We start from the raw sequence: 54921 nt of genomic DNA, 5'->3' as shown, positions 1-54921 counted from the left end.
GCCTCGACATGTCGGGGCGCTGTCCCCATCTCTCGATCGAGGCGCCGGACGGGTCGGGCGCGACCGGCGACCTCGCGGAGCTCGCCGAGGAGTTCGCGCGCCTCCAGGACCTCGACCGCGAGCTCTCCCTCGCCCAGCGGTGGGTCCAGGGCCGCGTGGAAGACGCCCTCGCAGAGATCGACGAGCGGCTCGGCGGGCAGGCCGACAGCCGCTTCTTCGCGGCCGTCATCGCCGCGGTGGTCGAGACCGACGGCACCCCCGCGGCGGTGGCGGACGAGGTCGGCGCACAGGAGTCGACGGTCGAGAGCGCCCTCCGACGGCTCTCCGACGTGGGCGTCATCGCCCGCGACGCCGACGGGTATCGAGTCCGCTGACGGTCGGCCGTCCCCCGAGCCTCGGCGGCCGCGTCGCGCTCGCCCCCGAGTCGCGCTCACCACCGAGTCGCGCTCGACCCCCGGTCGTCCGAGCCAGCGAACCGGGCCGCTTTCGGAAGCTTTTGGCCCGACCCGGGAAGAGGGCCGACGTGAGCCGTCTCAGAAACCTCTCGCTGTTCCTCGTCCTCGCCGCCGTCTGGGGCTCGGCGTTCGTCGCGATCAAGGCGGGGCTGACGTACTTCCCGCCGGTGCTGTTCGCGGCGTTCCGGTACGACGTGGCGGGGGTCGTGATGCTCGCGTACGCCGCGTACGCGGTCGACGACCCCGTCCCGCGCGGCCGGGACGCGTGGCTGGAGGTCGCCTCCGGCGCCGTGTTCATCATCGCCGCCTACCACTCCTTCCTGTTCGTCGGCGAGACGGACCCGGCGGTGACGAGCGCCGTCGCGGCCGTCATCGTCAGCCTCTCGCCGCTTTTGACAACCGTCTTCGCCCGCGCCTTCCTGCCCGCGGAGCGGCTGACCGCCGTCGGAGCGATCGGCCTCGCGATCGGACTGGTCGGCGCGGTCATCCTCGCGAACCCCGACCCCGCGAACCTGACGGGGGGCGGCACGGTCGCGAAGCTGCTCGTCCTGCTCGCGGCCGCCTCCTTCGCGCTCGGCTCCGTGCTCTCCCGGGCCTCCGAGGCCGACATCGCAATCGAGACGATGGAGGCGTGGTCGATGCTGCTCGGCGCGGGGCTCACCCACGTCGTCTCGGTCGCGCTCGGCGAGTCGGTCGCCGACGCGGTCTGGACGACGGAGTCGCTGCTCGCGCTCGCGTACCTCTCGGTCGTCGCCAGCGGCGCCGGCTTCCTCATCTACTTCGACCTGCTCGACCGGCTGGGACCGATCGAGATCAACCTCGTCTCTTACGTCGCGCCGGTGTTCGCGGCCGTCGTCGGGTGGCTCGTCCTCGACGAGGGGATCACCGCCACGACGGTCGCCGGCTTCCTCGTCATCTGCGTCGGCTTCGCGCTGGTGAAACGCGACGCGATCCGCGAAGAGCTGCGGGCCGCCGGCGTGACCGGCTGAGCGGTTCGCCGACGTTCGCGACGCCCGATCGCCGGCCGAATCGTCGTGGGGTCGTCGCCGGATCGACGGGTGTGACACGCCCTCTCGCGCCCCCGACAGGATTTATTCGGACAGCGACGAGTCGTCTGACATGTTCCCCGAGGTAATCGAGACGGACCGACTCCGCTTGGAGGCGCGGCGCCCCGAGACCGTCGACCTCGACGAGTGCTACCGGATCTGTTCGTCGGACCCCGGCATCGACGAGGTGACCGAGCACGTCACGTGGGACCCCCACGAGACGAAGCGGGAGACGCTGGAGTTCCTCGAACGCGGCCGCGAGCGGTTCGAGGACGGCGAGGCCGCGAGCTACGTGATCCGCCCCCGGGAAGGCGAGGACGGCGCCGGCGAGATCGCCGGCTTCGGCGGCTTCGGCGTCGACTGGAAGACGCGGACGGCGAACCTCGGCACGTGGCTCCGCAAGCGGTTCTGGGGCCGCGGCTACTCCGGCGAGCGCGCCGCCGCGCTCGTCGAGGTGGCGTTCGACGACCTCGACCTGGAGGTCGTCGCCGTGAGCCACCACCCCGACAACGAGCAGTCGCGGCGCGCCATCGAGAAGTACGTCGACCGGCTCGGCGGCCGCCGCGAGGGGCGGCTCCGGAACCACCTGACGTTCGCCGACGGCAGCGTCCACGACGAGGTCCGGTACACCATCTCGCAGGCCGAGTGGCGAGAGGCGACCGCCTGATCGCCCGGGAAACCCTCCGAGCACGTCGCTCGGCCGGATAGCCGTCAAATTTCGCCTCCGTTCCGACCCAACAAACACTTACGGGACCCGAAACGATACCGGGCGCATGTCTCCGTCACCGCCCGGTGGGACGACCGGTTCGAGTCCGAGCACGGCCCGAGAGGCGATCGGCGGCGCGGTCGCGGGCGCCGCCGCCTACCTCCTCGGCTACCTGTCCGTATACCTCACGCAGAGCGGTCGGATCGAGGAGGGGCTGTCGGGGCTCAACTTCCTCGCCGAGCTGTTCGGGAACGGCCCCATCTCGGCGTGGCAGGTGTCGGGCTGGATGTTCTACAACGCACACTTCGTCGAGACCGTCTTCCCCGCGCTGTTCGGCGGCACCCAGTCCCGGAACCTCCTGATGGAGGCCGAGGGCGCCGGGTTCCTGTTCGTCGTCCCGCCGCTCCTGCTGCTCGTCGGCGGGCTCGTCGCGGGCCGGGTCGCCGAGGCAGATAGCCCCCTCGCCGGCGCCCGCTCGGGGGCGCTCGTCGCGGCCGGCTACCTCCCGCTCGCGCTGATCGGGGCCTTCCTGTTCCGGTACGCCGTCGGGGACGGAGGCGTGGCGCCGGACATCGTCACCGCCGTCCTCCTCGCCGGCGCCGTCTACCCCGCCGCCTTCGGCGCGCTCGGCGGCGCGGGCTCGTCGCTCCTGAGTAACTGAGTCGAACTGCGGACGCGTTCCCTTCGGGTTCGCCCGCTCCGGGGTCAGTACGCCTCGTCCTCGGGGTCGAAGCGGTCGCCGTACTCGCGGACGGGGTCGACGGGCTGTCCCTCGTCTGTCTCGGGCGCGACGTAGTCGATGAACGACTCCACGTCCGGCTCGCGGACGCGCACCTCCACGTCGATCTCGCCCAGCTCGTCCGGCTCGCCGACCGCGAAGTTGACGACGCCTTCGAGCGCCGCCTGCTTCTTCAGCGAGAAGGCGAACCCCTCGTCGGTGCGGTTCTGCCGGAAGACGCGGCGGGCGGTGTCGAGGATCTCCTGCTCGTGGAGCACGTCGGAGAAGGCGTCGAGGCTGTGCGTCTCGGCGACGAGCCGCCCGTCCTCGTGGGCCGGCTCGGCGTCCGGGAAGACGTTCGCGACCGCGTCCGCGACCCGGTCGGTCACCTCGGTGTCGTGGACCGGCGCCTCGATCCGGACGTCGACGCTGTAGATCACGCGCCGTCACCCCCGGCCTCGGCCGCCTCGGCGCCGCCGTCGGAGCGGTCGGCCGCTTCGCCGTCGGTGCCCAGCACCTCGCGGACGCGCTCGCGGAACGCCGCGAGGCTGTCGGTGTTGTCGATCTCCACGTCGGCTCGTTCGAGCGTCTCGCCGAGCCCGAGGTCGATCTCGCGGGCGTCGCGCTCGCGCAGCGCCGAGAGGTCGGCGTCGGAGTCGTCGCGGCCGCGCTCGCCCAGCCGCTCGGCGCGGAGCTCGAACGGCGCCCGGATCGCGACGAGAGTGAAGTCGTCGCCGAACGCCTCGCGGAAGCGCTCCAGTTCGACGGTCGAGCGGAGCCCGTCGACCAGGACCGTCTCGTCGCGGTCGCTCTCGGCCGCCGCCTCCCGGATCCGCGGGAGCGTCCGGGCGGCGATCGCGTCGTCGCCCTCCTCCTCGCGGAGCGCCTGCGCGATCCGCCCGTGGTGCTGCGCCGGGTCGAGGTCGCGGCGGCGGCACTCGGCGCGGATCACGTCGCCCATGACGACGACGGGGATGCCGGCCGCCTCGGCCACGTTCGCCGCCTCTCCCTTCCCGCTGCCGGGGAGGCCAACGGTTCCGATGACGTTCATTACCGGCGGCTACTCCGCTCGCGGACTTAGGTCTGCTGTTGGCCCGCCGACGGCGCGAACCGCGGGCGTTTTTTAGACACGGGGGATCAGGAGACGATAGGGGGCACGTAGCTCAGCCAGGATAGAGCGTCGGACTTCTAATCCGATGGCCGTGGGTTCGAATCCCACCGTGCTCGTGAAATTGCTGAACGGAATCAAGCGCGCCGAGTGACGGAACGCGGCGTTCGTTTCGCGCGAATAACGTATTTATTCGGGGCCGCCGTCGCCTGTTCACATGGTCCCTCCAGCAAGGCTCCTCGCCCGTCAGAAGACGGTCGCCGGCCTCGTCGTCGTCGCGCTGTTGGCGCTCGGGGGAGCTCTGTACGGCGCGCTCCCGGACCAAATGGCGATCCACTGGAACGCCGCCGGCGAGGCAGACAACGTCGTGGGGAAGCCGGTCGGGGTCCTGATGATGCCCGCGATCGTCGTGTTCATGAGCGTGCTGTTCGAGGTGACCGGCGCCGACGTCGGCGAGCGCATCGTCGGCTCTCTGGCGATGCTCCTGCTGTTCGTCGTACAACTGCTGGTGTTCGGGGTCAATCTCGGCTACGACGTGCCGGTCGTCCCGATCGCGCTCGCGCTGGCGGGCGGGCTGGTGGCCGTTGCCGTCTGGTTCGAAATGCGGTAGGCCGGAACGCGTGACGGGCCGCCGGCCGGAGCGCGGGCCCTCGTCTCAGTCCGCCGCGGGCGGCGTCCCGAGGTACTTCTCGTTCAGTTCGTACTCGCCGTCCTCGCCCTCCACGAGGTACTCGCCGTAGTAGGGCACGCGGTTCGCCACGACCGCCTCGAAGGTCTCCGCGATCTCCTCGCGGGTCATCTCGCCCATCGACCGGAGGTCGTCGTTGCGGTTGAGACACCCCTTCAGGTACCCCTCGTGGGTGACGCGGACGCGCCCGCAGTTGGCACAGAAGTCCTCGTTCTCGACGGGGTCGACGATCTCGACCATCCCGCCCGTCGCGTCGTCGCTCGCCTCGCCGACGAAGTAGCGCTTCCGGTCGTGCATCTCGCGGTGCTCGACGCGGTCCGCCTTCTCGGCGAGCCAGTCGTGGACGCGCCCGATGTCGACGTTCCACTCGGGCTTGCCGGTCAGCTCCGGCATGTACTGGATGAGCTGGAGCTGGAGCCCCTCGTTGTCGGCGACGTGCTCGACCATCTCCTCGACGTAGCCCGCGGTGTGCGTGAACACGACCATGTTGAGCTTCACGGGGTCGAGCCCGGCGTCGACGGCGGCCTTGACCCCCTCCAAGACCTTCTCGTAGGCGCCCGACTTGGTCACTTCCGCGAAGTCGTCGGGGTCGAGCGCGTCCTGCGAGACGTTGACGCGGTCGAGCCCGGCGGCCTTCAGGTCCGCCGCGCGCCCGGGGAGGAAGGTGCCGTTCGTCGTCATCGAGACCTCCATCGAGTCGGGCGTGCGCTCGATGATCTCCTCGAGGTCTTGGCGGAGCATCGGCTCGCCGCCGGTGAACTTCACGGCGTCGACGCCGTACCCCTCGACGACCTCCAGGAAGCGGACCACGTCGTCGGCGCTCATCTCCGACTCGCTCGGCTCCATCGGCCCGCGCGTGTCGCCTAACCCCTCGTTGTGACAGTAGACGCAGTCGAAGTTACACCGGTCGGTGAGCGAGATCCGCACCCCCGTCACCTCCCGTCCGAAGTCGTCCGCGAGTGGGCCGGCCATGAGAGACGGGAGCCACTACGCGCGCTTAAATATCCGGGTCGAACGTGCGGGTGCGTAACACTCAGCGGTTACGTCGCGCCCGCGACGCCGCCGACCGCCGGTTACTATTCCGGCCTCAAAGCGACACGCGCAGGCCGTCCGCCGCGACCCGCACCTCGCCGTCGAACCCCGCGTCGCGGACGCCCTCTGCCATCTCGCGCTCGCGGCCGCCGGTGTGCGGGTAGAGGTGCGAGAGGAGGAGCGTCCCGACTTCCGCGCCCGCGAGCGACTCCCCGAGGCTCGTCGGCGTCGGGTGGTTCGACACGTCCACGTCGTCCGGGAACGAGGCGTCGTGGACGAGGCAGTCGGCGCCGTCCGCGAACCGCGCCATCCCCGCGAACGCCTCGGTGTCGCCCGAGAGCGCGAGGGGGCCCTCGCCTGGCGCGGCGTCCGAACTCGGCGGCGAGAAGCGGTAGGCGAACCCGTCCATCGAGTGGCGCGTCTCGCGGGCGGTCACGTCGAACCCGCCGGCAGTGAACGACCGCGACGCGGACACCTCCCGGACGGCGAGGTCGATCCGGCCGTCGAGGTAGTCGTGGACGTCGAGCAGGTCGTCGACGAGCGACTTCGTGCCCGCGGGGCCGACGACCTCGAGGTGCTCCTCGCCGGCGAGCCAGCGCGCCTTCACGAGCGGGAGGAGGTCCGCGACGTGGTCGAGGTGGTGGTGCGTGAGGAGGACCGTCGAGGCACCCTCGTAGCCGGTGTCGGTGCCGGCGAGGCGCCCGAGGACGCCGCTGCCGCAGTCGACGAGCAGCGAGCGGTCGCCGTCGTCGAGGAGGTATCCGGCCTGGGCGCGGTCGGGGACCGGCATCGCGCTGCCGGACCCGAGCACGGTGAGTTCCATGCCGACCGGTCGCGGCGCCACCCACCTAACTGGCTCGGACGGGCGCCGAGCGGCCGCGGTCGGTCGCGGTCGGCCGAGGGGTCACTTGATCAGGAACACGGGCACCGACGCGTCGTCGGCCACGCGGTCGGAGACGCTGCCGAGGGACTGGATCCGCTCGCGGGGAGACTTCCCCTCCGGGCTCATCACGATCACGTCGATCCCTGCCTCGTCGGCGTAGTCGACGATCTCCGTGTCCGGCGTCCCGTACGCGACGTGGGTCTCGGCGTCCAGGCCGGCCTCCGCGGCCGCCTCGGCGACCGCGTCGACCGCGGCCTCGCCCTGCGACTCGAGGTCCTCGACCACGTCGTCGTGGAGGTCGCCGGAGTTGGCGGCCGCGATCCGCTGGTCGACGACGTACAGCGCGTGGAGCGTCGCGCCGTGGTCGGTGGCGAGTCGGATCGCGTGGTCGAGCGCGCGGTCGACGGCGTCGCTCCCGTCGGTCGGCACGAGAATGTCGTCGTACATGCGTCGCCGTTCGCCCGGCCGGGGCTTAACGGTGGGGCCTCAGTGTCGCCGTCCGGGATCGCGCCGCGGTCGAGGGGCCGCGACGCGCTACTCGCCGCGCCAGCGGCCGCCGATCTCCTCGCGTCGCATGCTGTTCGCCTTGCCGTCGCGGAACACGCTGACGCGGCCGGTCTCCTCGCTCAGCGTCACGGTCGCGACGACCTCCGGGCGCACGGAGGTCTCGATGGCGCTCATGTGGCGCGACCCCATCCACGGCTCGTAGCTCACGTCGTCGACGAGGTCGGCCTCCTCGTCGCGGGTGCCGAGGTCGCGGAACCGGACCATCTGCCCCTCGATCTCGCCGTCGACCGCGACCACCACGCCGCCGTCCTGCGCGACGCTCACCGACTCGGCGGCGGACGCGAGCGCGTCCTCTTCGAAGACGGACGGACAGGTGTCCCGCGGCCAGCGGTTGTCGCCCATCGGGTCCGCGTACGCCCCGTAGTCGCTGTCGCCGATGACGGCGAAGTAGAGCCCCGGTCCCTTCACGTGGGGCTCGTCCCACCCGTCGAAGGCGACGCCGACGTGCTCGGCGCAGTAGGTGAGTCGGTCGACGACCTCGCACACCCGCCCGTGGTCGCCGTAGTCGATGGCGAGGTCGTTCATCGCGTTCGAGCCCCTCGGTTCCGTCGTCCGCCGCTGTTGCCGCCGTCGATCACGCTCTATCAGACGGGTCACCGGTATTTAAGCGCAACAGAGTCGGCCCGGGACGGCTCGCGACCCGGGCCCGCGGCGACGCCGGCCGTTCACGACCCGCGCCACTGGGTGAACAGCCGCGTGTCGAACCGGTCGGCGCGGAGGAGGCCGACGCCGAACGCGGCCGCGACCGCCGCCGGCAGGAGGTTCCCGAACCAGAGGTTGATTCCGCCCCAGAGGATCACGAAGCTCACCATGTCGTCGAGCATGAACTCGCAGTCGCGGAGCCGCTCGCGGACGCCGACCGCCGCGAAGGCGCGGTCGAGCGTGACGACGGCGACGACCGCCGACAGCACCCACCCGGCGTAGTTCGAGAGCGGGACGCCGTAGAACGCGCCGCCGCCGAAGTCCCAAAAGCCGAGCGACACCGCGCCGGGGTCCAAGACCACGTCCATCGCGACGACGACGGGGATCACCGTCGCCAGCCGGACCCACACGCTGTCGGCGCGCGGGCCGAGCAGGAGCAGGCAGAGCAGGTAGGCGTTGGTCACGAGCGGGATGAAGAAGACGGGGAGCGCGACCGGGACGCCGGCGAGCATCGGGCCGAGGTCGACCGTGTACGCGAACTCGCCGTACGGCCACCCGGTCGCGACGCCGACCGACTCGATGAGGTACGTGTACGCGGTCAGGACGCCGATCCAGCCGAGCGCGCGGCGGTCGATCGTCGGCAGCACGCCGACGACCAGCGGCGAGCGCATCACGATCACGCCGAACAGGACGAACCACGGGTGGAAGGCGTACGGCTCCGGTACCCACCCCTCGGCGCTGCCGACGAGCGCTATCGCCCCCACGAGCGGGAAGACGACCGCGATGGTGAACCGGTTCTCGCGGACGAGGCGGTCGAGCAGCGCCTCGGCCTCGCGGCGCGTGTCCGGCGCGCGCTCGCGGAGCGCGTCGAGTCCGGCGGCGGTCGAGGTCCCGCCGGGCGAGCCGTCGGTCACGGCAGCGCCTCCCAGAGCGGGTACACCCGCCAGAGGCCGCCCATCGACAGCAGCGTGCCGACGACGGTGTTCAGCGCCGGGAACCACCAGTAGGCGCGGTCGACGGAGACCGACGAGCGCGCGACCCACGCGACGAAGACGGGGTACACGCCGAGGAGGGCGCCGAGCCGGGCGTCGACGGCCCAGAACCCGGCGGCCGCGGCGGTCCACGCCGCGAAGCAGTAGGCGTACGTGCGCCCCTCGCCGAGCAGCGTCGCGGTCGTGTCGATCCCCGCCGCGCGGTCCGGTTCGATGTCGGGGATGGCGGAGAACGTGTGCATCCCCATCGTCCAGAGCCACGCGCCGGCGAGCGCCGCCAGCGGCGGGTGCGCCCCCGCGACCGTCGCGTACGCCGCCGCGCCCGGGAGCGCGTACAGGCCGTTCGACAGCGAGTCTAAGAACGGCGTCGTCTTGAAGCGGACGGGCGGCGCGCTGTAGCCGACGGCCAAGACGAGGAAGCCGAGCAGGTACGGCCACGCGACCCGGGGCGTGACCGCGAGCGTCGCGAGCCCCAGCGCGCCCGACGCGACGACCGCGGCGACCACGGGCCGGCTCCCCCGCCAGCGCGCCTCGCGGCCCTCCTTCTTCGGGTTCAGCTCGTCGATGTCGGCGTCGAACACGTCGTTGACGCCGTAGAGGAACACGTTCGCGGGGACGAGGAAGTAGAGGGCGAGCGCGACGGTGACGGGGGTGAACAGCCCGCTCACGGCGTCGATACCGTAGGTGACGCCGACCGCGACGGGGCCGGCGAGGTACAGCCAGAAGCGCGGCCGAGACAGCACCAGCAGGTAGCGGAGCCCCTCGCCGCCGCCCCCGGCGGCCCGGGACTGCTCGTCCTCGACGGACCGGGACTGGCCCTCTCCGGCGGATCGGTTCTGGTCGCTCACGGCGGGGATCACACGTCGTCGTCGGCCATCGCTTCCGCGGTCAGCCCCCCGCTGATGAGGCACATCGGGACGCCGATGCCGGGCGTCGTCGTCGACCCCGTGAAGTAGAGCCCGTCGACCGCGTCCGAGACGTGCGGCGGGCGCAGCAGCGAGGTCTGCGTGAGCGTGTGCGCCAGGCCGAGCGCGCTGCCCGCGTAGCTGTTGTACCGGTCCGCGAAGTCGTCGACGGAGAACGTCTCCTCGACGACGACGCGCCCGCGCAGGTCGGTGCCGGTGTTCTCCGCGATGTCGTCGATGACGAGGTCGCGGTAGCGGTTGCGGATCTCCGGGGTGTCGGCCAGCCCGGGCGCGATCGGCACGAGCGCGAAGAGGTTGCTGTGGCCATCCGGCGCGACGGTGTCGTCCGTCTTGGAGGGGACACAGAGGTAGTAGGCGGGGTCGTCGGGCCACTCGGGGTCGTCGAAGATCTGCGCGAAGTGCTCGTCCCAGTCGGTCGGCAGGACGAGCGTGTGGTGTTCGAGGTCCGGCACGTCGCCCTCGACGCCGAGGTACAGCAGGAACGCGGAGGGGGCGTACGTCCGGGACTCCCAGTACTCCTCGGTGTACTGGCGCTTGTGCTCCGGCAGCAGCTCCTGTTCGGTGTGCGCGTAGTCGGCGTCGGAGACGACGCGGTCGGCGAGGTAGCGCTCGCCGCCCGCGGTGTCGACCGCGAACGCGCCGTACCGGCCCTCGATGCCCGTCACCTCGGCGTCGGTGACGAACTCGACGCCGAGGTCGTCGGCGAGCTCGACGATGCCGTCGACGACGGCGCCGATCCCGCCGTCGGGGTAGTAGACGCCCATGTTGTAGTCGACGTGGCTCATCAGGTTGTACAGCGCCGGCGTGTTCGTCGGCGAGCCGCCGAGGAACACGAGCGTGTACTGCATCAGCTGCTGGAGCTTCGGGTGGTCGAAGTAGTCCTCGACGTGGCCCTGCATCTTGCCCAAAAGCGAGAGCCCCCACGAGTAGCGCAGCACGTCGGTGTCCACGTAGTCGCGCAGCCGCGGGCGGTCCTCGTACACGAAGTGCTCCATCCCGATCTCGTAGGTCCGCTCGGACTCGGCCAGGTACTCGTCGAACGCCTCGCCGGCGCCCGGCTCGTACGACTCGAATATCTCCTTGTTCTTCTCGCGGTCCGGCAGCACGTCGACCTTGTCTCCGTCCTTCCAGAACACGCGGTAGTGCGGGTCAAGCCGCTCCAGCTCGTAGAACTCGTCGGGCGACCGGCCGAAGTGGCCGAAGAACCGCTCGAAGACGTCCGGCATCAGGTACCACGACGGCCCCATGTCGAACCGGAAGCCGTCGACTTCGAGCCGGCTGGCCCGGCCGCCGAGCTGCTCGTTCTTCTCCAGCAGCGTGACGTCCGCGCCAGCGTCCGCGAGGTAGCAGGCCGTCGAGAGGCCGCCGAATCCGCCGCCGATCACGACGACGGACTCGCCGGCGACGCCGTCGATGTCCGGGACCACGTCCATGCGGAAACGTAGGGGCGGAACCGGTATAAATACCGGCCAGATGCGTCGAGTGGATACCACTAAGTCGCCGACGCGCGTACCCGTGTTCACATGGATCTGACGGTCGCGATCACCGGGGCAACGAGCGGGATCGGACGAGCCGTCGCCGAGGCGTTCGTCGACGAGGGGGCGTTCGTCGCCGTCTCCGGGCGCGACGGCGAGGCCGTCGATCGGACCGTCGCGGCGCTGAACGGCGAGGGCGACGACGCGGACGAGGAGACCGACGCCGACGACGGGAGCGACACCGACGCCGAGCGCGGCGCCGCGTGGGGCGACCGCGTCGACGTGCGCGACGAGTTCGACCTCGAACGCTTCTTCGAGCGGACCGCCCGCGAGGCCGGCCCGATCGACGTGGTGTTCGCGAACGCCGGCGTGTTCCACGGCGCGCCGGGCGAGCGGCCGACGACCGAGGTCACCTACGCCGACTACGACGACACGATGCGGACGAACGCGCGCGGCGTGTTCGCGACGATATCCGAGGCGGTCCCCCACCTGGCCGACGGCGCGCGCGTCGTCGTCCCGTCGGGCGCGGTCGCGGCCGAGTCGAAGCCCGGGATGGGCGCGTACGCGGTGTCGAAGGCGGCCGCCGAGGCGGTCGCGCGCGGCTTCGCCGCCGACCTCGACGCGACCGTCGGCGTCGTCGACCCCGGCCTCGTCGCCACCGACCTCACGGGCAAGGAGCGCGCCCGCGACCCCGAGAGCGTCGCGCCGCTGTTCGTCTGGGCCGCCACCGAGGCGCCCGCCGAGGACCTGAACGGCGGGCGGCTGGGGCTGCGGGAGTGGAAGTCCGCGACGCGATAAGATCGACTCGACCTCGGATCGGCGACGAACGGGAGTGATACTCCGACAGTTCGGCCGTACATCCTCGTCAGCACACTGAACACCTCCAAAGCCCCAGCCGCGAGGGCTCGGTGCGCTCGCTGTCGTTCGAAAGGCGCCCCGCGCCTTTCGTGATGACGAGAGAGCGAAGCTCTCTCGAACCACGCTCCTCACTCAGTCGCTTCGCTCCCTCGTTGCGGTGCTTACGTCACGCGCCGCCGCCCTCGCGACTGCCCCTTTGATTCCCGCCCCGCACGGCACCGCACCTCACGCCTCCCCAGCCTCGTCAGTCGCCGTCGCTTCGCTCCGGCGACTGACTCCCTCGCGCGTGCTGACTCGCGGCCTGTCGGCCGTTCGCAGGCACGCGCCACCGCATCGTTCGTTTATAAGTAATCGTCGCCACCGCTCGTCGGCTTTTAGATATTGCCTCGTCGATCCCGCGAATCGACCACCGAGAATTATCCCCCGGCCGGTCGAACGGGCGGTATGCCACTCGCGGACCCCGACCTCTCGGGATCGACAGCGTTCATCACCGGGACGACTCGCGGCATCGGCAAGCAGATCGCGCTCGCGCTCGCCGACCAAGGCTGTAACGTCGTCTCGACGGGCAAGACGACCGACGAAGACGACTCCGAGCTGGAGGGGTCGATCGAGCAGACGGCCCGCGAGGTGCGCGAGCGCGGGCCGGAGGCGCTCGCGCTCGAACTGAACCTCCGCGACGAGGAGCGTGTCGACGAGGTCGTCGAAGCGGCGATCGACCGCTTCGGCGAGGTCGACATCGTGATCAACAACGCCAGCGCGATCCAGCTGGCGAACGTCGCCGACCTGCCGGCCGACCGCTTCGACCTCCTGACCGACGTGAACGTCCGCGGGACCCACCTCGTCGCGCACGCGTTCGCCGACCACCTCGCGGGGCTCGACGAGGCGTGGCTCCTGACGAACGCGCCGCCGGTCACGACCGACCGCTCGCCGGGCAAGGCGCCGTACGCGTGGTCGAAGCTCGGGATGTCGTTCGTCACGCTCTCGCTCGCCGAGGAGCTCGGAAGCGACGACGTGGGCTGTAACACCTTCTGGCCGGTGACGACAATCGACACCCGGGCGACGCGCTACTTCGGGCTCGGGACCGAGGACGACTGGCGGACCCCCGAGGTCGTCTCCGACGCGGTCCTCGAGATCCTCGCCCGCGACCCGGCCGAGTGTACGGGGCACAGCTTCTACGACGAGGAACTGCTCCGCGAGGCGGGCGTCACCGACTTCTCGGCGTACAACCTCACCGAGGGCGACCCGGCGCCGATGTCGGCGCGGCTGTTCGCCCCCGAGTTCGAGCGCGACTGGTGACCGCGCCGGTGCGGTCGGCGCCACGCCGGCGGGGCCGAGTCACCCCGTCACCGCCTCGCGCAGCGCCGCGGTCGCCGCCGCCGGGTCCTCGGCGGCGGTGATCGCCGACAGCGCCGCGACGCCGGTCGCGCCCGCCTCGACCACGGGCGCCGCGTTGTCGGCGTCGATCCCGCCGATCCCGAAGACGGGGACGTCGACCGCCTCGGCGACCGCGCCGATCCGCTCGGTGCCGATCCCGTCCCGGTCGCCGGAGACGTCCTTCGAGTCGGTGCCGTAGACGGCGCCGACGCCGAGGTAGTCCGCGCCAGCGGCCTCGGCCGCCTCGGCCTGTTCGACCGTCGAGGCCGAGACGCCGACGACGGCGTCCTCCCCCAGCCGCTCGCGGGCGACCGCGACCGGGAGGTCCGTCTGCCCGAGGTGGACGCCGTCGGCGTCGACGGCGGCGGCGAGGTCGATCCGGTCGTTGACGATCAGCGGCACCCCGGCCTCCGCGGTCAGTTCGCGGAGCCGAAGCCCCGTCTCGTAGCGCTCCCGCGCGCTCGTCGCCTTGTCGCGGAGCTGGACGACGTCGAGCCCGCCGTCGAGCGCGGCCGCGACCACCTCGGGGGTCGTGCGTTCCCCGGAGCGGCTCGCCGCCGTGACGAGGTACGTCCGCCACTCGCTGATATTCACGTGTGGTACAGTCCGGTGGTCGCGTCAAAACGGTTGCGCTCCGACCGCGGCCCCGCGGCTCGGTCGCGGGCCGTGACGGACAGACACAAGCCGGCGCGACCCGTACGGGAGTCCAATGCTATCCCGGCTCCGGAACGGTGCCACGCGCGTCGCCGAGGCGGTCGCGGGCGCGCTCGACCGGGCCGGCGTCATCGACCGGTCGCGGCTGGACGAGACGATGGGGCTGGCGTGGCCCCGGATCGTGACAGGGTTCGCGATCATGTCGAAGAACACCGTGGACCTGGCGGTGATCGGGTACGCGGTCGGGGTGTCCGCGGTCGCGGGCATGGGGTTCGCGTTCGCGTACTGGCAGCTCGCGAAGTTCGTCTCCATCGGGCTCGCGGGCGGCACCGTCTCGCTCGTCTCGCAGAACTACGGCGGCGACGAGCGCGGTCGCGCCGGCCTCGTCGTCAAGCAGTCGCTGATCGTGGCCGCGCTGCTGGTCGCGCCCATCGTCGCGGGGTACGTCCTCGGCGCGGAGCGGCTGATCGCGCTCGTGGGCGGCGACGGCGCCGCGCTGTCGGCCGGGACGACCTACCTCGCGGTCACGGCGCCCGCGCTCGCCTTCGAGTTCTTCAACATGATCGCCAGCCGGACGTACGCCGGCGTCGGCGACACCCGCACCCCGATGGTCGCGCGCGCCGGCGGCGCGATACTGAACGTCGTCCTCACGGTCTGGTTCGTCCTCGGGGCCGGGCTGGGCGTGTTCGGCGCGGGGCTCGGCACCGCGGTCTCCATCGCAGCCGTCGGGCTCGTCCTCGCGTGGGGAATGACCGGGCGGTCGTACCTCGGCCGCGGCGCCTCCCCGGTCCCGGTCGGGCGCTCGGGGCCGTGGTTCGACGCCGGGCTGACGCGCCAGCTGCTCCGGGTCTCCGCGCCCCTGATCGCGCGCCGCGTCGCCGAGGGGGTCGTCGTCTTCCCGCTCCTGTGGGTCGCGTCGTCGTTCGGCCAGGCGACCGTCGCCGCCCTGGAGGTCGGGCGCCGCGTCAGGGCGCTGCTCGGCAGCTTCAGCTGGGGATTCTCCATCGCCGCGAGCACGCTCGTCGGCCAGCGGCTCGGCGCCGGCGAGGAGGCGCTCGCCACGGCGTACGGCCGCGACGTGATCTCCCTGTCGGCGGTCGTCTACGTCCTCGCGTCGGCCGCGGTGATCGCCGCCGCGACGCCGATCGCCGGCGTGTTCGTCGACGACCCGGCCGCGGTGAGCGCCACCGCCGCGTTCGTCGTCGCCGCCGCGGTGAGCGCGGTGCCGCTCGGCGTGGACGGCTCGATAACGGGGTCGCTGCGCGGCGCGGGCGACACGCGCTGGCCCTTCCTCGCGTCGATGGTCGGCCTGTACGCGTTCGCGCTCCCGGTCGCGCTGGTCGGCCTCGTCACGCCGCTCGGCGTCGGCGGGCTCTACGCGGCGCTGGTGGCGGAGAAGCTGGTGCCGGCCGGACTGAACGGCTACCGGTTCCGCTCGAACCGCTGGCAGGCGGTCAGCCGGCAGTACCGGCCCGACGCGGGCGAAGCGGAAGAGGAGGTCGGGTGAGTTACTCGTCGGCGACCTCTTCGATCACTTCGACGCTGCCGGTGAGCTGGCGGTGGACGTACGGCATGTCGATGCCGGCGTCGTCGAACGCCTCCTTCACCGCGGTGACGTACTCGGAGCGCACGCGGACGAAGTCGCCGCGGTCGGGGTCGGCGATCCACCAGCGCGACTGGAGCCCGACGGCGGAGTCGCCGAGCTCGACGAGCCGGACCGAGACGCCGGGGTCGTCGAGGATCTCCTCGTGGGCCTCGGCCTCCTCGACGATGATGTCGGTCGCCTCGTCGATGTCGTCGTCGTAGCCGATCCCGAAGACGAACTTCTGTCTGAGCGTGTCGTAGGCGACGGGGTTGGTGACCGCGCTGTTCGCGAGGTCGCCGTTCGGCACCGTCACCAGCTCGTTGTCGAACGTCCGGACCCGCGAGACCCGGAGGTCGATCTCCTCGACGCGGCCCGAGTTGCCGTCCCACTCGATCCAGTCGCCGACCTCGAACGGCTTGTCCTTGAGGATGAACACGCCGGCGACGAAGTTCCCGAGCAGCTCCTGCGCGGCGAAGCCGACCGCGAGCGCGATGGCGCCGCCGAACACCGCGAACGCGGAGAGGAAGCTCCCGTAGCCGGCGACGGCGAAGCCAATCGCGATCGCGGCCACCCAGACGACGGCGTTGAGGACGTTCGTGCCGAGGCTCAACACCGCCTCGTCGAACCCGCGCGCCCTGACGACCCGTCGCAGCCCCGGGATGAGGACGAGCTTTCCGAGCAACAACACGGCGACGAAGCCGGCGACGAACCTGGCCACCGTCACGGCGATCGCCGCCACGTCGACCGCGTTCGCGATCGCGTCGAGCTGTAAGGGGAGCATCGTCACCCCGTTCACGAGACTATATAAAGAAGCTACTGGCAGCGCGGTTGTTTACGTCCGGCCGGCGAGGGCGACCGCCCGGCGCGGCGGCCCGTCAGTCGCTCCGCACCGCGAGCGGCCCGTCGCCGCGGGCGACCGCGCGCAGCCGACGGCCGTGGACGCCGTCGTCGGCCATCCGCTCGCGAACCGCCGGGGGGATCCACGCCTCGCGACCGTCGGGGTCCGGGGCGGAGTCGACGCCCGGCGGCCGGAGGTCGTCGGGGAGGTACCGGGCGTACGTCGGGAGCCGCTCGCGGAGCGGCACGCCGCCGGCGTCCGCCACGGCCTCGAGCCCGCGGAGGTCGGGCCACTCGTACGCCGGGTTGATGTAGTCGTCCGTCACCGGCGAGACGCCCCCGAGGTCGTCGATCCCGCAGTCGACGAGCTCCGCCGCCGGCGAGAGGTTCGGCGGGACCTGAACTGAGACCTCGGAGGGCAACGCCGCGCGCGCCATCGCGACGACCCGGCGCATCACGTCGCGGTCGGGCTTCGAGAAGTCGGAGCGCTCGTTGGGCACGACGTTCTGGACGATCACCTCCTGGACGTGGCCGAACCGCTCGTGGAGGTCTCGGATTGCGAGCAGGCTCTCCGCGCGGTCGCGCCAGTCCTCGCCGATGCCGACCAGGATACCGGTGGTGAACGGGACGCCCTGCCGGCCGGCGGCGCGGATCGTGTTGAGCCGCTGGCCGGGCGTCTTCCGGCGGCCCCCGGCGTGCGCGTCGACGTCCGCGGTCGTCTCCAGCATGACGCCCATCGACGCGTTCACCTCGCGGAGGTCCGCGAACTGCGCCTCGGTCAGGTCGCCCGGGTTCGAGTGGGGGAGCAGCCCCTCCTCCAAGGCGATCTCGCAGGCCCGGTAGAGGTACTCGTGGATCGAGTCGAACCCCCACTCGGCGAGCGTCTCGTGGATCTCGGTGTACCGGTCGTCCGGGTCGTCGCCGAACGTGAACAGCGCCTCCGTACAGCCCGCGTCGGCGCCGACGCGGCACTGCTCGCGCACCTCGGCGGGCGACAGCAGCGACGCCTCGCCGGGCACGTCGTAGTAAGTGCAGTACGTACAGGTGTACCGGCACGCCGTCGTGAGCGGGATGAAGACGTTGCGCGCGAACGTCAACTGGTCGGCGGCCTCGACGTCGTCCGGGCCGACCGAGAGCAGTCGCTCGACCGCCCGGTCGGCGACCGTCACGTCGACCCCGTACTCGTCGGCCCCGGCGAACACGGCCGTCACTCGCGGTCGGCGTTTAAAAAGAATCGCGGTTGCGGAACCCCGAGCGAGGCCGGATCCGGTTACGTCGAGTCACGGCGAGGGGCCCGTTCGGTTTGGACTCCGTCACTCCCGCACGACCGCGACGCGGCCCTCGGACGCGTCGAGCGCGAAGCCGGCCTCGCGGAGCCACGCCGCCGCGCGGCCCTCGCCGTGGATCAGCACCTCGGCGAGGTCGTCCGGCTCGTCGACGTCGGTCCCGAGGCGGTGCGAGTCGACCGCGGCGAACGACGCGCCGACCTCGGCCGCGATGTCGCGGTGGTCGAGGTAGGAGGCGCCGTGGTAGTCCACCCGGAACTCGGGGTGGGAGGCGACGAAGGCGTTCGTCCCGCCGCCGCGGCCCGGCGCGATGGCCACGTCCGCGTCGCGCCCGGCCGCGAACAGGCGCTCGACCGCGTCGGGGGTCGCGAGCGCGAGGTCCGCCATCACGACGGCGACCGGCTCGGGGGGCCCGTCGGCGTCGCGCTCGCCGCCGTCGCCCCCTAGCCGCGCGTCCAGCGCCGCGTTCACCGCCGCGGTCAGCGGGCGGTCGTCGACGGTGACCGGGCGGTCCACGTCGACCGCGTCGGTGGCGAGGACGCGCGGCTCGCCGCCGGCGGCGGCGACGGCGTCCAGCACGTCGTCGAGCATCGCGCGGGCGAACGCCGAGCGCTCGTCGGGGGAGAGGGCGTCGGAGAGTCGCGACTTCGGGCGGTCGGTCGAGAAGGGAACGATGACCTCCATCGCGGCGGCGGGAGGTCTTAGAACAGGGATTCCAGCTCGTCGCTGTCGTCGTTGACGAGCTCGTCGAGGTTGTCGTCGCTCTCCTCGCGGATCTCGTCGAGGTTGTCCTGCGCCTCGATGGCGACCTGCTGGAGCTCCTTGATCCGCGGGACGTTCGTGACGCCCGCGAGCAGGATCACGGTCGCGACGAAGCCGGCGCCGCGGTACGGGTAGTCCCCGCCCCTGACCTCCATCGAGCCGGTCTGCTCTTCGAGCCACTTGCGGCCGCGCTCGATGCCCTTCCGGTTGAGGTACTCCGGCGGCCCGGCGAGCACGAGCAGCGCGCGCTCCGCGCCCTCGATCTCACAGGGGAGCGTGAGCCGACCGAGCGCCGCCTTCCGGACGAGGCTGGTGATCCGGTTGGTGGTGTGGGCGCTGTCGAGCTCCTCGTCGTTGCCGTCGTCGCGGAGCCGCGAGAGCAGGCCGCCCGAGGAGCGCTCCTCGACCTCCTCCTCCGCGTAGCCGACCGTGGAGACGCCGCCGCCCGAGAGCGTGTTGATGATCTCCGAGGAGTCGACGACGCTCTCGGCGACCTCCTGGCCCTGCTGGATCTCGCCGGCGCCGAAGAGGATGCCGAACCGCCGGACGATCTCCTCGTTGATCTCCTCGTAGCCGCCCTGGACGGACTCGCCCGTCTTCCGCCAGGCGTCGTTGTCGAACACCATCAGGTTGTCCACCTCGCGGACGAACGTCTGGAACGAGCGGGCCGCGTTGAGGGTGTAGATGCCCCCCTCGTCGCTGCCCGGCAGGATGCCGAGCCCGTAGACGGGCTCGGTGTAGATCCGCTTGAGGTGCTTCGCGAGCACCGGCGCGCCGCCGGAGCCGGTCCCGCCGCCGAGGCCGGCGACGACGAGGAAGGCGTCGACCTCGTGGACCGGGATCGAGTCGATGGCGCCCTGGACCTCGTCGATGTCCTCCTCGGCGATCTCCGCGCCCAGTTCGTTGTCCGCGCCGACGCCGTGGCCCTTCACGCGCGACTGGCCGATGAGGACGCGCTGGTCCTCGGCGATGTGTTCGAGCCCCATGAGGTCCGCCTTCGCCGTGTTGACGGCCGCGGCGGCTCGAACGATCTCGGAGCCCGTCCGCTTATCGTACTCCAAGAACTTGTCAACGACTTTACCCCCCGCCTGTCCGAATCCGATCATTGCGAGTTTCATCGTGTGCTCCCTCCGCGTTTGACGTGAACAGAGCGTGATCTCGTATATAAGCCTTCGGTTGGCGTTACCAGCCTTGAGATTATGTTAGTTGACACGTTCGGTCCCCCGGTCATCGGATCCCGAGGTGTTCGCCGAGCGTCGTCAGGTCCGCCTGGTCGACGCCGAACGCGCCGACGTCGTTGTCGGCGGTCGTGTTGTCGAACTTCAGCGACCGGTACTGGTCCGGCCCCATCGGGAACCCGGGCACCGCCCCGAGCACCGAGAGGCCGACCTTCGCGAGCGGCATCGGCAGCGGAACGATGGTGACGCCCTTCCGCTCCGCCTCGTAGACGAGGTCCGTCACCTGCCGGAGCGTGAGCACCTCCGGCCCGCCGATCTCGTAGGTCTCGCCGGCGTGCTCGTCGTCCGTCACCGCGGCGGCGATCATCGGCACGAGGTCCTCGACGTGGATGGGCTGGAACCGCGTCTTCCCGCCGCCGGGGAGCGGGTACAGCGGGACCCCCGGCGCGAACATCCCCTTCAGCCGCTTGGTGAAGGAGACGAACTCGCCGCCCTCGCCGAAGACGACCGAGGGGCGGAAGATCGTCCAGTCGAGGTCGCTGTCGCGGACGATCCCTTCCGCCTCGCCCTTCGCGCGGATGTAGGCGGTGTCGCCGTTCGGGTCCGCGCCGAGCGCGCTGAGCTGGACGAACCCGTCGACGCCGCCGTCCTCCGCCGCGCGGACGAGGTTCTCTGTCCCGCCGCGGTGGATCCGGTCGTGCATTCGGTTGCCGCCGTCGGGCTCGAACAGCGGCGAGAGCGCGACCAGGTTCACGACCGCGTCGTGCCCCTCGACGGCCGACGCGATGGAGTCGTAGTCGGTCACGTCGCCGCTGACGCCCGTCGCGCCCTCCGGCGCCTCCTCGGGCGATCGGGAGAGCGCGGTCACGGCGTGGCCGTCGTCGGCGAGCGAGCGACAGAGGTACGACCCGATGAACCCGGTCCCCCCGGCTACCAACACTTTCATGCGAGCCACGAGGCGTGGAAGCCCCGTAAACCTACCGCGATGTCAGACGCTCGCCGGGGGCGGCGGCGTCGGTCGGTGTCGGGCCCGGAACCCGGGTCAGTCCTCGTCCGCAACCGGGACCGTCAACACCGGAACGGGAACGGTGCGGAGGGTGCGCTCGGCGACGCTCCCCAGCAGGTACCGCCCCACGCCGGTCCGGCCGTGCGTTCCCATCGCCACGAGGTCGACACCGGGGTCGTCGACGTACGCCCGGATCCCGCGCGCGGCCGAGGAGGCGACCTCGACGGCGCCGACCGCCTCCAGGCCGGCGGCCTCGACCCGCTCGACGCCCTCGGCGACGGCGTCGTCGGCGAACTCGGAGAGCGCGTCCACCTCGACGTGGTCCCCGATACCGATCCCGCCCGTGTCGACGACGGAGAGGACGTGGACGGTCGCCCCCGCCCGCTCGGCGATCGGGATCGCGCGGTCGAGCGCCGCGGTCGCGGCCGGACTCCCGTCGGTCGGCACCAGCACGTCCTCGTACGGGTACGGGACCGCTTCGTCGCCCGGCCGGAGGGCCAACACCGGCGACGGCGACTGCCGAACGACGCGCTCGGTGGTGCTCCCGACGAGGTGTTCGACCCCCTGCCGGCCCCGCGTCGACATCGCGACGAGGTCGGCGTCGATCTCCCCGGCGTACGCGGCGACCGTCTCGGGGACGCCGCCCTGCCGGACGGCCGTCTCGGCCTCCACGCCGCGCTCGGCGGCGCGGGCGGCCGCGTCCTCGACGATCGACTCGCCCTCGCGCTCCAGCACGTCGACCACGTCGCCGCCGATCCGGGTCACGCTGTCGCGGGTCGTGTCCGCGACGTGGAGGAGGTGGACCGTCGCGCCGTGGTCGGCGGCGACCGCCAGGACGTGCTCGAAGGCCGCCGCGGCCGCGTCGCTGCCGTCGGTGGGGACGCAGATCCGGTCGAACATACCCGGCCGGTCACGCCCGCGAGTGAAAAACGCTCGCGTCGTCGCCGCGTCGCGAGCGGTGAGCCCCTCGCCGTCAGCGCCGCGCCGTCACGCCGCGTCGCCGGGCGTTCCCGCGTCGGCATCCGAGCCGTCTCCCGATTCCGGCGCGCCGTCGCGCCGCGTGACGCGCACCGTCGAGATGCGCGCGCCGTCGACCGCGGTCACCTCGAAGGCGTACGCCGCCGTCTCCGCCACGTCGCCGACCTCCGGCGAGCGCCCGATGCGGTCGAGGACGAAGCCGCCGAGGGTCTCGTAGCCGTCGCCGCTGAGGTCGGTGCCGAGCGCGTCGTTGACGTCGACGAGCGCGACGGAGCCGTCGGCCTCGTGCGTCCGGTCGCCGGTCCGGCGGATCGTGTGGCGGCGCTCGGCGACGTCGAACTCGTCGCGGAGGTCGCCGACGAGCGCCTCGGCGACGTCCTCGACGGTGGCGATCCCCTCGAAGGCGCCCCACTCGTCTATCACCGCCGCCATCTGTCGGCGCTCGTCGCGGAACTGGACGAGGAGGTCGCTCGCGCTCGTCGTCTCGGGGACGACGAGGATCTCCCGCGCCAAGTCGCCCGCGGTGGCGCCGTCGTCGTCCGCCTCGGTCGCGCGCAGCACGTCCTTCACGTCGACGAAGCCGACGACGCGGTCGGCGTCGTCCCGCTCGACGACCGGGTAGCGGGTGTGGCCGGCGTCGAGGACCGTCTCGCGGACCGCCGCCAGCGACGCGTCCGCGGGCAGCGAGACCACGTCGGGACGGGGGACCATCAGCTCGCGGGCCGCGGTGTCGTCCAGGTCGAAGACACCCTCGATCATGGCGACCTCGGACTCGTCGACGTGGCCGGCCTCGCCGGCCCGGGCCAGCACGCGCCGGATCTCCCGCTCTTCGAGCGTCTCGTCGCTCTCCGAGGCGGGCGGCACGCCGATCAGGCTCGTGAAGGCGTTCGCGGTCCCGTTGAACACCGCGATGCCGGGCGAGAAGACCAGGTACGCGAGCTTCATCGGCGGCGCGAGCAGCAGCGAGATCCGCTCCGCCTGCGCGATGGCGATGGTCTTCGGCGCCAGTTCGCCGAAGACGACGTGGAGGAACGTGATGAACGAGAACCCGATCGCGAACGCGACGAGGTGGACCAGCCCCTCGGGCAGGAGCGGCCCGAGGACGGGCTCTATCAGCGCCGCGACCGCGGGCTCGCCGATCCACCCGAGGCCGAGCGACGCGAGCGTGATCCCGAGCTGGGTCGCCGCGAGGTAGTCGTCGAGGTTGCCCATCACCTCCTGGAGCGTCTCCGCGCCCGCCTTCCCCTCCTCGGCCAACTGCTCGACCGAGGTGGCTCGGATCCTGACGAACGCGAACTCCGAGGCGACGAAGAAGCCGTTCAACCCGACCAGCGCGAGGGCCGCCGCCACGCGAGAGACCGAGACGGCGACCGCTACCATCCGTCCCCTCCGAGCGCGCGGGCGGCCGAGGAGTCGACGACCATGGCGGTCGTTCGGGAAGGGGTCACAAAAAGGGGCGGTTGGACCGGGGTCGCGGTCGGTGAGCGGGCCCGCCCGTACGGTCCGGACCCGCGCCGTTTATTCCTCGCCGCGTCGGAACGCCACCATGCTGATCACGCTGGAGGGGCTCGACGGCAGCGGTAAGACGACGGTCTGGGAGGCGCTCCAGGACGTGTACCCCGACGCGACGTTCACCCGCGAGCCCACCGACAGCTGGTACGGCGAGGCGGTCGGGCGCTCGATGGGCGACCCGGACGCCGACCCGCTCGCGGAGCTGTTCCTGTACACCGCCGACCACGCGAACCACCTCTCGGAGACGGTGCGACCGGCGCTGGCGGACGGCGGCCTCGTGATCGCCGACCGGTACTCCGACTCGCGGTTCGCCTACCAGGGGGCGACGCTCGCGCGGTCGGACGCCGGGATCGAGCGGCCGCTGGAGTACGTCCGCGGGATCCACGCCGCCTTCTCGCGCCCGCCGGACGCGACGATCTACCTCGACTTGGACCCGAAGACCGCGGCCGAGCGGGCGGGCCGGACCGACAAGTTCGAGCGCGACGGCTACCTCGCCGCCGTGCGCGACAACTACGAGCGGCTGATCGACGCCGACCCCGGCCGGTTCCATCGCGTCGACGCGACGCGCGCGCCGGAGGACGTGGTCGCTCGGGTCGAGGAGATAGTGGCCGGCTTGGTCGACCGCTGACCGCCGGGAGGGCCGCGGGCGACGGCTATCGCCGTCAGCGCGTGTCCGGCAGTTCGTAGTCGTCGGGCGACGGGACGTAGAGGTAGTCGATGGCGATCCCGAGCGCCAGCGGGAGCGCGATCAGGAGCGCCAGCAGGATCGTCGAGCTCCCCACGTCGATCCCGGTCCCCACGCCGAGCGCGCCGGTGAACACGAGCGTGGAGACGAGCAGGAGCAGGGGGGTCAACACGAGCGTGTAGAGGACGGACCCCCACGACGTGGAGAGCTGAATCCGAAAGAACCGGGTCGCGACCCCGGCGAGGAACGTGTGGAACGCCACCAAGGCGAGGAGGCTGCCGAACCCGAACAGCGCGAGCATGGTCGCCGTACGGGCCGCCGACACTTCCCCCTATCGGCCTCAGACGGGACCGCCGCCGCCCTGCTGCCGCGCGGCCGAGAGCAGGTCGGAGACTGGCGCCGTGTACTCGTAGCCCGGGATGACGCCCTGAACGTACGTCCCCTCGACGAAGTCGATCAGCGCCCCCGCGTCGTCGACGCCGCGACGCTCGTTGATGTCGACGAACTCGTAAGTGACCGCTATCTCGTCGCCCTCGCGCTCGACGACGGGGTCGAACTCGCGGTCCGTCCGGGTGACGCCGCCCACGTCGACCGCGCGGCGCTCGAACGTGTCGGCCCAGCCGTCCTCGACCACGTCGGCCACCTCGTCGGCGGTGACGGCCGACAGCGTCGGCACGCGGACGGTGACCGCGAACCCGATCCGTCCCTCAGCCGCCGGCCCGGCGCGGACGCGCCCGTCGAACGCGGTGGTCGTCGAGACCCAGGCGTCGCCCTCGCGCTCGAACGAGCCGTGGTCCGCGAACGCGCGCCGGACCCGGTCGGGGAGTTCGTCGGCCGGGGCGGCGTCGTCGGCGTCGTCGACGCGCTCGGCGTCGTCCTCGGTTTCGGTCATACCGATCCGGAGGCGACGCGTCCTGAAAAGCCGCTCGCGTCGCCCGCGCGAACCGCGGCCGCCGACGCGAACACGCTCGACCCGTCCTCGATACGGGCACTCCGGGCCGGTACGTGGGACCCTTTTGTGCGTCCGCCGACGAGGCGGGGTATGGCAGACACGTTCCGGTCCACGGAGGGACTGATCGACGCGCTCGCGGACGCCGAGTTCGACCGGCCGCCGGCGCTCGTCAGCAACGCGCACATCACCGGGCTCGGGGTCGCTCGCGCGCTCGACGCCCACGACGTGCCCGTGATCGCGCTCGACCGGGCGGGCGGCGACGCGGGGACGGACGCCGGGACGGTCGCGCACGACGGGCTCGCGCCGCCGTCCGACGCGGTCGACTACGCGGGGGCGGTGACGTACCCGCTCGACGATCTCGACGGGTTCCGCGAGGACGTGGAGGCGGTCGTCGACGCCGCGGGCACCGAGGCCGTCGCGTTCGGCTGTATGGACGAGTGGGCGCTGTCGTACGCCGAGGCCGACCCCGACGGCGTCCGGCTCCCGTTCGCCGGCAGCGAGACGCTCGACGAAGTGTTGAACAAGTCCGAGCTGTACGCGACCTGCGAGGCGCTCGGCGTCCCCTACCCGGAGACGTACCGGCTGGAGGAGACCGCGGCGGCGGCGACACGCGAGCCCGACGCGACGGTCGAAGAGGCGGCCGACGCGCTCGGCTTCCCACTGGTGGTGAAACCCGAGCTCAAGCGCGACTTCGAGGAGGCCTTCGGCACTAACGTGATCGAGGTCGCCGACCGCGGGGAGTTCGCGGACGTCGTCGCGGCCGCGAGCGAGGAGGGGATCGCCGTGATGGCACAGAAGCGCGTCGACATCGCGACGGGGCGCGACCACTCGCTGGCCTCCTACGTCCCGCCGTCCGGGAGCGGCGACGCGCTCGCCGTCGTCGGCAACGCCGCGGTCCGGTACCCGCGCAACTTCGGCACCTCCTGTCTGGTCGAGACGGCCGACCAGCCCGCTATCGAGGAGCGCGCGCTCGCCGTCCTCGACGACGCGGGGTACCACGGGATCAGCGAGTCGGAGTTCGTCTACGACGCCGACCGCGAGGAGTTCCTGCTGCTCGACGTCAACACCCGCCCGTGGAAGTGGATCTCGATGCCGGTCGCCGCGGGCGCGAACCTGCCGATGGCCGCCTACGCCGCGGTCACGGACGCGAGCTACGAGTCCGACGGCGTCGAGCCGACGCGGTGGGTGTACCTCCGCGACTACCTCTCGCTTCTGGCGGGCGACGACGCCTTCTGGGACCAGCTGTCGGCGGCCGACTGGCGCCGGCTCGTCTCCGGCGCGTTCGAGCGCGAGGGGGACCTGACGACCGGCGTGTACCGGCCTTCCGACCCGGGCCCGGCCGCGAAGCTGTTCGAGACGGAGTTCGTCGACCGCGAGTACTACTGCTCCTGCTAGCGGGCGGCGGCGCCGAGCGAGCGGCTCAGCTGTCCGGCCGTTCGTCACCCGAGCGTTCGTCACCCGAGCCGTCCGGCCGTTCACCACCCGAGCCGTCGGTCGGCTCGTCGCCGATCGGGACCCGCCAGAGGAGGATTGCCGTCGCCCCGACGACGAGGACGCCGCCGCCGACGCCGAGCGCGAACAGCGGCGAGACGGCGTCGGAGACGACGCCGCTGCCGAGCTGGAACGGGACGACCGCGAGCCCGCTCACCATCGCCATCGCGCTCAGGACGGTGGCGCGGCCGAGCGTCTCCGCGCGGTCGTTGACGTACTGCCCGGCGAACGACCGCGTGACGTCCGACACCCCCCGAATCAGGAGGAAGGTCGGGAGCGCGAGCACCGGGACGAAGTACATCCCGAGCAGCGCGCCGCCGACGGCGAACGGGAGCGCCAGGAACCACGCCCGCAGCCCGATCCGGTCCCGTATCGCCCCCGTGTAGTAGGTGAGGACCGCGCCGACGAGGCTGTACGCCGCGTAGAACCACCCGAGGAGGGGTTCGACCCGCGACTGCGCGACCCCGAGGTCGAGGACGACTGTCTCGAATATCGGCTGGAGGAAGACGAACGCGAGGTACGTGATGGCGGCGTACAGGACGTAGTAGTACAGCAGGAACGAGCGCATCCGACGGCGCGAGAGGACCTCCCGCACGATGCCGACGGTCCGGCGGAGGGTCAGGTCGTCCGCGTCGGTCTCCTTGTACGTCTCCGGTTCGTCGAGGGTGAGGAGCACCGCGACGCCGAGGCTCGTCACGCCGGCCGCGACGAACCACGGGTACGAGAGGTCGACGCGGCCGAGGTACCCGCCGAGGACCGCCGCGACGGCGCCGACGGCCAGCGCCGCGGACTCGCCGCGCCCCCGGACGTGCGCGAACTCGTCCTCGGAGAGGTCGTCGGTGAGCGTGTCGTAGAGCCACGCGTCCTCGCTCCCGGAGCGGAAGTTGTAGCCCAGCGACCAGCAGACGTACAGCCCCGCGAGCGGGAGGAACGAGTCCGAGAGGCCGATGCCGAGGAGCGTCGCCGAGATGAGCGCCGTCCCGATGAGGAGGCTGTTGCGCCGCCCGACGCGGTCGCCGACGTACCCGGTCGGGATCTCGCCGAACACGGTCGTCAGGTTATACAGCGCCTCCAAGACGGCGATCTGTGTAAACGACAGTCCCTGCGCCAGGAAGAAGAGGTACATGATCGGCCGGTAGAACTCGACCGACTTCGTCGCCTTGTAGACGTAGTACTTGAGGATGGGTCCGGAGACCGCCGTCCGGAGTCCACCGCCCGTGCGACCGGCCATGCGTGTGGCGACCGACGAGGGGCCGACTGGTGTATCCTGTTATTACGGCGGCCCCGGGTCGGCACATACGCCGGCTCGGCCGGCGGGGACGCTCGCCCGCGCTCCTCGGGGCGCGGCCGCGGAACACAACGGTTAGTGCGCCCGCCGACGCAGGGCGCGTATGGGCTTCTTCGAGACGCTCGCGGACCGGATCGAGGCGGTCGACAGCGTCGTGTCGGTCGGGCTCGACCCCGACCCGAGCCGACTCCCCGAGACCGTGACCGACGCCGACCTCCCGCGGTGGGCGTTCAACCGCCGGATCATCGACGCGACCCACGAGCACGCCGCCTGCTACAAGCCGAACGCGGCCTTCTACGAGGACCCGGACGGCTGGCGCGCGCTCCGCGAGACCGCGGCGTACGCCGAGGGGAAGGGTGTCCCGGTCCTGCTCGACGCCAAGCGCGGCGACATCGGGAACACCGCGCGTCAGTACGCCGGGATCCTCGACCACGTGGACGCGATCACGGTGAACCCGTACCTCGGCCGCGACTCGCTCCAGCCGTTCCTCGACCGCGCGGACAAGGGCGTGTTCGCGCTCTGTCGCACGTCGAACCCCGGCGGGGCCGACCTCCAGGACCTCGAACTCGCCTCCGGCGAGCCGGTCTACGAGCGCGTCGCCGCGCTCGCGGACACCTGGAACGCGAACGGCAACGTCGGCCTGGTCGTGGGCGCGACGACGCCCGACGAGCTGGAGACGGTCCGCGAGATCGTGCCCGAGATCCCGTTCCTCGTGCCCGGCGTCGGCGCGCAGGGCGGCGACGCGGAGGCCGCGGTCGAACACGGGCTCGCGTCCCGGCCAGACCTCCCGGTCGACGTCGGGCTCGTGAACTCCTCGCGCGGCATCATCTTCGCCGGCGAGGAGTCGAGCCGCCCCGACGACGAGGCGACGTACTTCGGCGCCGCGGGCGACGCGGCCAAGCGGCTCAAGAAGCGCCTGAACCGCCACCGATAGGTCGCCGACGGCGAGGCGTTTCCGCGGGCGTCGGCTCGGCCGGCGCTACCCTCGCTCGGCGGCGCAACCCGAGCAGGCGCGGGCGGTCTCGTCCCAGTGGTCGTCGCAGACGGCGCGCCCGCAGCGGTCGCAGGTCCGGCTCGCGGTCGCCGCCTCGCAGACCTGGCAGAGTCCGGTGAGGCTCACGGCGGCGGTTGGGTCGCACGGCTTATGAGGGTCGGGGGCGAGCCCCGGACATGCGCCAGTTCGTCGTCATCGGCCGCGACGTGCCCACCGACCCCGACGCGATCTCGCTGTCCGACATCCCCGGGGCCGGCCGGCTCGACCTCCTCTGTCGGTGCGTGAGCGCCGGCCTGTTCCTCTCGCACGGGATCCGCGAGTCGGTCCGGGTCCACCTCGTGATCGCCGACGAGTTCACCGTCACCGTCGACGCCGACACGGTCCGCCACCTCCACCCCGACGAGCGCAACGTCGCCGCGCGGATCCGCGACGCGCTCGACGCGAAGGCGGACGCGATCGGGCACATGCCCGCGGACGTGTCGCCGGGCGTCGAGCTCCGACGGATGGGGCTGGACGCGACCCTCGACCGGCTCGTCGGCGACGGCGGGCGCGGCCCCGACGGGACCCTCGTTCAGCTCCACGAGGACGGCGACCCGCTCGTCGACGCGGAGCCCCCCGAGGACCCCGTGTTCGTGCTCTCCGACCACCACGACTTCGCGCCCGAAGAAGCCGAGGCAGTCGCCGAGCGCGCCGAGCGGCGGCTGCGCGTCGGCCCCGAACTGCTCCACGCCGACCACGCCGTCACCGTGGTCCACAACTGGCTCGACACCGATGGCTACGCCGAGTACTGACCGCGAGACGACGACCGCGCCCGAGACGGATCCGCGCTTCGCGGTCCCCCTCCGCGGAACCGACGTCGACCCCGAGACGCGCTGTGCGCACTGGGACGACCCCGTGGACGTGATCGCGCTCCGGTTCGGCTGCTGTGAGACGTACTACCCCTGCGACGCCTGCCACGACGCGGCCGCCGACCACGAGGCGGTCCCGTGGCCCCGGGACCGCTTCGACGAGCCGGCGGTGCTGTGCGGCGCCTGCCGGACGACGCTCACGGCGAGGGAGTACCTCGATGCCGACGACGACACGTGTCCGTCGTGCGGCGCCGCGTTCAACCCGGGCTGTCGGAAGCACCGCGACCGGTACTTCGAGGTCTGACGGCTCGGACACCGCCGACGACCGAGCAGACCGGCGAACGGAGCGGGCGACGGTCGCCCGTCGGGGAGCGTCAGTCTAACGCACCCAGGTCCTTCGCGTGGCGTTCGAGGTGGTCGTTCGCCCGCACGTCGGCCTCGGAGAGCTGGAGGGCTCGGATTTCGTACTCGTTCTCGCGGTTGTCGTACCGGACGTGGCCGAAGTTCACGAACTCGCGGCGCAGTTCGATCGGGTTCGAGAAGTTCTCGCCGATGCGGCGTGTGAATTCGTCTTTCTCGCAGACTTCTCCGACCTCGAATTCGCGGGCGAGCAGTTCCTCTAACACGAGCAGCTTGAGCGCTGCGTTCCCCGGCATCGACTCGTTCCTGCGGTGTTTCTCGAACACCGTCTCGCGGTCCCGGTCGAAGTCGAGTGTCACGGTCCCAAGACGCCCGATCGCGGAATAAGCGTTCGGCACGTGTGCGAGTGAGGCGCATGGCTCGGGATCGATCGAGCGCGTCCGGACCCCCTTTCGGAAGGATTAAAAGAACGAGCGGCCTTCTGTCGAGTGCGGGCCGGTGGGGTAGCTTGGTATCCTTCGGCCTTCGGGTGGCCGTAACCACGATTCAAATTCGTGCCGGCCCACTTCTCCCGCATCCGTTCGCCCCGACGAGCCGCGGCGCTCGGTTTCCGACGCACCGAATCGGTTGAGTGTCCCGAGCGGGAACCGATCGGTAATGCCAACTGACACCGTCGCGGGCGTCGACTGGGCGGGCGGCGCGTGGCTCGCGGTCGTGATCGACGGGGACGGCGAGCCGGACGCGCGCCTCGAACGCGACCTCGAAGCGCTGTGGACCGAGCGCGACCTCGATCGGATCCTCGTCGACGTACCGATCGGGCTCCCGGACGACGCGGAGACGCTGGCGGCCCGGGAGGCCGTCGACGCGGCCGCGCGGTCGGCCAGCGGCCGACCGAGCAGCGTGTTCCCGGTCCCGTCGCGGGGCGCGTGCGAGGCGGCGATGGACGGGGCCGATTACGAGACCGTGAGCGAGCGGAACCGACGGGACCTCGACAAGGGACTGAGCCGGCAGTCGTACCACATCGCGCCGGCGGTCGGCGAGGTCGACGCGTTCCTCCGAGGGGACGAGGCGGCGCGCGAGGCGGTGATGGAGGCGCACCCGGAGGTGTGCTTCCGCGGGCTCGCCGGACGGTCGCTCGACCACTCGAAGACCGGTGCGCCGGGCGTCGGCGAGCGGCTGGACGCGCTCGCCGACCACCTCGACGAGCCGGGCGCCGCGCTCGGGGATATCTGTCGGGGGCTGGCCGACGACGCGCCCGACCTCGCGGAGACCGCGGACGCGACCGTCGACGACGCGGTCGACGCGCTCGCGCTCGCCGTCGTGGCGCGCCGGCCGGCCGACGAACTCCGGTTCCTCCCGGGCGACGCCGACTACCGCGACGCCGAGGGGATCCCGATGCGGATGGCGTACTGGAGCGCGGAGCCGCTGGCGTGAGACGCGGCCGGGATCGGGGCCCGCCGGCGTACCTCCGGGGAAACGAGCGAGATCCGATTCCGACGTTGGTAAGGTTCAAGTCCCTCTGTCGCCCGCTACGACACGAATGAAACTCTTCTCCTCGCGGGCGGACCGCCGGCGGGGGATCGCGGCCGCGGTCGGCGTCGCGGTCCTCGCGGTCGGGCTCTACGTCCTCGTGAGCCGCTACGCCGGCTTCCTCACCAACGCCGAGGCCCTCCGGACGTGGCTCGACCAGTTCGGCGTCTTCGCCCCCATCGTGTTCATCGGCCTCCAGGCCCTCCAAGTCGTCGTCGCCCCGATTCCGGGACAGGTCGTCGCCCTCGTCGCGGGCTTCCTCTTCGGCTCGCTGTGGGGTACCGTGTACAGCCTCACCGGCGTGCTCATCGGCAGCGCGGTCGCCTTCTCGCTCTCGAAGCGGTACGGGCGCTCCTTCGTCGAGAACGTCATCCACGAGGACGTGATCGAGCGGTTCGACGGGTTCGTCGACACCGTCGGCGTCCCCGGGCTGTTCGCGTTCGTCATCATCCCCGGCCTCCCGGACGACGCCATCTGCTTCCTGAGCGGCCTCACCAAGTGGTCGCTGCCGACGTTCATGGGCGTCATCGCCGTGGGGCGGCTCCCGGCGTACGTGCTGACGGTGTACGCCGGCGGGGAGCTCGCCAGCGGGCGGTTCCTCTCGGCGATGGCGCTGGTGGGGCTGGTCGTCGCCGCGTCCGCGGTCGGCTACTACAAGCAGGAGGCGGTCCGGGACCTCGTCGAACGGGTCGAGCCGCGGCTCCCCTTCTGAGGCGCGCGGCGCGCTCGTCGCCCGAACGGTCCGACGGTGATCGACCCCGGGGCTACCCCCACGTCCACTGTGCGTCGAGCACGAAGCGGTAGAGGCCGCTGATGATGATCGCGACCACGTTCGCGACGAGGTACATCACGCCGCCCCACTCGACGAGCGCGGCGAGGACGCCGAGCTGGATCGGGATCGCGGTGCCGCGGACCAGGTTCGTCTTCAGCAGTCCGGTGAGGTACTCGGAGACGCCCGTGTTGCGGCTCGCGCGGAACGTCCACGCGTTGTTGAGGACGTACGAGCAGACAATCGTGATCTCGATGGCGATGGTCGCGCCGACGAGGTAGTTCAGTCCCGCGGCGTCGACGAACAGCCAGAGCAGCGCTAACTGGAGCCCGGCGGTGAGCGCGCCGACGACGACGAACCGCCGCATCTGGACCGCTATCGGCCCGCTCGCGAGGTCGCGCAGGACCGCTCGGATCATTTGTATCCGAGCGCTTCGAGGCGGGCTTCGAGGTCCTCGTCGACCTCCTCCTCGTCCTCGCCGCGCTCGGCGGCCGCGGCGGCCGCCGCAGCGCCGCGCTCGCGGAGCAGTTCCGCGTGGGCGTCGACGACGGGCGCGAACCGCTCGATGACCGCCTGCGCCTCCGCGTCGGGGTCGACCGCGAGGTTCGTCTGCTGGGTCGGGTCGGAGGGGCGGTGGTACAGCTCTCGCTCGCCGGCGTCGACGTTCTCGATGTACGTCCAGTCGTCGTCGCGCGCGCTGACGAACAGGTCGCCGTCGGACAGCGATCGGGGGATCGGCTGCTGGGTCACGTCCTCGCCGCGGACGGTCACCGAGACGACCGGGTCGGCGGCCGACTCCTCGTCTGTCTCCGAGGGCGCCCCGTCGCCGCGCAGCGCCGGGAGGAGCGACTCGCCGTGCCAGTCGTCGGGCGCGTCGACGCCGAGGAGGTCGGCCACGGTGGGCGGGATGGCGTCCAGCCCGACCCGGCCGTCGACGCGCCCGCCGTCGAGCCCGGGGACGTCGGCCACGAACGGGACGTGGATCAGCTCGTCGTACAGCTTCGGGTAGTGTGCGAGGTGGCCGTGCTCCTGGAACTCCTCGCCGTGGTCGCCGGCGAGCAGGACCGCCGTGTCGTCGCGGACGCCGGCCGCGTCCAGGGCGTCGAGCAGCCGGCCGACGCTGGCGTCGACCTGCCGCACCGTCGCCTGGTACAGGGTCCGCAGCTCGTTGAGGGTCCGCTCGCCGACTTCGAGGCCGAGGCTCGTCCGGGCGTGCGCGTGGAGCATCTGGTGGGTACCGACGATGCCGTCCGACACCTCGCGGATGTACCGCGGCGCGGGCACGTACGGGGTGTGGGTGTCCATGTAGTGGACCCACAGGAAGAACGGCTCGTCGGTGTCGTCGACGAACGCGGTCGCGGCGTCCTCGACGTCGAACATGCGCGAGGCGTCGAGGAACGGGCGGTCGTCGCTGTCGCCGCGGAGCTTCGATCCGAGCCGGCGGATCGGCGAGGTGGCGAGCTGGATCCACGCCTCGACGGTCGGGTGCGCGGCGAGGTATCGGCTGTAGACGCTGGAGCCCACGCTCGTGACGAACGGCTCGAACTCGTCGAACCCGTCGGGGTACCCCCAGTGCTCGGTGAGGAACCCGTTCGCGGCGTTGAAGCCGCCGGTCGCGACCCCGGCGTCGGAGAGCGCCTCCGCGAGCGTCACCGACTCGTCGACGCCGATGTCGCCCGTCCGCGCGAACACCGGCTCGGAGGCGAGGATGGCGGGGAACGAGAACGGCGTCCAGTTGCCGGTCGCGAACGCGCGGTCGAACACCGTCCCGCCGTCGGCGAGGTCGTCGATCACCGGCGAGCGGCGCTCGGCGTCGTACGGGGAGACGGCGTCCGCGCGGAGCGAGTCCACGGTGACGAGAACGACGTTGGAGACGGGCGCGTCGTCGGTCGACGCGTCCGCGTCCGCGGCTGAAGGGGTCGACGAGTCAGATGTCATAGGGTACGATGCGAATCCCCGGAGAACGCGCTCACCGCGGCGGACTTCGGGATCCGCGAATATACGTGGAACGGCGGTAGCCAGCGGCTTGAGGATTTCGATCCCGCGCATCTCCCGTCGAGCGTACCTATTTGCCGGTGCCGACACACCGTGTCGACATGGACGAGACGCCAACCGGCCGGCCGGTCGACGACGCGGCGCTGCCGGAGTCGGTCCCCGACGACGAGATTCCCGAGTCGGTTCCGGGCCGATCCCGCGCGGTCGAGACGAACGGCGTGCCGCTCCACGTCGTCGAGGCGGGCCCGGAAGACGGGAAGCTGCTGGTCCTGCTCCACGGCTTCCCCGAGTTCTGGTACGGCTGGCACGACGCGATCGCGTCGCTCGCGAACGCGGGCTACCGCGTCGTCGTCCCGGACCAGCGCGGCTACAACTGCTCCGGGAAGCCCTCGGCCGTGCGCGACTACCGGATCGACGAACTCGCGCGCGACGTGGTCGGGCTGATCGACGCGTACGACCGGGAGACGGCGGCCGTCGCGGGACACGACTGGGGCGCGGCGGTGGCGTGGTGGCTCGCGCTCCACCACGAGGACCGCGTCTCCGAGCTGGTCGCCGTCAACGTCCCGCATCCGACCGTCTTCGAGCGGGCGCTCCGCACCTCGTGGGACCAGCGGCTCAAGAGCTGGTACGTGCTCGCGTTCCAGTTCCCCAGGCTGCCCGAAGCGATCGCCAGCGCCGGGAACTGGCGGCTCGCGACGAACGCGTTACGCGACACGAGCGCGCCGGGCACCTTCACCGACGAGGACCTGCGGCGCTATCGCCGCGCGTGGGACCGAGACGGCGCCTTCGAGGCGATGGTGAACTGGTACCGCGCGATCGTCCGCGACCGCCCCGACCCGGCGACGACGGAGGTGACGGTGCCGACGCTGGTCGTCTGGGGCGCACAGGATCGGTTCCTCGCGCGGCGACTAGCCCACGAGAGCGTCGAGCACTGCGCCGACGGCCGGCTGCTCGTGATCGACGAGGCGAGCCACTGGGTCGTCCACGAACACCCCCACCGCGTCGCCGAGGCGATCGCGGACCACGCCGACCCGCTGCCGCCGGGCGCGCGAGAGTAGTCCCCGGAGCGGTCTCGACGCTCCATCCCCCGGAGCGGTCTCGGCGCTCCCGAGTCGGGCTCGTCGTGCGGAGCGGGCGACGTGTCGCGACGAATACTGTCCTCAGTCCGTCGCCACAAAGATTATATCTGCCCTTCACCAAAGGACAGATATGAGCAAGCACTTCGAAGACGCACGGTACTACCTCGGTCGAGCGGCGGAACACGCGAAGGCGGGCGTGAAAGAGGAGTTAGCGCCCGTCGAGGAACGGGTGAAAGAGCTCGTCGGCCGGGAGGACGACGAGGAGCCGGAGCCCTCGCGGCTGGACAAGCTCCAGGCGGACCTGAAGGAGCTCGAAGAGCGCGCCGAGGGCGAGGCCCGCGAGGCGGTCGCGTCCGCTCGGAAGCGCGTCGCGGAGTACCGCGGCAAGGACACCGCCGCGGAGTAACGGCGCTCCTTTCGGCGTGCTGGCGGACGCCGACCTACTTCAGCGGCGGGCCGGCCGTCGCGGCCGCGTCGACGCCGATCCGCTGTTCGGCGGGGAGCACCGCGTACTCGACGTCGGCCGCCTCGAACAGCGACCGCACCCGCCTGATCCCTTCCTCTGCGTCGACGTCCGTCGCGTGGTAGTGGCGGATCGGGTGCCGGATCCACGACGGCTCCCAGTGGGCGTACACGTCGGTCGTCGAGCGGTCGGCGCCGGCGTACAGCGCGAGGTGAAGCTGGTCGTCGCTTTCGAGCGCCCCCTCCGGGTACCGGACCCAACTGGCCACGGTCGTCTGCGGAGGCGTCTCGTAGTCGCGGTACTTGAGCGAGGAGACGAGGTTGCGCACGAACCCGAGCCGGTGGAGCCGCGCCTCGACGACCGGGTACGGTTCGCGGAGGGTGAGCGCGTACTGCTCTCGTGGCGTCTCCCGCTCGGCGTAGAGGCCGACGAGCGACAGCGGCACGTGGAGGAGACTCGCGACGTTCTGGCGGAGGCGTTCGAGGAAGCGGAGTTCGTGGGTCACGACGGAGGATCCGGACGGCCGTGAAATGAAGCTTCGGCGTAAAGTAACTCTTAAGTCCGGACGTCGGATACCTCGAAGTGAGCGGGTTGGTGGTCTAGCCAGGTTATGACGGCTCCTTCACACGGAGCAGGCCGGCGGTTCGAATCCGCCCCAACCCATACCAACTTCGTACGGATTGTAACCGTACGATTTCCTCATCTCCAGACCTTCTAACCGCAGTTTCGGGTTTTTCGGCCGGGGAATTAGAGGCGTTGTGAATTCGTAACCCAATCGATATCCTACGCGGGTCGTCGCCATCTGGGGATTCCGCGTATTCGTACTGCTGGACGATTTAAAAATGCTGGTATATCGTGCCTGTAGTTACCAACTCACTTTAAGAGCGCTGTAGGATTGATAACACAGGTAGACCGGGCAACGTTCCCTGAATAGACCAGCTGGCATTGACTGTTGACTGTGACATCAGCCTCGACTGTTACGTCCTCCACCACCGTCTCTACGACTTCGTCTCCATCTTCATTCTCGACAGGGAATCGGACACGTACGTGTACGGTCTTCAAATGGACTCGCCTCTGCCGGTCTAGCATCGTTGACCCCATTACTTTCGGAAGGCCGGTCTCCAAAGGACGCCACGTCGTTACTCTGTCGTAACGCTGGTGGAAGATAGGTCGTAACGTTGTGCGAAGCTAATAACGACACGATAGTTTAGAAAATAATGGGCGAGGGATAGGGCGGTAGGTACACTCAACACTAACGAAGTGTTGTTTACGACCGATAGTGGTCCGAAACTCGTGACAGGCCATCTATGACCCGTCAGTCGTCGTTACGGCCCTTCTGGGTTCCAGTGTTACGACGGTGTAACGCTGGCTCAGTGATCACCCCCAGCGGCCTCTCTGGTCCAGTCGATCCATTCCCCACGGTCGGCGACGAGTTCGAGCCGTTTGTCGCCCTCGCGCATGTGGATCAGGTTTCTGCCGTCGTAGGGGTCGCGGTCACTAGGTTCCTTGTCCGAGGTGAGTTTGGCTACCCAGCGCATGACCCGCACGACGGTATTCCGATTCCATGACTTAGAAGACCGGTCGGTCATCTCAGCGAGGATGCGGCGTACTCCATCGGAGTCGAGCCGCATTGTCCCTGACCAAGATCGGGATCTAGGGCCGAATTCGGGAAAGACCAGCGTCGCCCTCTCTTTGTTGGCGGAGAGGTCACTATTACCCTGCTGACGCAGTGCGATTGCCCGCTCGATCGGGAGCGCGTCGTGGTCCATCTCGCTCCGGACGACGACGTCTACTTCCCCCTCTTCGAGTTTCCTGATGCGAGCTTCGAGCTCCTGAACACGGTCCTTGCTCGCACGCTTCATCACCGCGGTACCGAGGGGGAATTCGGCTCCAGTCGTGGACCTGACGGACAGGTCCTCGATCATTCCGGTGTCCCACTCGAATTCTACGTCGTTCTGGAGCTGCTTGGAATGAGCTGCCAGCTTCCGCTCTATCGCTCGCCGAGCCTCACGTTCTTTTTCGAGTTCGTCACGGAGGTCCTCAACCGTCTGCCGCAACCATGCGAGTTCCTCGGCGGTTGGGTCTTGGGCGGTGCTCATACGCTGCCACCACTCTTCCGGAACCAATTCGGTGGATTCTTCCAGCCGATTTCGTCATCTTCGATTCGACAGTCGGGACTACCAACCGGTTTGATACCGTTGCCAAGGACGTAACTTGGCGGTGTTACCTGTTCCATCTAACCAGGGTCTCCCTCTCGAGAAACCAAGGCTGAGGTATGGCCGGATATGGGAGGCCGTCGCAACCGCGGAACTTGTTCTCCGAGGCCCATCGTAGAGGTCAGCGCTGTCGTCATATTTGATGGTCAGTGGAGGTTTAGGTAAAAGGGTTAGCCCCCACCCCCCTACTTATACCCCTACTGCTGACCCATTCAGCGTGGGGCTAATTCGCCACACTTCCTTCACGCTCACAGCTCTATTTCTCCAATTGTGTGTGACTGACCACGCTTGTCTGCGTCACAAAGCCTTGCGACCTCGGTGGGTTGTGCGTCTGGGTGGAGGCAGCTGGGATGTACCCACGCCGATAATCCTCGAGTTTCTTCGAGCGACTCATCGAACTGGATTCTTCCCTCCGACCCTGGACCCCTCCAACGAACGTACGCCTCATCGACGACTTCAAAAACACAGATGATTGCCGGGAGTAGGAAGTTACAGATTTTTCCATCGACATCTTCAGTCTGCTGCGCCACTTTAGACTCGTTATCGATGTTCCCCAAGAGATGCTCGAGTATCGGTTCTAAACTACTCCACTTGCCGGATGGGATTGGGCTATAATCCAGTTTGTAGCCAACTGGCCTCGCCGCCGCAGCACGATTTTCTTTTCTCAGCTCTTCGAGATTGGCTACAGAATCCTCGGGAACAAAGAGAGAAATTCCCGGCTTGTGCGCGTGTGTCCGTCCGTACGAAACGCGGCCTAACGATTTCAGGACCGCTAGTTTCGAGGGGACCGGTGCTCGTGCAACGTAGAGAGCAGCCGCGTTGAGGAGCTGATTGGGAGGTAGCTCACCCGTCGAGACACGTTTAGCGGAATTTTCTAACTTCATCAGCGCTCGGTCGTCTCGCTGTCCAAGGTCGGTCATACGATCCGTGGTGTGGTGAGGTATCGTTCGTTATAACGCTGAGCCCTTTCTCACAAACCCGCCCTCCTCAGTGTCTTTGGCTGACAGAGACCTAATCGCTGTAGATAAAGATACAACCGCTTATACTATACTAGCCCGCACTCAGTCACAGCCGTGTTGGCTCGGGGGCTACCCCGAAACGACCCGCGGTGAGGCGCGGGCCGACGCGGTTCAGATACACCGCAAATGATTGTTCGACCCCTCGAACAAAAGCATCTCGCCCGATCGCAGGTGTACAGTCACACGACCAAGCCAGCTGGTGGAGGTAGTAATGGGTAGCACCAGCTCCAAACACGAGGTCCCACTCGGGGTCGTCCTCAGCAATCGCAGACGCCTCTACGTGGTACAGCACCTACTGGAGGAGAGCCCTGAGCCGCCAATTGATGTCGGTGACCTCGCAGAGGCCGTCGCAGCCGTCGAACACAAGAAGCACCCAGAGGTGGTCAGTAGTGCCGAGAAGCACCGAATTTACGTGTCGCTCCTACAGGGCCATCTCGACCGCTTAGATCAAGAGGACATCATCCGATACGACCCCGAACGGAACGTGGTATATCCCGGTCCGAACCTTCGCGTTGCTTACTCATTCGCGGTTCTCCTCCCGGGATCGGGGGTGAACTAATAGACTCGGTTAAGTACGCACCTGAGACCGGAGCCACTGTTAGTGGCATAGACGGTCGGTGTTCAATACTTACTGATGATGTTCTAAGCCAAATCATAGTAATAGGTCAACAGGCACTGTGAGAGTTTGATGGCTCAAAATCCGAACGCCGGACACTCAGTCCCAGATCTAGTACCGGTTGAGGAGTTCTTCGCGGGTGTGGACGCGCTAGATTCTGTCCTGTTCGACCTACCACACGAGATTCCAGAACTACCCGACATCACGTCGGTTGGTCCGAAGGTGGACGTCCGAGAGCTTGAAACTCCAGTCGGACAGACGTGGTTCCGCATTTCAGACACAATCAAAGAGCATTTTGATAGCGTAGCCGCAGCGAACCACGAGTTCGGCCCAGATGTTCACGACCCGGTCTTTGTGAGAGCTGGATACCCGAACCTTTCCGAACCCGTCTCAACTATTGAGGTCACTCTCAAACCGTCAGGTTCCATTTTCGTCGAGTCGATGTACTTCGTCGGCGAGATGTCTTGGCCGTATCTCATGGGATCTGAGGAGGGACTCGAAACCCCTGTGTTGTATGCAGCAGCGATCGCCGCAGGGCTCACTTACAGCTCGATAGCAGTGGTTAGCGGGCAAACTCAACTCAGTTATCACCAAGGTCTCGCGTCTAATTCGGCGATAGGGGACGTACATACACGGTTGGAGGAGATTCGAGATGAGTCTGAGAAGTCTGACAGTGAACAGGCTCTGGATACTATCTTGGATCTAATCAAGGAACGCCCAGAATGGGTGCTTTGACGAGCGGTAGCTGTATTCCATTATTCCTCTCTTCGATAGTCTCGAGACTCACTCACCATCGATTTGGTATCGTAGTCAACCAAATATCAGATCCAATATGACTGTTTGAGCGCAATCAGCAGAAAGGAACGCCCGAAACCGTATTCAGAAATTAGTATATTAGTGTATATATCCATGATCGGCTTTTGATATAATATTCCAACCGTCGTACACCGATTTTTAAGTTGATGTGGGCAGATTGTATGCATAAATATAACTAAACAGATAGTAAGGTCTCGGATAAGTATATATTGAAAATCATATTAGAGAAGATAACCTGTGTGTCAGTAATCTGATTTGGAGATCCTGGTATCGCCTGTTGATTTCTAAAAGAGTGTGTGCTATTTGCCCACATTATTATCATCCCGAGAAGGTATTCACTTTCGTGAGGGAATATATTCGACTGTAACATACAAAAAGAACCCACAGGATAAGTAAGAGAGTCCAAAATGCTCTCAAAAAGCGTGAGATGGGCATCTATGAAGATGGCTGAATACTCTCACGCTTTCTCTGCTACGATACCACACTTTCCGTAGCTTAGAATCTGTCCACCACAGATACCACAGGCGTGTAGGGCCAAATTCGGTCCGTAAGATCATGGGGGTACACGCCATTCAGGCGATGGGGTCGTTCTAATCGTCACTCGGACATCGATCCAGTATCTAATCGCTTCTCATTAACCGAAGCTCATCGACTGATGTATCCAATATCTTATCATACATAGGGTTTCTAATGAGAATCCATTTTGCTGTCTCCATGTGGCTACAGACAGAGTGACAAACCTTCCGTGTAGGACTACCTATACTGGGAATGCGAAGCACAGATTCTCGACTTCTGGGGCGAGCGAGACTATCTGTGCCTTTCGTTCCAACTCCTGACGACGACTCTCGATACGCTGTTCAAGTCTGTCGAGACGCTCTTGTTGACCGCGAATTGCGATGTCCATGTTCGAACCGGTCTCAGCCTTCTGTTCGTAGTTCTCGATGAATTCCTGGATTCGCTGGCGCTCTGCTTCAGCATATTCTTCGAGATCACTCAGTTCCTGTTGAGTTTCCTCGCGGCGACGTTCATACAGTTCTTCTTTCAGAGAGGCAACTCTCTGACTGACATAGCGATCAGCAGCCGCTCGCAACTGCTCTTGCTGCTCAATCAGAGATCGTACCCGGTCTACATCAGGCGAGCCTTTGATGCTATTTCCATCGACAACTCGCTGACCAAGGCGCCCTCGGGGATCTCGATGGTTCCCATCGACATATACCGGGATCATGTCTTCGCGAATGACTTCCCCCGTTCCGTCTTCAAACGTCACACGGTAGTTGTAGGCAATTCCCGGGTCGTCAACGAACGGAAGGAGCTTCAGACCGACATTACCCTGCTCACTCTCCAGCACTTGCTGCATGAGTCGCTGAACCAGTTCGTCGTCAGGAGAGACGTAATCGATGCCATCGTGGTCCATGGCGAACTCTCGACTGAATGTGAACGGCCCGTACTCTTCGTCAGTGCCCTGCCGAAGGGAGCGAGGGAGTTCAGCTCGGTAGAGGTTGCTCCCCGCCTTCTCGACGTCACCACCAAGCACCTCGATTCCGCGCTCAACGAACTCGTGGATGTCCGCTTCGGTCCCGTAGACATCCTCGGACTCGTCCATGACCTCCTGGATCTTCTGTCGGCTCTCCTGATCGAACGTACTCGTGTCGATGAGGCTGCGTTCGTACCACTCTTGTAGCGTGCGTTGGCGCTCGTCGATGAGTTCTTCGAGTTCCTCCTTGGTGGCACTCGCCGGTTCCTCATTCTGGATAGACTCCATAATGAGCGAGTCGACGTTGATGTCGTCGAGCATCCCGAGGACGTCGGCCGTGTTGCCGAGTTTCCCACGGATGTTCTCGACCTTGTTCTGGAGCATATCGAAAATCTCGCCCTCGCGAGTATCCTCGAAGGTGAAGTTCCAGACCTTGACCTCCTTGTCCTGGCCGTAACGGTGGAGGCGACCGATTCGCTGCTCGAGGCGGTTCGGGTTCCACGGCAGCTCGTAGTTCACCATGATGTGGCAACTGTGCTGGAGGTCGATACCCTCGCTGGCCGCGTCAGTCGCAAACAGCAGACGGGACTGGCCGTGGTTGAACTCCTCCTCGATTCGGGCGCGTTCCTCTTTATCAACGCTACCATCAATAACGAGGATCTCGTCGGCCCACGGCTCATCTTTCACTAGCTCAAGCAGATAGTTGAGCGTGTCAGTATACTCTGTGAACAGCAGGAGTTTCTCGTCGGGTTGTTCCTCGAGCAACTGCTGGATGTAGCGGCGCACCTTCTGGGCCTTCGAGTCGACAGAGATGCCCTCGGCCAGCGAGACGAGATCGCGCAGCGTTTCGATCTCTTCCTCGAGTTGCGCGTCGCTTTCAGTGACGGTTAGCGCAGAGAGTTCCTCCTCTACTCGTTCTTTATCCTCTTCGTCGAGGTCTTCACCGTCAAGATACGCGGACGCCTCCTCCGAGAGACTGGTGGAACTTGACTGTTCATCGACGAGATCGCCTAAGCGACGGCTCAGTGTCGCTTTGATGGCGCCAATACTGCTGACAAGTCGCTTCTGCATGAGCGCCATCGCGAACCCGACCGCGGGCTCGTTCAACTTCTCAGATCGGTTGTAGACGTTCTGGACGTAGTCAGTAACGGCACGGTAGAACTGCCGTTCTTCGTGGGTCATATCAACGGGGACCGTGTTGACCTGACGGTCTGGAAAGATGCGTTCACCGTCGTCGTCGTACAGCGTCTGTTTTCCGCGGCGGATCATCACGCGGTCGACGACGTCCTTCGAGAGGTCTTGGTCCTCCGCGACGAGGAATGGGTCGATGTACTCAACAAGCGAGCGGAATGCTTCGCCCTTGCCGTCGTGTGGCGTCGCGCTGAGGAGCAATAGTGAGTCGGAATTACCAGCGACCCGTTCAACCATCTGCGACGTCTTGCTCGGCGACTCACCCCGCTTGGCGGCCTTGTGTGCCTCGTCGACCACCACGACATCCCAGAACGCCTCGTCGAGGGCGGGCTGGAACTCCTCCTGCCGGAGGAACGCCTGGCTTGTGACCAGCTGCTGATGGTCTTGGTCCCAGATGTTGCCTTCCTCGCCGAGTCGGCGGCGTTCTCCTTCGACCCACTGTCTGTCGGCCGGTGTGAGGTCAATGTCGAAGAAGCGGTCCATGTCTCGGATCCACTTCTTCTGGAGATGGGCGGGGACGACGAACAGGACGCGGTCGGCACGGTTGCGAGCGGATAGTTCCTTGAGAATGAGGCCTCCCTCGATAGTCTTCCCGAGGCCGACATCGTCGGCAATAAGAGCGCGCTGGCGCAGCTTCTGCATCACCCAGTTGACTGCGGCGAGCTGGTACGGTTCGAGCCGAACCAGTGAGTTCGAGATGCTCAGTAGCTGGCCTTGTTCGTGGGCGATCTGAAGCTGGAGGGCCTGGGAACGCAGGTCGAACCACTCAGCAGAGACGGCTTCGTGGTCTGGATGCAGTCGATCGGCTGACGCTGGTTCCAGCTCGCCGAGTTGGTCGGGTTTTGATTCAATCCTGACATCGTCAATACAGACGGTCTTCACACCTGCATCTTCGACGTACGCTCGCAGGTACTCAATATCGCCGACTGAGTATGTTTTGATGACCTCGGCCGAAGTACCGTTCAGGCGTATCGAGTCGCCAGGATTGAACGAATTCATTGCCCTTCTACTGGGCTTGATGACGATGTCTCATTCTGTTCTTCCGCCTCTGTATCAGACATATGTTGACGAAATGCTCGGTCGAACGTATAGTCCTCGAGTAGATTTGCTTCGCTCGCGTTGTGGTCGCTCATTTCCGTCCTGTCTTTTGTATTTATCCTGAAATTATTTCTCCCGACTTCGTCGAAGGCAACGTAGAATACCTTGTCCTCCTCAACGATATACCCGGCAAAAATATCGACCTGCCCATCCTGATACTGTTCCGTGAACAGCCGATATTTCCAGGGTTTCTTGTTGTTTTGGTTCGCTTTCTTGACCTGTACCCGGAGGAGTTCGTCGCCTTTGTCAGCAACGAGGTCGTATTTGTACAACCCGTGGGTGTAGGACACTCGACATCCTTGACGAACAAGATGGGCTGCGACAGCGAGTTCGGCTTCTTCACCGTCTACGTGACCTGTATTACGCTTCATATCTACGCTCGCCTCCGACTAACCAATTGTGTTGTGGGGGCACCATCATAGTTCACAGTTCCTTCGGACATTCTGGTGTTACTCTTGAGTGATTGTGACGAAATTCAGCACGAACTCTTGGGGTAGGACACCACCATGGTAGAAGCGCGCGTCCGGCAGTCCCTGGTTGCGGAAACGTTGAATCGGGTCTGCGAGGACGCTAATCTTCGTGTCGTCGTCCAGGTAACCGAGGTGAGCGTTCTCGTCGAGGAGGACGCCGGGCGTATCCTCGTCGAGATCAGCGCCGGCGACCCACCGGCGAGTCACTTTCTCGGCTTCATCCGGTGGGTGGATGTCGTCGATGTCGACGTTTTGTGGGAGTGAGACGAACCCGTGATCCGCGAGGATGTACGCTCGGTCCCACTCGCCCTGATCGATCTTCTCGCAGATGATGTCTGATATTTTCTCGATACGGTCACTGAACACGCCCTCGAAGTCGGTTAGTTCCTCCTCGCCTGCCTTGTCGAGGTCGTTCCAGTAGTAGGCAACGCGGGTGCTGCTCCACCCCGACTCGTCGTCCTCACTTTGCATGATGTAACTCCAGCCATCGTCTTTCAGCATCTTCTCGCGCTGGTAGTTACTGATTTCACGGCCGTTGCGTTCGGGGACGAGTTCCCCATCGTCGAGTTCGATGTTGAAGCTGAACTTGCTGCCCGGCGTGAGCGCTGCCTTCCCAAACTCGGTGTCCGAGGGGAGCGTTCCGACCCAGGGAGTCTCGTCGACTTCGAGGCTGGGGAGGTCGCGGCGGACCGATTCGGCCAGCTCGTGTGCGAGGTCGAAGCGCAGTGCGTCGACGATGAACAACGCAACGCTCTGGCCGCTCTGGAGGTGTTCTTGTTCCTGGTCGAAGAACTGGTGGGCGTAGTTCTCACCGACGAACGGCGAGCCGTCCTCGATCTGGTCGACAACGAGATCACCGAGGTCGCTAAGGTAGTCGAGGTAGCGCGACTCAGCCAGCGACGTACGTAAGTCGTCGAGCGTCGCCGTCGCGGGATGCTCTTCGGGCAGAGCGTTCTCGGGCTCTCCCGAGATGATGAGATTGTACACGGCGTTGTCGATCTGCCAAGTCCCCTCGTCGACGTCACCGTAGAGGTCGACGACGTCGGTCGTGTCCCCGCGTTCCTCCCACGTCTCGAGTTCGTGCGCGAGTTTGGCGACTTCGACGGCCTGCTCCCAGACGTGCGTCCACGGGACATCGCCGTAGGTCGTTTCGAGACGCTGGTGGCGCGTGGACGCTCGAGTTGCGCACGTCTCGTAGTCGCCGTCGTGGAACGACTGCGTCCATTCGTCCCAGAGCTCGTGTTCGAGCGAGGCGTCGACGGGACAGTCAGCGAGTTCCCACGGGTCGTCGTAGGTGCGGAGGACATCGTGCCAGAAACGGGCATCAGGGTCGAGGTAGACGTGCGCCAGTTCCTCGGCACGCTCGGAATCGACCTTGCTCAGCAGCGATTGAAGTTCGGGCCGGGAGATTCCCAGTCCGGAACTGGATTCGGGCCGGTACTCGGCATCGAGAAGCGACTTCTCCAGCCCTTCCTCGACGAGCCACTCGGCGACCGCCCACCGTCGTGTGCGCGTCACGAGCACGTCCTCGTCGGTGACCCCTTCAACGGCCGCGACGCCGTCGTCGACGAGGAGATCGCGAATCTTCAGCAGGTCCTCGGAATTGTTGGGGAGATTCTCGGCGCCGTGTTCGAGGACGAATTGCACTGGATCGTCGTGCCCGTCCAGCACGATCTTCGTCTGGAGGCCCTGGATTGTCGGAAGGCCGCCCTCGCCGTTGAGCTCTTGGAAGAGCGTTTTGGCGACCTGCTTGCGGTCGCTCTCGTCGGCGTCCTCGTAGGCCGTACGAATTGAGGCCGCCTGTATGCGGTCGTTCTCGAAGCAGCGTGCCCCGAGCTTGCCGATGTGGGCTTCGATGGCACCACCAGTGTTCTCGACGTCCTTGAACCAGTCCACGTCGTCGCTGTGCGCCTGCGGTACGTACCAGACGGTTCGGTCGCGGGGTGCGTCGGCGCGTAGCTCCAGTGGTGTCTGTTCGGCTGCGTGGAACTCACAGCCCAGCGAGTGGCTCACTCTCTCGACGACATCGCGAAGGTAGCCACCGTCGTCCCACCAGAGTACGACCGGGTCCTCATCGGCCGCCTCGTTGATGGCAGTCTCGATGGCGTCTTCAGCGCATTGTGGGAGGGTCTTCGTCGCAGGCATGGTTATTGGGCGGCTTTCCGTTTCACGACTTCAAGTAGTTCCTCGCGCGTGTCAGTACCAATTCGAGCGACACCAACACGCTGGTAGGTGAGGACAGTACAGCCCTTCGTCTCCAACTCTTCAAAGTCAAGCCCCTCGAGCGAACTTCGAGCGGCGCCGAGACACCAGATCGACTCTGGCTTGGCTGCTTCAACAAGTTCGTTCCATATCTCCTCAACTGTTTGTTGGAAAACATCAGTTGATAGGAGGATAACCATTACGTCTGCGTGGGCCGCGACATCAAGGAGTTCGGCTCTCGCTTGTTCGGCCATGTCTTCACTCCCAACGGGCGTCTGATCGCCTGCATATACAGCTGACATCCTTTCTTCGCCACTGGCGACGCCATATTCTTCCGACAGAACGTGCAAGTGAGTATCTGCGAACTCTGCAAGCTCGTCGTCTAGGCCCGCAACCATCCCGAAGAGCCCTTCGTAATACTCCTTGACCGGCTGGTCGTGATCCTCCCCCGTCGTATTCGATCCTTCTGCGAAGATGTGCGCCTGCATCAGATCACCTGGTTATCGACTGTTTCTGGGACAATTTCAGCTTCGACGAGCGGTGTGATGTTGATTACGACGCCGTGCTTCCGGTTGGGTTGGTAACCGGCAGTTGTGATCTCCGAAAGCGCGCGCTCAGACCACTCAGAGGAAATATCTCCTACAACCTCGTCACAAGCGTCTGCAATCTCGTTTGCAAGTTCCTCGTACTCTTCGAGGTCGCTCGCCAACTCAGAGAGAAGACGCTGGCGTTCTGAGACGCCACTATCGCCAATCTGTGACTGTCCCGCGTCTTCGAACTTGCCGAAGTAGTAGGTCATGAAGAGAATTCCATTACTTACATAGTGGGTGGATCCGACGAGGTCGTCATAATACTCGAAGAGGTCGTACAGGTGAGCCTCGACAGGTTCCGAACCGCCCTTCGCATAGGCTTCAAAAGCGGTTTCTAAGTCATCAAGGGCGTCAAGCCATTCGTCCTGATTCTCCTGTACGGTCTCGTAGAACGATGGACTGAACAGGTCACCCATATCGACATCGTCGAGATCGGCGAGAGTTTCGAGGGTTTCTAATCGCGAGGCCGTTCGCTCGCGGAACTCAGCGACCTGTTTGGCCGCGGACTCGGCAAGTTCCTGGTTCTCTTCGGGCCAATCGCGGGGAGTGGGTTGTGCGAGGTCGGCTAGCCGGTCTTCGAATACGCCAATCTGCTCAAGCCCGCTCTCACATCGGGCGTATTCCTCTGCGGCTTCTGCCTGCTCCGAGGCAGAGAGTGAGTCGTCGCTGCGACGGCGGTTGGCTGCACTCCGGCGTTCCCGAAGGAGAGCTTTCCGCGGCTCAATATACCGGTTCTGGAGGCGGTCAAAGACGCTCCCGTCCAACTGGTGATAATCAACGAGACAGGCGAATCCTTCGCCTTCGGGGTCGGAAACGAGCCGTTCGGTCGTGAAGCGCCAGAGAAGGGGCGTCCGGTCGAACGTCGAGACGTGGTAATCGAAGAGTTCGTTCTCGAGCCACTCCCGGAGGTTCGGGTAAGCCTCTTCGCCAGCGGACTTGCTTCCGAGAACCTCATCAACTTCCGCTAGGCGGGCGTCGGCATATTCGCCAAAGATACGTTCAAATTCTTCTTCTATACGTGTGAGTAGATCCCCTTCACCGTCAACGTCGGATAGAGGAACAATCCCGTCATCGTCCTCGTGGACCGCATGTATTGTGACATGAAGCAAGAGGTCCTTGACCATCTGTGGGAAGTCGTCGGTCGGTTCGGTAATTGTCTCAGGATCATACTCTCCGCGCTCTCGAGGGTCCTCGTTTGTTCGGAGAGCAATTTCCCGAAGAATAGTCTCACGCTGATCCTCAGTAATGTCGAAGCAATCAAACACTGCTTCGTCAATGGCACCCGCACAAGACTGGAGGTTGGCTTCAATCCTTTCGAGGTGTCGGGCTGCTTCTATTCCGAGTCTCTCCAGCGACGCCGACGGCTCAACAGTCGCCTTTGGAGTGTCAAGGTCTAGTTCCTCCCGAAGGTCGCGATGTGGGTGGTCATACTGAGGAAGTGAGTCCTTGACACCGAGGATTTCAAGGAGCACTGGCCCGCCGTAGTGCGGCGAGACGAAATCGTATTGACGTTTCGAGACAAGGTGACCGACAGCCTCCTTCGAGAGGGTCTCAAGTTCGTCAATGTCCTCAAGCTCTTCACGCCATGGGAGTTTGGAAACCTGGCCGACTTCCCACATTCTCTCAGTTGTCTGAGCTAGCATTAGGTAGGTGAATAGACGGCTGTTAGTGTATGATAGCAGAGGCCACAAGTCATGCTCAGGGAATACAGTCGGTCCCTTATCGCCAAAGACCGAGTTCGATGGCAAGTATCCAAACCGCTGACCACTCTCCTTCACCCGATTGAACGTGATTCCTTCATCGAAGTAGAACTGCGAATTCTGAGGACGTGATCCATAATACCGTCTAATTTCTTCCCCTCCTTCGTCCCATAATACTGTTTTCTTTATCCGGGGAAGTAACCAAGAATCCATTCCACCCTTGGATAGGGGGAACCATCCCTCTCCAGTGCGTTCCCAAAATGTTCGTGTGAAGCGATCATCATCACCTGTTTGGACACCTACTTTAATGGATCCTAGACTCTCTTCATCCAGACCTGCATTATTCGCATCTAATACTACCTCAGAGTTGTATAAGGAGCGAAGCTCTTTGGGGACCCAGTAGGATAGCGGCGTTCCGGGGACTAAGTCGAACTCAGATATATTGCGCTGGTATCGTCGCTGGATTCCATTCTCATTCTCGTCGACAAAGGACGCGTGGAGGAACGACTGCTCCTTCTCGCCTTTTGGGACGTCTTCGAGACGAATGAACGTTCCCTCTTGTCCTCCTTCAACACCAGATCGGACGACTGTTCCCGCGGTTCGGACTGTCGCATTATCGAGGATGTCAATGCCGTATTCAGTGAGGAAGTCAAACGAACCACGGCCGCCGATGAAGTCCTCACGGAAGTCTTGGAAGGATTTGAGGAACATGAAAGAGCGTGGTACTAGCATTCCGACGCGTCCTTCCGTTCGAACGAGCCGATCAGACGCTTCAAAGAAATTGATGTAGTATTCTGTGGTATAGTCGTAGTGTTCCTCAACATACTCCTGTACATTATCAGGCATCCGACCACGTGACCCGTACGGCGGGTTCATGAGAGCGATGTCGTAGTCTTGGGTCAAGACCACGAGCAGGTTCAGGAAGCTTCGAAGGTTCTGCTCTCCGAAGGAATCTGATGTACGCTCCTCAACGGCTTCCTCAAGTCGTCGAAGGAACTCGTTGAGTGTCTTCGGCGCGTCGCCACCCCACTCCAAGACATCTGACTGTCCAGTTTCGAACTCATCCTCAAGCGTGCCCTGAACATCAAGGAGACTGCCGAGAGCTTCGGTGTGCTGGAATTCGTGAATAATGTTGTTAAGAGCCTCTCGGACGCCAGTTCCTTCACCTGTAATCTCATCAAGGACGTCGATCGCCTCTTCGACCTCGGCAACACGAGCATCAGCACAGACAATCCCAAGGTTCGGCATTTCGAAATCCCCATTATCTTCGGCTTCGGCGCGTGTTCGGGCTTTCAGATAGAGGTTGAAAGCGGAGAGTTGGCAGGAGCGTAAGTCAATGTCGACGCCGTAGAGGTTGTGTTTGAGAATTTTTGCGGGGATCTCACCTCGGCTAAGGTCCGTTTCGGCCCACCAGATGCGCTCAAGAATATCGAAGGCGTAGAGGAGAAAGTGTCCGCTACCACAGGCAGGGTCGATTACACGCAGGTCTCGCGGATGCCCGAACTCGGGTGCATCGTGGTCGTCTTCGTCCGGAAGGAGGTAGGTACAGAGTTCTGGTACGCTTGGAGAATCCTCAGGGGTAACGAGGCGTTCTTTTCGCTCTTCGGGTGTTAGGGACTCAGGGCCTGGGACGGCATCTTCTTGATTTGTGGACTCGAGGTAGAGCTTCCCGAGCGAGTTGTCGGCAAGCATTCGTACGACCCAGTGCGGCGTATAGAACTGATTTGCTGGGCCGACGTCTTCAGGCTCTAAGGTGTTCTTCGCGTCAAGCGCCTCCACGACAGGACGGTTGTAGTATTCGTAAATCCAGCCGAGAACGTCATCAGCCCGCCAGACTTCGTCCGGTATCTCGTCAAGCATCCCGCAGAGTTCCTCAAAGGTATCGTCATCGGGATTGACCTGACTGTAGGCCGAGTCACGGTCGAACAGGATCTCGATCTCCTCAGCTAATCGATCGCAAGCGTCGTGATACGCCTGAATGATGGCTTCGTCTTCGAGTAAGAACTCCTCGTGAACGAGCGTCTCAGCGGCAGGCGTCAGGCCGTTGTCCTTGAAGACGGTAACTTCCTCGTTGATGAAGTCCCGTACCTCCATACAACGAAGCGCTGCCAGACGATTGACGATTGTGTATCCGACGCCTGTAACATACTGTTCGAACGCTTCGTCCCAAGTGTGGCCGTCGACCCCTTCAAGGTCGATAGCTTCGGCGAGGGTCTGGGTGTCCTCATCGAGTTCGTCGAAGTCTGCTGGTTCGTCGTCGAGACCTTTCTGCGTGAGCTGGAACTCGACGTTGTCCTCAACGCGCTCGCGCATCTCGGTGACGACGTCTTCGAGATGTTCACGCTCTTCCTTGTCCAGTTGGGCCTTCCGCTGGGAGAGAGAATCGCTTGCCATAATAGGTAATGTGTATGCTATGTCCGAATCACACGACCATCTTTAATGTTGCCGATGGTGGAAGTCCGCACTCAAGCTGTCGACACATAGTCGACGGCCTGATTGAATAGAACCTCTATCGGGAAAGTCTCGTCTGATAAAGTGTTATTCATCATTACTATTTTCAATAATGTATTCTAAAATCGATGGTATGTCTTCATCTTGATATTTAGATTCTAGAGTGTTTCCGATTCCCGATTTGCTCCTCGCGGTGTTAGCACATCCTTCAGCTAATTCCTCAACCTTCCCCTGTAGCTCCTCATCAAATCCCTTGATGTCACCGTAGACTGCTAACTCACGGGCCATATTCCCAAAGTTCTCCAAATCTCTACTAAATTGCTCGTCATCAGCCATTTCTACTTCCTGATTCTGCTTATACGAGGTTCTCACTTTGATTGCTACCTCATAGCAAGATTTCTTCCACGCGTCTTCTGGAGATTCAGATTGTTCAATTATCTCTCGGACTTTTCCCGCAGATTGTTGCGCCACCGCCGAAGCGATAGCAGTAGCAACCGATTCAATCATAGCCCAATCTCCTTCTTCCAAAAATGTAAATCTATATCCGGAACCCAAGATCGCTTCAGCTTTGTCTTGAACTGGCTTTTCGGGTCTTATTTCCCGCCTTCATCCTCTAACTCGGCTTCGTCAGCCAGTCGATCAGCGACTTCTTCGTCGGAGAGACTGTGGTTCGGTCCGGGTTGATACAATTGGGCCTCACCAGCGAGGCGCTCTTTGGCGTTATCAGTGGTGTCCACTTCGTCGTAAATCGATTCGTCAAGCTTCTCGTACCATCTACTGGTTACTTCCGGCATGTCTTCGTTCAAGTTTCTCCGACGTTCAGCCAAGTCTTCATAACGGGATTCCATCTGATCAAGACCGACGTCCTTCTTAGCGAGTTCTAGTTTGATGAAGTCACGTAAGTCATCGAACAACCGATGATACGCATGTGCGGCCCGATAGTAGTTCTCTGCTTTGTCGCCGGGATCAGCCATTCGCCTGTAGCCTGAAACGATGGCAGTAGTGATTGCGAGCCCAATTAGGACGAACTGGGGCGTCGAATCCCATATGAGAGCGATAGTTAGCAGTCCTGCAACACCGAAGACGAACCAATCGAGAAGCCGATCCACCATTGAGTACCAATCGGCGCCGACATAGTACGCTTTGAAAGTCCACAGAACACTGTCTGCTTCATTAGCAACGCGTTCACGTAGGCGTTCGTGCGCCTCGTAGTCGAATTCCTCATCAGTCATAGGAATCAAAATCTCATTTAAAATCGTCACCGTAGACTTCTCGGTATTTCTCCTTCGCCTCTTGCGTCTTGCCTTCCTGTTTGAGGCGCTCAGCCTCCTCGATCTTCTCACTGGCACGGTACGCTTTTTGAGCGGCCTGCTTCTTCTCCTTCGAACTCATCCCGTTGTCAACCCGCTCTTGATAGACCGGTTCTCGCGTTTCGTCGTTGACGTACTGGGGAAGATTCCGGAAGAAGTTACTCATATGCTCATGAGTAGAGGCACCAGCGGGAGCGTCATTCCGGAAATATTTGTAAGCCATCATCACCATGTGATAGGAGTTCACGGGTTTCCCGTTCTCCTCATTCCACTTCTTAGCTGATACGGCAACTCGCTGGAGATTGCCCCCATTATTTTCGTTAACGGCATTATACATTGACTGGAATTTCCGGGGATTCGTACCCACCCAAGACTGCCCACCGTAGGTGTCAGGGATCGCGTAGCCGTTATTCGGGTCGTCAGCGCCCATCGGTTGGATAGGAGTTTCCATCCCCCCGATGGTTACGGGGTCTGTCGGGCTCTCGGGATTGTGAGTATCGCTGTAACGGAATGCCGGGGTAACCTCTACGGTGAAGTCACTGAACTTCACTGCCACCACGTTTCTGTCGATGCGAACCTCTTGGTTCGGGTACTTTTGTTCCAACCGTCTTTTGACAGCACGAAGCGCGTTCTGTGGACCGTTACGAGAAGTGGCCCATTGACCGTGTTCGTCCGCATCGAGGACGATCATTACATCGATGTCGCAGTCCTCGTCGAGTGGTCCGGTCATCGTCCCTTGCATCACTGAACCGTAGATATGGTCTTCTTCAATCGACAGACCTTCTTCCTTCAAATTGTCAACGACGTTTTCACGTCGCTGCTGCATGTCCTTGGCCTGCTTGTCGGTTATCTGGGCTTCCTCAGCGTATTCTTGATGTGATTCTTCGATTTCACGTTCCGCATCCCTTGATGAGTCACCAACGTCAGAATTATTTGAGTTGGCTGGTGATCGATTACTCCCATCACCACCTTGCTGGTACTCTCCGACAGTTCGGGTGTTACCCATGAGCTACCACCTCGCTGGGGGATGGGGAGAAGGATCCTAACGTCGTTTGCCCGGCCCCCAGAACCGTCTCCTCTACGTCTTGTCTCCACTGGAGATACTGGGATTGTGCAGTACCCATTGGTACGTCTCGCAGGTCGGACTTTCTGATCCACCGTTGACCAGCAGCTGCAACAACTTCCGGCGGCATCTTGGACAGGCCGTCTCTTGCTTGGAGGCCGATGAGTAGTACCCCGTCAACACCGAGTTCGTCGATGACCTCTCGGACATCCTCGTTGAGCTTGTTGATACCGTTCCCCATTTTCCCCCCGAAGTATTGAGCACCGTAGTAGGCGCAGTACGGTAAATCAAGCTCCCGGAGGGTTTCGTAACAAATTGCTCGCTCTTCAGTGGTGTATCCCTTAACAAGCGGGATAATCTGGATCGACGTGGACAGAAGTTTGTCGTGCATCCAGCGAGTTCCGTCCATCATCTTCTTGATATTAGATTTGCGCTGGGCCTTCTCCATATCCCCGTAAACCGGATAGTCCGTAGGGATGTGGAAGTCTGAACCAAAAGCCTGTACGGCATTTCGTTCCCGAGTCCACCGAAGTTCTTTGAGGTCGTCGTCGTGGATGATACCGCCAGTGATTACAGAGAACCGTTCAGGGATATACGTAGTTCGGACCTCGCCACGGTGACGCAGCAGTGTCTCTACGTCAGTTATTTTCATCATGACGGCGTCTGAATATGGGAAGCTATCCATGAATCTCTCGTGGGCCCGCTGTGGTTGAACGCGACGAATGAGTCCTCTCGGCCATTCTGCGCTACCTCGGGATCCCTGGTGTTTTTCATTGGGGATCATTCTTGGATTTAAATCTGGGCTGCTGGTTGACGATAGTTACTACGTCACACGGGAAAATAAACGCTTCGCTGCTCAAGGTATCCTACGAACAAAATAAATTCTCGAAGACGGTCGTTGGAAATCCATTTATTTAGGAGCGGTCACGACAAAGAACGTTACAAGGGGTACTAGATAGCATGGGAAAATCCGTTCATCTAAT

At 65.7% G+C, this 54921-nt stretch carries 56 protein-coding genes and 3 tRNA genes (2 of these 59 cut by a window edge); 23 read left to right on the top strand and 36 right to left on the bottom strand.

The window, feature by feature from the left end:
* The 4 genes from EXE44_RS03545 to EXE44_RS03530 form a co-directional block, all read left to right on the top strand.
* On the top strand, positions 1 to 374 hold the 3' portion of the coding sequence (locus EXE44_RS03545) for an ArsR family transcriptional regulator (protein WP_137715983.1). 286 nt of this gene lie to the left of the window's left edge; only the last 374 of its 660 coding nucleotides appear in the window; the start codon falls outside the window, past its left edge; its stop codon occupies positions 372 to 374.
* Between the two features lie 149 nt (positions 375 to 523).
* Complete coding sequence (locus EXE44_RS03540) at positions 524 to 1444, top strand: DMT family transporter (protein WP_137715982.1); 921 nt, start codon at positions 524 to 526, stop codon at positions 1442 to 1444.
* 130 nt (positions 1445 to 1574) lie between these two features.
* Positions 1575 to 2168, top strand: a complete 594-nt coding sequence (locus tag EXE44_RS03535; protein ID WP_137715981.1) for a GNAT family N-acetyltransferase — start codon at positions 1575 to 1577, stop codon at positions 2166 to 2168.
* A 106-nt stretch (positions 2169 to 2274) separates the two neighbouring features.
* Positions 2275 to 2868, top strand: coding sequence for a transporter (locus tag EXE44_RS03530; protein WP_137715980.1), 594 nt, complete (start codon positions 2275 to 2277; stop codon positions 2866 to 2868).
* 44 nt (positions 2869 to 2912) lie between these two features.
* Here EXE44_RS03530 and EXE44_RS03525 read toward each other — a convergent pair whose 3' ends face one another.
* A complete protein-coding gene (locus EXE44_RS03525; RefSeq protein ID WP_053772703.1) occupies positions 2913 to 3365 on the bottom strand; it encodes an RNA-binding domain-containing protein in 453 nt (150 codons plus the stop codon).
* Positions 3362 to 3976, bottom strand: a complete 615-nt coding sequence (locus EXE44_RS03520) for an AAA family ATPase (RefSeq protein ID WP_137715979.1) — start codon at positions 3974 to 3976, stop codon at positions 3362 to 3364. Before EXE44_RS03520 ends, EXE44_RS03525 begins: the two co-directional genes overlap by 4 nt.
* A gap of 101 nt (positions 3977 to 4077) precedes the next feature.
* Here EXE44_RS03520 and EXE44_RS03515 point away from each other — a divergent pair.
* Positions 4078 to 4152, top strand: a tRNA-Arg gene (locus tag EXE44_RS03515).
* 98 nt (positions 4153 to 4250) lie between these two features.
* Positions 4251 to 4643, top strand: coding sequence for a DUF1648 domain-containing protein (locus EXE44_RS03510; RefSeq protein ID WP_137715978.1), 393 nt, complete (start codon positions 4251 to 4253; stop codon positions 4641 to 4643).
* Between the two features lie 45 nt (positions 4644 to 4688).
* Here the strand turns inward: EXE44_RS03510 and moaA are convergent, their stop codons facing one another.
* From moaA to EXE44_RS03475, 7 genes are all read right to left on the bottom strand, one after another.
* A complete protein-coding gene (moaA, locus tag EXE44_RS03505; RefSeq protein WP_137715977.1) occupies positions 4689 to 5693 on the bottom strand; it encodes a GTP 3',8-cyclase MoaA in 1005 nt (334 codons plus the stop codon).
* 115 nt (positions 5694 to 5808) lie between these two features.
* Positions 5809 to 6576 (bottom strand): MBL fold metallo-hydrolase, encoded by a 768-nt coding sequence (locus tag EXE44_RS03500; protein ID WP_137715976.1) that lies wholly within the window; start codon positions 6574 to 6576, stop codon positions 5809 to 5811.
* 81 nt (positions 6577 to 6657) lie between these two features.
* A complete protein-coding gene (locus EXE44_RS03495; RefSeq protein WP_121563996.1) occupies positions 6658 to 7083 on the bottom strand; it encodes a universal stress protein in 426 nt (141 codons plus the stop codon).
* An 87-nt stretch (positions 7084 to 7170) separates the two neighbouring features.
* Complete coding sequence (locus EXE44_RS03490; RefSeq protein WP_137715975.1) at positions 7171 to 7728, bottom strand: diadenylate cyclase; 558 nt, start codon at positions 7726 to 7728, stop codon at positions 7171 to 7173.
* Between the two features lie 140 nt (positions 7729 to 7868).
* Positions 7869 to 8759, bottom strand: coding sequence for a bisanhydrobacterioruberin hydratase (cruF, locus tag EXE44_RS03485; protein WP_137715974.1), 891 nt, complete (start codon positions 8757 to 8759; stop codon positions 7869 to 7871).
* On the bottom strand, positions 8756 to 9697 hold the full coding sequence (locus EXE44_RS03480) for a prenyltransferase (RefSeq protein WP_137715973.1): 942 nt from the start codon (positions 9695 to 9697) through the stop codon (positions 8756 to 8758). The genes cruF and EXE44_RS03480 overlap by 4 nt, the downstream gene beginning before the upstream one ends.
* Positions 9694 to 11196 (bottom strand): NAD(P)/FAD-dependent oxidoreductase, encoded by a 1503-nt coding sequence (locus EXE44_RS03475; RefSeq protein WP_137715972.1) that lies wholly within the window; start codon positions 11194 to 11196, stop codon positions 9694 to 9696. The genes EXE44_RS03480 and EXE44_RS03475 overlap by 4 nt, the downstream gene beginning before the upstream one ends.
* A gap of 90 nt (positions 11197 to 11286) precedes the next feature.
* On the opposite strand from EXE44_RS03475, the gene EXE44_RS03470 reads away from it, so the two are divergent.
* Both EXE44_RS03470 and EXE44_RS03465 read left to right on the top strand, forming a co-directional pair.
* Positions 11287 to 12036 carry an SDR family oxidoreductase gene (locus tag EXE44_RS03470; protein WP_137715971.1) on the top strand — a complete coding sequence of 250 codons (750 nt, stop codon included), beginning with the start codon at positions 11287 to 11289 and terminating at the stop codon, positions 12034 to 12036.
* A gap of 504 nt (positions 12037 to 12540) precedes the next feature.
* Positions 12541 to 13392 carry an NAD(P)-dependent oxidoreductase gene (locus EXE44_RS03465; RefSeq protein ID WP_137715970.1) on the top strand — a complete coding sequence of 284 codons (852 nt, stop codon included), beginning with the start codon at positions 12541 to 12543 and terminating at the stop codon, positions 13390 to 13392.
* A gap of 39 nt (positions 13393 to 13431) precedes the next feature.
* Here the strand turns inward: EXE44_RS03465 and thiE are convergent, their stop codons facing one another.
* Positions 13432 to 14064 carry a thiamine phosphate synthase gene (thiE, locus tag EXE44_RS03460; RefSeq protein ID WP_137715969.1) on the bottom strand — a complete coding sequence of 211 codons (633 nt, stop codon included), beginning with the start codon at positions 14062 to 14064 and terminating at the stop codon, positions 13432 to 13434.
* A gap of 115 nt (positions 14065 to 14179) precedes the next feature.
* Between thiE and EXE44_RS03455 the strand changes: the two genes are divergently transcribed.
* On the top strand, positions 14180 to 15631 hold the full coding sequence (locus tag EXE44_RS03455; protein WP_137715968.1) for an MATE family efflux transporter: 1452 nt from the start codon (positions 14180 to 14182) through the stop codon (positions 15629 to 15631).
* Position 15632: 1 nt separating this feature from the next.
* Here EXE44_RS03455 and EXE44_RS03450 read toward each other — a convergent pair whose 3' ends face one another.
* The 7 genes from EXE44_RS03450 to EXE44_RS03420 form a co-directional block, all read right to left on the bottom strand.
* Positions 15633 to 16490: a mechanosensitive ion channel family protein gene (locus tag EXE44_RS03450; protein WP_137715967.1), complete on the bottom strand. Its 858-nt coding sequence runs from the start codon at positions 16488 to 16490 to the stop codon at positions 15633 to 15635.
* Between the two features lie 94 nt (positions 16491 to 16584).
* Positions 16585 to 17748, bottom strand: a complete 1164-nt coding sequence (cofG, locus tag EXE44_RS03445; protein WP_137715966.1) for a 7,8-didemethyl-8-hydroxy-5-deazariboflavin synthase subunit CofG — start codon at positions 17746 to 17748, stop codon at positions 16585 to 16587.
* A 111-nt stretch (positions 17749 to 17859) separates the two neighbouring features.
* Positions 17860 to 18516 (bottom strand): 2-phospho-L-lactate guanylyltransferase, encoded by a 657-nt coding sequence (gene cofC, locus EXE44_RS03440; RefSeq protein ID WP_137715965.1) that lies wholly within the window; start codon positions 18514 to 18516, stop codon positions 17860 to 17862.
* A 17-nt stretch (positions 18517 to 18533) separates the two neighbouring features.
* Positions 18534 to 19712 carry a tubulin/FtsZ family protein gene (locus tag EXE44_RS03435; RefSeq protein WP_173230323.1) on the bottom strand — a complete coding sequence of 393 codons (1179 nt, stop codon included), beginning with the start codon at positions 19710 to 19712 and terminating at the stop codon, positions 18534 to 18536.
* A gap of 109 nt (positions 19713 to 19821) precedes the next feature.
* Complete coding sequence (locus tag EXE44_RS03430; RefSeq protein WP_137715964.1) at positions 19822 to 20718, bottom strand: complex I NDUFA9 subunit family protein; 897 nt, start codon at positions 20716 to 20718, stop codon at positions 19822 to 19824.
* Between the two features lie 96 nt (positions 20719 to 20814).
* Positions 20815 to 21678, bottom strand: a complete 864-nt coding sequence (locus tag EXE44_RS03425) for a universal stress protein (protein WP_137715963.1) — start codon at positions 21676 to 21678, stop codon at positions 20815 to 20817.
* Between the two features lie 87 nt (positions 21679 to 21765).
* Entirely contained in the window at positions 21766 to 23136 is a 1371-nt protein-coding gene (locus EXE44_RS03420) for a hemolysin family protein (protein WP_137715962.1), read from the bottom strand.
* 166 nt (positions 23137 to 23302) lie between these two features.
* Here EXE44_RS03420 and tmk point away from each other — a divergent pair, with 166 nt between their 5' ends.
* Positions 23303 to 23896 carry a dTMP kinase gene (gene tmk, locus EXE44_RS03415; RefSeq protein WP_121563965.1) on the top strand — a complete coding sequence of 198 codons (594 nt, stop codon included), beginning with the start codon at positions 23303 to 23305 and terminating at the stop codon, positions 23894 to 23896.
* Positions 23897 to 23930: 34 nt separating this feature from the next.
* Here the strand turns inward: tmk and EXE44_RS03410 are convergent, their stop codons facing one another.
* Both EXE44_RS03410 and EXE44_RS03405 read right to left on the bottom strand, forming a co-directional pair.
* Positions 23931 to 24254: a hypothetical protein gene (locus tag EXE44_RS03410; RefSeq protein WP_121563963.1), complete on the bottom strand. Its 324-nt coding sequence runs from the start codon at positions 24252 to 24254 to the stop codon at positions 23931 to 23933.
* 39 nt (positions 24255 to 24293) lie between these two features.
* Positions 24294 to 24845, bottom strand: a complete 552-nt coding sequence (locus EXE44_RS03405; protein ID WP_137715961.1) for a DUF5813 family protein — start codon at positions 24843 to 24845, stop codon at positions 24294 to 24296.
* Positions 24846 to 24995: 150 nt separating this feature from the next.
* Between EXE44_RS03405 and EXE44_RS03400 the strand changes: the two genes are divergently transcribed.
* Positions 24996 to 26300, top strand: a complete 1305-nt coding sequence (locus EXE44_RS03400) for a carboxylate--amine ligase (RefSeq protein WP_137715960.1) — start codon at positions 24996 to 24998, stop codon at positions 26298 to 26300.
* Between the two features lie 25 nt (positions 26301 to 26325).
* On the opposite strand, the gene EXE44_RS03395 is transcribed toward EXE44_RS03400, so the two are convergent.
* Entirely contained in the window at positions 26326 to 27627 is a 1302-nt protein-coding gene (locus tag EXE44_RS03395) for an MFS transporter (protein ID WP_137715959.1), read from the bottom strand.
* Between the two features lie 160 nt (positions 27628 to 27787).
* Here EXE44_RS03395 and pyrF point away from each other — a divergent pair, with 160 nt between their 5' ends.
* Positions 27788 to 28618, top strand: a complete 831-nt coding sequence (gene pyrF, locus EXE44_RS03390) for an orotidine-5'-phosphate decarboxylase (protein WP_137715958.1) — start codon at positions 27788 to 27790, stop codon at positions 28616 to 28618.
* 45 nt (positions 28619 to 28663) lie between these two features.
* Here the strand turns inward: pyrF and EXE44_RS20655 are convergent, their stop codons facing one another.
* A complete protein-coding gene (locus EXE44_RS20655) occupies positions 28664 to 28804 on the bottom strand; it encodes a hypothetical protein (protein WP_199241178.1) in 141 nt (46 codons plus the stop codon).
* A gap of 50 nt (positions 28805 to 28854) precedes the next feature.
* On the opposite strand from EXE44_RS20655, the gene trmY reads away from it, so the two are divergent.
* The gene (gene trmY / locus EXE44_RS03385; RefSeq protein ID WP_137715957.1) at positions 28855 to 29469 is read left to right on the top strand and encodes a tRNA (pseudouridine(54)-N(1))-methyltransferase TrmY; all 615 of its coding nucleotides are present in this window, start codon (positions 28855 to 28857) and stop codon (positions 29467 to 29469) included.
* Positions 29450 to 29830, top strand: coding sequence for a CHY zinc finger protein (locus tag EXE44_RS03380; protein WP_137715956.1), 381 nt, complete (start codon positions 29450 to 29452; stop codon positions 29828 to 29830). Before trmY ends, EXE44_RS03380 begins: the two co-directional genes overlap by 20 nt.
* A 70-nt stretch (positions 29831 to 29900) precedes the next feature.
* Here the strand turns inward: EXE44_RS03380 and EXE44_RS03375 are convergent, their stop codons facing one another.
* Positions 29901 to 30245, bottom strand: a complete 345-nt coding sequence (locus EXE44_RS03375) for a DUF2087 domain-containing protein (protein WP_137715955.1) — start codon at positions 30243 to 30245, stop codon at positions 29901 to 29903.
* A 133-nt stretch (positions 30246 to 30378) separates the two neighbouring features.
* Here EXE44_RS03375 and EXE44_RS03370 point away from each other — a divergent pair.
* The 3 genes from EXE44_RS03370 (at position 30379) to EXE44_RS03360 (ending at position 32128) form a co-directional block, all read left to right on the top strand.
* Positions 30379 to 30451 (top strand) — tRNA-Pro (locus EXE44_RS03370).
* Between the two features lie 92 nt (positions 30452 to 30543).
* Positions 30544 to 31320: a DUF429 domain-containing protein gene (locus EXE44_RS03365; protein ID WP_137715954.1), complete on the top strand. Its 777-nt coding sequence runs from the start codon at positions 30544 to 30546 to the stop codon at positions 31318 to 31320.
* Between the two features lie 106 nt (positions 31321 to 31426).
* The gene (locus EXE44_RS03360) at positions 31427 to 32128 is read left to right on the top strand and encodes a TVP38/TMEM64 family protein (RefSeq protein ID WP_053772733.1); all 702 of its coding nucleotides are present in this window, start codon (positions 31427 to 31429) and stop codon (positions 32126 to 32128) included.
* Positions 32129 to 32180: 52 nt separating this feature from the next.
* Here the strand turns inward: EXE44_RS03360 and EXE44_RS03355 are convergent, their stop codons facing one another.
* A complete protein-coding gene (locus tag EXE44_RS03355; protein WP_137715953.1) occupies positions 32181 to 32603 on the bottom strand; it encodes a GtrA family protein in 423 nt (140 codons plus the stop codon).
* A complete protein-coding gene (locus tag EXE44_RS03350) occupies positions 32600 to 34123 on the bottom strand; it encodes a sulfatase-like hydrolase/transferase (protein ID WP_137715952.1) in 1524 nt (507 codons plus the stop codon). The genes EXE44_RS03355 and EXE44_RS03350 overlap by 4 nt, the downstream gene beginning before the upstream one ends.
* Before the next feature lie 158 nt (positions 34124 to 34281).
* Between EXE44_RS03350 and EXE44_RS03345 the strand changes: the two genes are divergently transcribed.
* A complete protein-coding gene (locus tag EXE44_RS03345; RefSeq protein WP_137715951.1) occupies positions 34282 to 35238 on the top strand; it encodes an alpha/beta fold hydrolase in 957 nt (318 codons plus the stop codon).
* Between the two features lie 151 nt (positions 35239 to 35389).
* A complete protein-coding gene (locus EXE44_RS03340) occupies positions 35390 to 35665 on the top strand; it encodes a hypothetical protein (RefSeq protein WP_137715950.1) in 276 nt (91 codons plus the stop codon).
* A 34-nt stretch (positions 35666 to 35699) separates the two neighbouring features.
* Here EXE44_RS03340 and EXE44_RS03335 read toward each other — a convergent pair whose 3' ends face one another.
* Positions 35700 to 36227, bottom strand: a complete 528-nt coding sequence (locus EXE44_RS03335) for a hypothetical protein (protein ID WP_137715949.1) — start codon at positions 36225 to 36227, stop codon at positions 35700 to 35702.
* 83 nt (positions 36228 to 36310) lie between these two features.
* On the opposite strand from EXE44_RS03335, the gene EXE44_RS03330 reads away from it, so the two are divergent.
* Positions 36311 to 36385: transfer RNA gene (locus EXE44_RS03330), tRNA-Val, on the top strand.
* 707 nt (positions 36386 to 37092) lie between these two features.
* On the opposite strand, the gene EXE44_RS03325 is transcribed toward EXE44_RS03330, so the two are convergent.
* Entirely contained in the window at positions 37093 to 37821 is a 729-nt protein-coding gene (locus EXE44_RS03325) for a hypothetical protein (protein WP_137715948.1), read from the bottom strand.
* A 365-nt stretch (positions 37822 to 38186) separates the two neighbouring features.
* Positions 38187 to 38858, bottom strand: a complete 672-nt coding sequence (locus EXE44_RS03320; protein ID WP_137715947.1) for a hypothetical protein — start codon at positions 38856 to 38858, stop codon at positions 38187 to 38189.
* Positions 38859 to 39168: 310 nt separating this feature from the next.
* On the opposite strand from EXE44_RS03320, the gene EXE44_RS03315 reads away from it, so the two are divergent.
* Together EXE44_RS03315 and EXE44_RS03310 are read left to right on the top strand one after the other, a co-directional pair.
* A complete protein-coding gene (locus tag EXE44_RS03315) occupies positions 39169 to 39516 on the top strand; it encodes a hypothetical protein (RefSeq protein WP_137715946.1) in 348 nt (115 codons plus the stop codon).
* Between the two features lie 129 nt (positions 39517 to 39645).
* Positions 39646 to 40308 (top strand): hypothetical protein, encoded by a 663-nt coding sequence (locus EXE44_RS03310; RefSeq protein ID WP_137706879.1) that lies wholly within the window; start codon positions 39646 to 39648, stop codon positions 40306 to 40308.
* A gap of 838 nt (positions 40309 to 41146) precedes the next feature.
* On the opposite strand, the gene EXE44_RS03305 is transcribed toward EXE44_RS03310, so the two are convergent.
* The 9 genes from EXE44_RS03305 to EXE44_RS03265 all read right to left on the bottom strand — a co-directional run bounded on the left by EXE44_RS03305 (position 41147) and on the right by EXE44_RS03265 (position 54623).
* On the bottom strand, positions 41147 to 44053 hold the full coding sequence (locus EXE44_RS03305) for a helicase-related protein (RefSeq protein ID WP_137715945.1): 2907 nt from the start codon (positions 44051 to 44053) through the stop codon (positions 41147 to 41149).
* A complete protein-coding gene (locus EXE44_RS03300; RefSeq protein WP_158293426.1) occupies positions 44050 to 44523 on the bottom strand; it encodes a group I intron-associated PD-(D/E)XK endonuclease in 474 nt (157 codons plus the stop codon). Before EXE44_RS03300 ends, EXE44_RS03305 begins: the two co-directional genes overlap by 4 nt.
* A gap of 78 nt (positions 44524 to 44601) precedes the next feature.
* On the bottom strand, positions 44602 to 46767 hold the full coding sequence (gene pglZ / locus EXE44_RS03295; protein ID WP_137715944.1) for a BREX-5 system phosphatase PglZ: 2166 nt from the start codon (positions 46765 to 46767) through the stop codon (positions 44602 to 44604).
* Between the two features lie 2 nt (positions 46768 to 46769).
* The gene (locus EXE44_RS03290; protein ID WP_137715943.1) at positions 46770 to 47312 is read right to left on the bottom strand and encodes a hypothetical protein; all 543 of its coding nucleotides are present in this window, start codon (positions 47310 to 47312) and stop codon (positions 46770 to 46772) included.
* Complete coding sequence (gene pglX / locus EXE44_RS03285) at positions 47312 to 51508, bottom strand: BREX-5 system adenine-specific DNA-methyltransferase PglX (protein WP_137715942.1); 4197 nt, start codon at positions 51506 to 51508, stop codon at positions 47312 to 47314. The genes EXE44_RS03290 and pglX overlap by 1 nt, the downstream gene beginning before the upstream one ends.
* 144 nt (positions 51509 to 51652) lie before the next feature.
* Positions 51653 to 52072: a hypothetical protein gene (locus EXE44_RS03280; protein ID WP_137695013.1), complete on the bottom strand. Its 420-nt coding sequence runs from the start codon at positions 52070 to 52072 to the stop codon at positions 51653 to 51655.
* An 86-nt stretch (positions 52073 to 52158) separates the two neighbouring features.
* Positions 52159 to 52797 (bottom strand): SLATT domain-containing protein, encoded by a 639-nt coding sequence (locus tag EXE44_RS03275; protein ID WP_137715941.1) that lies wholly within the window; start codon positions 52795 to 52797, stop codon positions 52159 to 52161.
* Between the two features lie 13 nt (positions 52798 to 52810).
* On the bottom strand, positions 52811 to 53881 hold the full coding sequence (locus EXE44_RS20145) for a CBASS oligonucleotide cyclase (protein ID WP_241991786.1): 1071 nt from the start codon (positions 53879 to 53881) through the stop codon (positions 52811 to 52813).
* A complete protein-coding gene (locus EXE44_RS03265; protein ID WP_137706842.1) occupies positions 53874 to 54623 on the bottom strand; it encodes a hypothetical protein in 750 nt (249 codons plus the stop codon). The genes EXE44_RS20145 and EXE44_RS03265 overlap by 8 nt, the downstream gene beginning before the upstream one ends.
* 275 nt (positions 54624 to 54898) lie before the next feature.
* Here EXE44_RS03265 and EXE44_RS03260 point away from each other — a divergent pair, with 275 nt between their 5' ends.
* A protein-coding gene (locus tag EXE44_RS03260) for a DUF6293 family protein (protein WP_137706843.1) crosses the window boundary here: on the top strand, positions 54899 to 54921 show its 5' end (the start). Its footprint extends 862 nt past the window's final position; 23 of the gene's 885 nt are visible here — the first part of the coding sequence; its start codon is at positions 54899 to 54901; its stop codon lies beyond the right edge, outside the window.

Origin of the sequence: Halorubrum sp. SS7 (assembly GCF_005435055.1) — an archaeon.
Lineage (GTDB): Archaea > Halobacteriota > Halobacteria > Halobacteriales > Haloferacaceae > Halorubrum > Halorubrum salinarum.
The sequence above is the reverse complement of the archived record's forward strand: the minus strand, read 5'-3'. Positions and strand labels throughout refer to the sequence as shown.

What these genes read in the sequence shown, in the direction of transcription:
- EXE44_RS03535 (WP_137715981.1), top strand. Translation starts at nt 1,575, where the DNA reads ATGTTCCCCGAGGTAATCGAGACGGACCGACTCCGCTTGGAGGCGCGG.
- EXE44_RS03530 (WP_137715980.1), top strand. Translation starts at nt 2,275, where the DNA reads ATGTCTCCGTCACCGCCCGGTGGGACGACCGGTTCGAGTCCGAGCACG.
- EXE44_RS03520 (WP_137715979.1), bottom strand. Translation starts at nt 3,976, where the DNA reads ATGAACGTCATCGGAACCGTTGGCCTCCCCGGCAGCGGGAAGGGAGAG.
- EXE44_RS03510 (WP_137715978.1), top strand. Translation starts at nt 4,251, where the DNA reads ATGGTCCCTCCAGCAAGGCTCCTCGCCCGTCAGAAGACGGTCGCCGGC.
- moaA (WP_137715977.1), bottom strand. Translation starts at nt 5,693, where the DNA reads ATGGCCGGCCCACTCGCGGACGACTTCGGACGGGAGGTGACGGGGGTG.
- EXE44_RS03500 (WP_137715976.1), bottom strand. Translation starts at nt 6,576, where the DNA reads ATGGAACTCACCGTGCTCGGGTCCGGCAGCGCGATGCCGGTCCCCGAC.
- EXE44_RS03495 (WP_121563996.1), bottom strand. Translation starts at nt 7,083, where the DNA reads ATGTACGACGACATTCTCGTGCCGACCGACGGGAGCGACGCCGTCGAC.
- EXE44_RS03490 (WP_137715975.1), bottom strand. Translation starts at nt 7,728, where the DNA reads ATGAACGACCTCGCCATCGACTACGGCGACCACGGGCGGGTGTGCGAG.
- EXE44_RS03475 (WP_137715972.1), bottom strand. Translation starts at nt 11,196, where the DNA reads ATGGACGTGGTCCCGGACATCGACGGCGTCGCCGGCGAGTCCGTCGTC.
- EXE44_RS03470 (WP_137715971.1), top strand. Translation starts at nt 11,287, where the DNA reads ATGGATCTGACGGTCGCGATCACCGGGGCAACGAGCGGGATCGGACGA.
- EXE44_RS03465 (WP_137715970.1), top strand. Translation starts at nt 12,541, where the DNA reads ATGCCACTCGCGGACCCCGACCTCTCGGGATCGACAGCGTTCATCACC.
- EXE44_RS03455 (WP_137715968.1), top strand. Translation starts at nt 14,180, where the DNA reads ATGCTATCCCGGCTCCGGAACGGTGCCACGCGCGTCGCCGAGGCGGTC.
- EXE44_RS03450 (WP_137715967.1), bottom strand. Translation starts at nt 16,490, where the DNA reads ATGCTCCCCTTACAGCTCGACGCGATCGCGAACGCGGTCGACGTGGCG.
- cofC (WP_137715965.1), bottom strand. Translation starts at nt 18,516, where the DNA reads ATGGAGGTCATCGTTCCCTTCTCGACCGACCGCCCGAAGTCGCGACTC.
- EXE44_RS03435 (WP_173230323.1), bottom strand. Translation starts at nt 19,712, where the DNA reads ATGAAACTCGCAATGATCGGATTCGGACAGGCGGGGGGTAAAGTCGTT.
- EXE44_RS03430 (WP_137715964.1), bottom strand. Translation starts at nt 20,718, where the DNA reads ATGAAAGTGTTGGTAGCCGGGGGGACCGGGTTCATCGGGTCGTACCTC.
- EXE44_RS03425 (WP_137715963.1), bottom strand. Translation starts at nt 21,678, where the DNA reads ATGTTCGACCGGATCTGCGTCCCCACCGACGGCAGCGACGCGGCCGCG.
- EXE44_RS03420 (WP_137715962.1), bottom strand. Translation starts at nt 23,136, where the DNA reads ATGGTAGCGGTCGCCGTCTCGGTCTCTCGCGTGGCGGCGGCCCTCGCG.
- tmk (WP_121563965.1), top strand. Translation starts at nt 23,303, where the DNA reads ATGCTGATCACGCTGGAGGGGCTCGACGGCAGCGGTAAGACGACGGTC.
- EXE44_RS03410 (WP_121563963.1), bottom strand. Translation starts at nt 24,254, where the DNA reads ATGCTCGCGCTGTTCGGGTTCGGCAGCCTCCTCGCCTTGGTGGCGTTC.
- EXE44_RS03405 (WP_137715961.1), bottom strand. Translation starts at nt 24,845, where the DNA reads ATGACCGAAACCGAGGACGACGCCGAGCGCGTCGACGACGCCGACGAC.
- EXE44_RS03400 (WP_137715960.1), top strand. Translation starts at nt 24,996, where the DNA reads ATGGCAGACACGTTCCGGTCCACGGAGGGACTGATCGACGCGCTCGCG.
- EXE44_RS03395 (WP_137715959.1), bottom strand. Translation starts at nt 27,627, where the DNA reads ATGGCCGGTCGCACGGGCGGTGGACTCCGGACGGCGGTCTCCGGACCC.
- pyrF (WP_137715958.1), top strand. Translation starts at nt 27,788, where the DNA reads ATGGGCTTCTTCGAGACGCTCGCGGACCGGATCGAGGCGGTCGACAGC.
- trmY (WP_137715957.1), top strand. Translation starts at nt 28,855, where the DNA reads ATGCGCCAGTTCGTCGTCATCGGCCGCGACGTGCCCACCGACCCCGAC.
- EXE44_RS03380 (WP_137715956.1), top strand. Translation starts at nt 29,450, where the DNA reads ATGGCTACGCCGAGTACTGACCGCGAGACGACGACCGCGCCCGAGACG.
- EXE44_RS03365 (WP_137715954.1), top strand. Translation starts at nt 30,544, where the DNA reads ATGCCAACTGACACCGTCGCGGGCGTCGACTGGGCGGGCGGCGCGTGG.
- EXE44_RS03360 (WP_053772733.1), top strand. Translation starts at nt 31,427, where the DNA reads ATGAAACTCTTCTCCTCGCGGGCGGACCGCCGGCGGGGGATCGCGGCC.
- EXE44_RS03355 (WP_137715953.1), bottom strand. Translation starts at nt 32,603, where the DNA reads ATGATCCGAGCGGTCCTGCGCGACCTCGCGAGCGGGCCGATAGCGGTC.
- EXE44_RS03350 (WP_137715952.1), bottom strand. Translation starts at nt 34,123, where the DNA reads ATGACATCTGACTCGTCGACCCCTTCAGCCGCGGACGCGGACGCGTCG.
- EXE44_RS03345 (WP_137715951.1), top strand. Translation starts at nt 34,282, where the DNA reads ATGGACGAGACGCCAACCGGCCGGCCGGTCGACGACGCGGCGCTGCCG.
- EXE44_RS03340 (WP_137715950.1), top strand. Translation starts at nt 35,390, where the DNA reads ATGAGCAAGCACTTCGAAGACGCACGGTACTACCTCGGTCGAGCGGCG.
- EXE44_RS03325 (WP_137715948.1), bottom strand. Translation starts at nt 37,821, where the DNA reads ATGAGCACCGCCCAAGACCCAACCGCCGAGGAACTCGCATGGTTGCGG.
- EXE44_RS03320 (WP_137715947.1), bottom strand. Translation starts at nt 38,858, where the DNA reads ATGACCGACCTTGGACAGCGAGACGACCGAGCGCTGATGAAGTTAGAA.
- EXE44_RS03315 (WP_137715946.1), top strand. Translation starts at nt 39,169, where the DNA reads ATGGGTAGCACCAGCTCCAAACACGAGGTCCCACTCGGGGTCGTCCTC.
- EXE44_RS03310 (WP_137706879.1), top strand. Translation starts at nt 39,646, where the DNA reads ATGGCTCAAAATCCGAACGCCGGACACTCAGTCCCAGATCTAGTACCG.
- EXE44_RS03305 (WP_137715945.1), bottom strand. Translation starts at nt 44,053, where the DNA reads ATGAATTCGTTCAATCCTGGCGACTCGATACGCCTGAACGGTACTTCG.
- EXE44_RS03300 (WP_158293426.1), bottom strand. Translation starts at nt 44,523, where the DNA reads ATGAAGCGTAATACAGGTCACGTAGACGGTGAAGAAGCCGAACTCGCT.
- pglZ (WP_137715944.1), bottom strand. Translation starts at nt 46,767, where the DNA reads ATGCCTGCGACGAAGACCCTCCCACAATGCGCTGAAGACGCCATCGAG.
- EXE44_RS03290 (WP_137715943.1), bottom strand. Translation starts at nt 47,312, where the DNA reads ATGCAGGCGCACATCTTCGCAGAAGGATCGAATACGACGGGGGAGGAT.
- pglX (WP_137715942.1), bottom strand. Translation starts at nt 51,508, where the DNA reads ATGGCAAGCGATTCTCTCTCCCAGCGGAAGGCCCAACTGGACAAGGAA.
- EXE44_RS03280 (WP_137695013.1), bottom strand. Translation starts at nt 52,072, where the DNA reads ATGATTGAATCGGTTGCTACTGCTATCGCTTCGGCGGTGGCGCAACAA.
- EXE44_RS03275 (WP_137715941.1), bottom strand. Translation starts at nt 52,797, where the DNA reads ATGACTGATGAGGAATTCGACTACGAGGCGCACGAACGCCTACGTGAA.
- EXE44_RS20145 (WP_241991786.1), bottom strand. Translation starts at nt 53,881, where the DNA reads ATGGGTAACACCCGAACTGTCGGAGAGTACCAGCAAGGTGGTGATGGG.
- EXE44_RS03265 (WP_137706842.1), bottom strand. Translation starts at nt 54,623, where the DNA reads ATGGATAGCTTCCCATATTCAGACGCCGTCATGATGAAAATAACTGAC.